The sequence below is a fragment of the Nostoc sp. FACHB-110 genome (assembly GCF_014697425.1).
Classification (GTDB): domain Bacteria; phylum Cyanobacteriota; class Cyanobacteriia; order Cyanobacteriales; family Nostocaceae; genus Nostoc_B.
The window spans coordinates 1-57,671 of record NZ_JACJRU010000041.1; the positions used below are offsets into that span (position 1 = coordinate 1).

A 57,671-nucleotide genomic window follows, 5' to 3' on the forward strand; every position below is an offset into this window, starting at 1 on the left:
ATAAATCTGCATCCACTAGGGTATCGATGCCTGCACCACCATTGACTGTATCGTTGCCTGCTCCCTGAGTAATAATGTCGTTCCCCGCGCCACCATCGATAAAATCACTGCCTGCACCACCGTTGAGGATGTCGTCGAATCCTTCACCAATGAGTTGGTCGTTCCCCGCACCACCTGTGATTTGGAAGCGTTCAATGTTGCTGTAGAATGTCCGGTTATCTGTGGTTTGATAGGAATTGCCAAATTTGCTGATGTTGGTTCCCAGACTGGAGTAATCAATGACTAAGGTGTCTGTACCGCTACCACCATCTACTTGGTCTGTGAAGCCTAACCCCGCGTTGAGGGTGTCGTCTCCGGCTCCTCCGTTGAGTTGGTTATCGTCGTTTTCGTCAGGAATTGACGTGCCGTAGCTGATGTTGTCATTGCTACTGCCTGCCGTGATGTTGCGTAAATATTCCAAGCCTCGGTAGGTATTGCCGCCAGAAAATATGGTGGCGATGGTGTTGCCGTTAATCACGAGGGTTCTACCTGTGGTATCCGCCGATAAATCCGCATCCACTAAGGTATCGATGCCTGCACCACCATCGACTGTATCGTTGCCTGCTCCTTTGGTAATGATGTCTTTGCCATCTCCACCTTGGAGGTTGTCGTTCCCCGCACCCCCATCGATGACATCATTCCCTGCACCACCGTTGAGGATGTCGTCGAATCCTTCACCAATGAGTTGGTCGTTCCCCGCACCACCTGTGATTTGGAAGCGTTCAATGTTGCTGTAGAATGTCCGGTTATCTGTGGTTTGATAGGAATTGCCAAATTTGCTGATGTTGGTTCCCAGACTGGAGTAATCAATGACTAAGGTGTCTGTACCGCTACCACCATCTACTTGGTCTGTGAAGCCTAACCCCGCGTTGAGGGTGTCGTCTCCGGCTCCTCCGTTGAGTTGGTCATTGCCACCAAGACCATTTATAATGTCATTGCCTGTAGTCCCTATAAGGATATTATCACCAGAATCACCTGTAATGACAGCCATAAATCTCTCCAGTTTCCGAATTAAAATTGTTAAAAAAGTTTGAGTCAAACTTAATTATTTTCTGTTATCAAGCAATGAGTTTTTGATAAAAAGCAGCTTAATTCAACTGTTTTTAATAGGCTAAACTAACAGTATGATCGGGCTGTTTACTTGATTGATAGAAAATGTTTGAATGCGTGAGTATCTTATCCTTAATCTCGGATAATTTACAAGCGATTATGAGATTTTAATTAATACATTATTCAGATAAAAACTATTATTTTATTCTTGTTAAGAGAATAAAATAATAGTTTAAAATCTATTGTTTTGATAAGCGTTTTACTTGTTCACCGCCCAACATTTGGTGGGCTTGGGCGAGAATTTGGGGAATTTTTACGCTGTAGGGGCTGTGGCTAAGACACTGGCGTAAATCTACTTCGGTGAGTTTATCGGCTCTGTTACCGGGGAACCAATGATTACCATTACCCAGGAGGTTGTATCGGGTTTTGGCATACTCTACTAAATCGTAAGCAGTAGCTAAATTCCAGAGCAACAAAATCATGGGAATATTTACACCACCTGGGGTATTTTCCCATTTAGGTAGGTTAGTATGCCAAGTTTTTACCCAATCTTCTCCTAAAATTGCGATCGCTTCTGCTTCTAATCTCGCCAAAATTGGGGGCAGAATTTCGGAAGATTCATCTAACAACGCTAATGTCTTCAAGTGTTCATCAAAATCTTGCGGTTTGGCTGCGCCTATACTCAATGTATGCACTTGCGAATGACTCAGGCAAAACAAATCATTAAACACCATCGGACTCAAAGGCGCGCAAAGATTTACTAATTTTGGCGGTGGGTTATACAATTGACCGCCTTTATTAGACGGGCTAATAATAAATACGCCCATATCTAAGCGGTTAGCCGCTAAAATCGCCGGCCAATTCCACTGATTAATGTAATACCAATGCAGATTTACATAATCAAATTGATTGGTGTTAATTGTTTGCAAAATTAAATCTGTATCCCCGTGGGTGGAAAAGCCAATAAACCTGACTTTGCCTTCGGCTTGCAATTGTTTTGCTACTTCTAAACAACCGCCAGGACGAAGACTATATTCTAGTAATTCTGCATTATTAATGCCATGTAAACCTAATAAGTCTACATAATCTAATCGAAGATTATGCAGCGATGTTTCAAATGTCCGACGAAATTCTTTGGCATCAGCAACAGGTGAAACTTTTGTTTGAACAATCAATTGTTCTCGTGGAAATTTGGGTAGGATTTTTCCCAATTGCATTTCCGATGTACCATAGGCACGGGCAGTTTCAATATGATTAATTCCCAGTTCAACGGCTCGATGAATGGTTGCTTCGAGATTTTTTTGGTTATCATCAGGAATTTCTGCCCAAGAAAGATCCTGCCATTTGAACTGATATCTCATACCACCGCAAGAAAACACGGGTATCTGTAATTCTGTGCGCCCAAATCGTCTGTATAGCATTCGTAGATTGTAGATTTTGGTATCAAGTCTTAGTTGAGCGATCGCTATAGTCGCCTCTTTTTAATTTCTGACACTGTTAGCATTCATCGAGTCGTCAAGTTAGTCAGTTTCTTAATTGTCAGATAGCGATTTTTTTCAGTCCTAACAGACTAATTACCATATCCTACCCACGACTAGCAAGTGAGTTTAAAAATTATCCTCAAGAATTTAGACTAACAAATCTGTTGGATCTGTTAGCCTAAAGTTTATATGACCAACTATTTCAGCAATTGCTTATTGTTTATCAAAGGTAGTTTTACACTATCAAGTTCAGTAGTTGCACCCAGTATATATCTGTTATCTAGTTAAAGACTGTAGTGGCATTGCCAAATACAGCTATTTGCTTAATATCTTTGATAGTGACCAGGAACCCAGTGTCGTCCGCGTGGAGTCCTTTCCCAATGTCCCGGAACCCACCTCTGGCGGACAACTTTACGTACTACCACATTTCTATGGTTGTTAGGTCTGACGACAATCACTTGTGCGGCTGATGCTTGCGTTTGCACCGCAGCTATGGAAAGGGGGAGTGCTAGCAGAGTTCCAGCAAGAATACGTTTGAGCATTTTCTTATTTCCTTTACTTTCTGTGAGGTGAGTTATTCAGTCATTTTTTCAAGAATTTGCCTGTTCACTGAGCAAAAAATACTTCGTAATCTTCCGATTTAAGTACGAAATGACAGTGGTATTTAGGTATAAATAATTTTCCAATTCTCAATGATATTGCTGAACAACTTACATATTCAGTTTAGGAAACTCCGCAAAAATCAGGATGTGAATAAAGTTGTAATCTTTAGATGACTTCAGCCATAAATTCATACTTGACTAAAGTCATGATCTACATCTGGCAAAAATCAGAAAAAATATAGGGGTAGGCTTTAACCTACCCCCAAGTTTACAAATTTAATTGCTCAGTACTTACGAAGTCGCATTTTGCAACTCAGCAGTGCGTATTGATAGCTGTTGTGTTTGATTACCCCGTTGGACTTTAACTTGCAAAGCTTGACCAAGGTTAGTATTTTCCACTAGGTTCTGCAACTGTTCAGCATTAGCAATTGCTAGACCATCCACTTGAACAATCACATCACCACGGCGAATACCTGCTTTAGCGGCTGGTGAGTTGGGTACAACTCGCATAACTAAAACACCGTTAACTTCAGGAATCTCAAATGTAGAGTTGGGGTCTGTGTTATTTTGTTTGGCAAGTTCGGGGGTTAAAGTAACCATTTGCACGCCTAAATAGGGGTGAGCGACTTTACCATTCCGTTCTAATTGTGTAGCGATCGCTTTAGCTTTATCAATAGGAATGGCAAAACCAATACCCATTGCATCAGCACGAATCGCAGTGTTAATTCCAATCACCTCACCACGGTCATTTAACAGCGGCCCGCCAGAGTTACCAGGGTTAATGGCTGCGTCAGTTTGAATAAAATCTAGGCGTTTGTCAGAAATCCCCACTTGCGCGCTAGAACGCTTGAGGGTGCTAACGATCCCTAATGTAACTGTATTATCAAAGCCTAACGGATTACCAACTGCGATCGCCCAGTCTCCCACTTGTACAGCATTAGAAGAACCCAAAGACGCAACGGGTAAATCTCTACCAGCGTTAATTTTTACAACTGCTAGGTCTGTTACTTCGTCAATACCTTGAACTTTGCCCTCAAAGTTACGTCCATCCTTGAGGCGAACTGTAACTTTGTCGGCTTTATCGACTACGTGGGCATTAGTCAAAATCAAACCACTTTTATCAATGATGAACCCAGAACCTAAACCGCGCAATTGTTCTGAGGGTAATTGTTGCGGAAAACTATCGCCAAAAAAGCGCCGGAAAAATGGATCTTCCATAAAAGGATCAACACGGCGAGTAATTGTACGTTCCGTATCAATTCTCACAACGGCTGGCCCCACACGATTTACCGCTGCGGTGACAAAACTACTATTACCTATAGCCACCGCCGCAGACGATTGTTTTTGAGCAATCAGTTCTGGTGCATCCCCAATTTTGTCAGAAATGGGTGCAGGTTCGGCTTGAGAAGGTAACACCCGCAGAGTGCTAACAGTGAGCAAGACTCCCAAAAATATGGCGAAAACGTGAGTAGTAAGTTGACGTATAGAACGGGGTACTTTGGAAAATCGCATAATCACAACCTAATTTTAGAAGCCTAATAGTTGTTTAGTCGTGACAAATCTATCTACAGTTATTTTTACAGCTAGGATGAAACTCTTGCGTAGTGACGTTTGCTCACTGCTTCGGGTTTCACTTTCTCCTTAATGCTGGAACTGAGGAGTGGTATCAGCTACCTATAATTCAAATTAATTGAAAATTTTACTGAATAGCTATTATGGAGATTTACCCTGATCAGGTTCGGGTATCACCCATTGAAGTAGTGTAGAGTTGACCAAAATAGCTCTACTTGCGATCGCGCATATTTGGTCAAAATGCTGCTAGTGTAGCTGTTGTGTAACCTAACATCGAGTTAGGTAAAGCTATAATTTTAAGATGAGTGATTTTAAGCGAGAAGCATGACTACAGTAGCAATTTTGCCAATCTCTGATGCTAACGGTGATAAATTTTATCGTGCGATCGCAGGAGATAAACATTCTGTCGGCAAAACTGCGGGGCAAGCTCTGGATGCATTAACTGAGCAATTGGATGAGATTGAATTCAGTGCGCTACTTATTATTCAAAGCTTTCGTTCAGACTCACTTTTCAGTGCTGAACAACAAGAACGTCTATCAGAGTTAATGAGTCTGTGGCGGTTAGCACGGGATCAAGGACAGAAATTGCTGCCAGAAAAACAAGCAGAATTAGATAGCTTGGTTGAAGCAGAACTCAAAGCAGCCACAGCCCGTACTGCTGTATGGATGCAGCAAGGGAATTCATGAATCCTTACTATACGCTGAATTTGTTTCCGTAGTTACTTAACACAATAGGAATGTTAAAACTGACCTAAGCTAAGTTATTTGTTTTAGATCAAGATGGCAGTCCACATATTCGTAGTAAATTCAACCAATTTTTTAACTTGTATTAGAAGAGGTGTAGCTGCTATCCCAAGTGCAGTTCGTCCAGATATTAATGATCAACTAATATCTAGACTTGCGTTGATAAGACGACATGACAAAATCTTGTTTTACATCACTGCTATGAAGCAGATTCATGGAGTTTATAAAGTTATAGATAAACCGTTCTATGATGAAACTCCTGTTTGGGATTCTACAGATTCTCAACTATATCCACTTCGAGGTAGTTGATAATTTTCTACATCTTGAACCGTATATATAGAAGCCGCAACAGACAACAGCCTAACAATTCAAATGCAGTGGACAGTCAATAACCGTTGATGTTGAGTTCAAAGTGCTGGCTGTAACTAATTTAAGTAGTTACCAAAAGTTTGCCAAAATTACTCTATTTGCGATCGCATTTCTCAAACAGTTATTAATCCCCATACTCTAATCCTTACTGTAGGCTAGGATTTTAGTACTACCAGTGCTTGAATAACCCATGAATGGATCAAACCGATTAACGCCAGAATCTTTGCCTATCTCTCAGCCAGCCGAAAACATTCATACTCACGACACAAATCATCATCATGGGCATGGAGAGTCTGGTCATTCTCACGTTCATAGTGAAGAGTCCTTACGAAAAATTGTGAATCGGCTGTCACGCATAGAAGGGCATATTCGCGGCATTAAAACAATGGTGCAACAAGGTAGTCCTTGTCCTGATGTGTTGTTACAGATTGCCGCAGTTCGAGGTGCTTTAGATAGGGTAGCGCGAATTGTTTTAGATGAACACTTGACTGAGTGTATTGCTAGAGCCGCCCAAGACGGCAATATAGATGTGGAAATTGAACAACTCAAGGCTGCTTTAGATAGATTTATGCCTTAACTACAGTTCAGTTAAGTAGGACTGACGTACAAAGATTTTCTGTTGCAACTGGGTGTAATGACTCTAAAAATCACAATTGAATCAGAGTTCCATCACCCCCACACCCTTACACCCTAAATCAATATTTTTGGGGCAGCAGGTAAAAAACTTCCACCTGTTAGCCACTCTCTACTCTGCCCTAACGGGGCTTGGTCGGTAATAGTACATAGTACAGCTGATAGCCGCTTAGTTAGTCTCAGTAATATTACGATATTGTTACAAAGACGATTATGTTATCACCTGATATATTTACTGGCAGTACAAATGAGTGTTTCACTGAGAATTCATAATTCCGTACTCAGAAATTTCACTAGTCTGGAGTTGGGAAAGCGATGTAGGGTTAGAAATTCCCTGAAAATTTTGTGCCTGATTTATAAGTGTTACTCTCCGCAAATTCTGAGATTTACTGTGCTGCAAATAACACAGTAGTTTTTACTTAGGTTTAATAAATTCTTAATATGTAATGCTGTACAAGTTCTGTTAATGTACGTTAACCATAAAATTTTGCAACAGTTTATACTCATAGGCTGAATGCGATTTTTAGGTTGTATGGCTATGCACATATACCAACCATTGGAAATAAGGATGAAACATGATTAGATAAATCCTGAATTTTGAGGTGAATATTTTTTCCCGCCAATTTATGCTTTAAGGCAGTTACTACGAGTCTGGAAAACTCTTTTAATGGAGGAAGCATAATCCAGAACAAAAGTAAACTCAGCTACCGCAGGATTTTTAGCTTCCTGGAGGATTTAGCAAATGTCAGAAAATGTTGACTTTCTCAACATTTCTTTAGATAATTTGAGTGGGTGTAGCGTCAAAATGAAATTAGTTCCGTATAGCAAAATACAAAACCCTAACCACAAGTTAAATGTCTGTCATGTTCGTTCCCCGTTATAAGTGGGAATACTATCTACGTATAAATGTGTGAGTACAAATCATGAGTGTGAATACGGTGCCCTCTATCAATTACTACTCTCTAGATGTAATCCAAGACGAAGCACGCCGACTGGTGCAGAAGGGGATGGTTAGCAGACAACAGCCAATATATACACTCTGCCAATACATCCCAGCGAGAGAGTGGGTTTGTGTTGAATGTGAATTAGAGAAATGCGACTTTTTATTGCGCGATCGCATTGGCGACCTCATTGGTCGTGAACAATGGGACAACGACTAACTAATCCGGCTGTGATTCCAGATTTTGGATTGGGAGTATATTTTTGGATGTTTAGAATTGACAAAGAATAATTGACCGCCCAACCTTTTGAGGTACAGTCTCTGCTTTTGAGAAATATTACCCGATCCAGAGTCTCATATATTTTCCTTCCCAAATTAAGCATTAAAGTTTGAGTTAAGCAACTTTCCTTATCAGCGTTTGCGAATTTATCGAAAAAAGTTGTTGCGTAAGTCTAGTTTCATAATTTGTAAATTTAGCCCACCGGAGCAGTAAAATTTAAAACACTGCTCCGGTAATTTTTTATATTATTTCTGCAAAAGCAACTTCTGAATGTTTGTGACCAATATTGCTAGAGACGCTGTAATGCAACGTCTCTTCAAGATAATAATTACTCTACTTGTTCTAAATACTGATTCACATCTTCAATCAATCGCGTGAGTTCAGCTTCAGTTGTTAAGCGAATGCTGACATCACGGACTGTCAGTAAGACTTTAGCCGCAAAGGGAGTAGGCCAAATATTGGGATTGCAGAATATTTCTAAAAATACTTCACCAGTGTAGCGATATTCTAGTGGCGGTTGGGGATTGATTTTAGCACCACTAGCAGCAGGTTTAGCGGAGATCGCTTTTAGACGCTCCATTAATTGAGCGATAGCCGCCTGTAATTCCCGTGCAGCTTGAGGTGAAAAACTGAAGGAGACTGAACCTTCAACTAAGTTCAATGTCAAAGGAGTAGAAGACATGAGCTTGATTACATTTTTTTGATACTTACTTATGTTACAGGAAGCTGTCCACCTGCGGCCTTTATGTGATGTCTCATAGGTGTAATAGCTTGGTTGTCTGAAATTGCTCAATAATTTATAAAAAAATTAATGAAAAATTTCTATTAATTAATGATAAAAATCTCTGGCTATTTACTTCATGATTTCTGATAAATAACTAGCTTTGTGATGCAATTAATTAGAAAAAATCTCAATAGGTTTCAATAAAATCTTGAATGGGTATAGAGAATAATTCTAATTAAGGAAAAATTGGCTCTATCACAGTTGAGTTTTAAGTTTTACACTTAGAAGTCATAGAAGGTGCTGTAAAAAATATTTATGATTGAAGATAATCGCGCTACTGTTAGAAGAGTTTTAGTTATTACCCTACTACTGAATTTATTTGTCATGGCCTTAAAAGCAGTTGTAGGTTATTGGACAGGTTCTTTAAGTTTGTTAGCTGATGCTTTACATAGTGTTACTGATAGTGCCAATAATGTTTTAGGATTATTTGCAAGTAAGTTTTCTTCTCCACATCCTGACCGCGAGCATCCTTACGGACACCAAAAATTTGAAGCTGTTGGTGCTTTAGGGATAGCAGCTTTTTTAGGTATAGCTTGCTTTGAAATTTTACAAGGAGCAATTGAGCGAATTATTAAAGGTGGTGAACCTGTGAATATTTCACCGCCTGAATTGTGGTTATTGCTCATTGTTTTAGGTGTGAATATTTTTGTGGCTTTTTACGAACGCAGAGTAGGTCGGCGTGTAGGTAGCCCAATTTTAATTGCTGATGCTACCCATACAATGAGTGATGTTTGGGTGACAATTTCTGTTATCGGTGGATTGATTGGGGTTTGGTTAGGCTATCAATGGCTCGATGTCTTTTTAGCTTTTCCTGTGGCTTTGTTGGTATTTTGGAGTGGTTGGTCAGTTTTACAAGCTAATTTGCCTTGGTTGGTAGATCAAATGGCAATTACTCCAGAAAGCATTCATACGATCGCAACTTCTGTACCTGGAGTGATCAACTGTCATGATATTGCCTCTAGAGGTCTTTTAGGTCGGCAAGTTTTTATTGAAATGCATTTGATAGTGGATGCAGCAGATGTTGCTACTGCACACCACATCACTGAAGAAGTTGAAAAAAGGCTCGAAGAACGCTTTCGTCCTGTGAGAATTATGATTCATGTCGAGCCACCAGAGTATAAATCTGAGCAGATTAGTTTTAATTAGTTTTGGTCAATAGTCATTTGTTATCGTCTCCCTCGTTGTTCTTTGCACCTGACATACACCCACAACTATGACTAATTGCGGCAGGTAGCAATTAAATTGGCAATGATTTCTACTAGTTCGGTTGGGTCAACTGGTTTAGCTACATGGGTCTGAAAACCAGCTTCTAAAGCACGGATACGATCTTCGCTATCAGCATAGGCTGTTAAAGCAACGGCTGGGACTTCTCCACCTAAATCTGGTTTAAGCGATCGCACTTTGCGGATCAGTGTGTAACCATCTTCATCAGGCATGGCGATATCACATACCAAAACTTCTGGCTGTAGCTGGCTCAGTGCTTCTAGTGCGGCGGCGGCTGATGCTACTGCTACAACATTCGCTCCATCTGCTTCTAAGACGGTAGTTACATAAAAGCGACTATCATCATCATCATCAACTACCAAGACATTTAAACCTGCCAGAAGTGGAGGAGCTTCCATACAATCTCCGTTAACTGTGAAAAAAATAGAATTTCTCAACTTTACTTGTTGTTTTTCCTCGGCAACCATACTATCTCTAATTTTACTGCGATCGCACCTGTTTTCAGGCAAAATATATTTATTTACTTGACTATTTTGGCAATTTACCATTTCCTACTAGCTGGCAACTTCAATTACTAGCTTAATTGAATTTTGTCAATATTTATATCCATACAAAATAAATTACACTGTAGTTAATAATATGTCTAATGGGTCATCATTATACAGTTGATTATTCTCTAACTAAAGGTGTATTTCTGAAGATATAACTCTATGTCTTAGTGGGGAAAAACTTGTAATTTATTTAAATGCTATTTTAAGACATATAGCAATCCTATCTGAGTTGTGAAACAATATTCTTTTTAACGAACCACAAAGAACGCAAAGAACACAAAGAAGGAGAAAAAACCGAAGAAAGAGAATTTCACAAATGATTTAGGATTGCTCTAAATTTGTTGCCATAACTCTATGTTTATCTTTTGACGAATAAGCTTTTCAATCAAAGAAAATTGATTATCATACTTTTGATATATAAAATATTACTTATGAATTAACATTGAAATCAAATATTTATTGTTCGACAAATTTATCATCTTCAATAATTAAATTCTGCATGAGAGTGACACTATTTGATGATAGAGGCTAGTAATTGCTTTAGGGGCATTTTTTGATAAATTCATCTATCTTAATGTTTTTGTAAATTCATATTAATATTTTGAGATTTAAATTAAAATATAATTTTATAAAAGATAATATCTTTTTAAGTTTTATCAGAAAAAGTTAGGTTCAAAACCTCGCCCCTAGTGGGCGCAAAAATCCTTATTTCCCAAGGTAGGTAAAAACCCCACCCCTTGTGGGTGGCTTAGTTTAATTGCGAATTGCGTTAGCGAGCCTGCGATAGCGAAGCGTTAGCGAATCTTTGAGCGTCGGAACGAGCGTCGCGTCATTGCGAATTGCGAATTGCGAATTGGTTTTATGTGGTGCTGATCCTGATATTGCCTGAGATTATTTCGAGGATACCGAGCCTCAATGATATAGCAGCCCTGAATCCTACCCCAAAACATCTATTTCTTTTCCTCGCTACCTGTTCCCTAGCTTGATGAATAAATTTGTCAATCAAATAAGTTTGCCACCGATATACAGTGAAATGAGTTTCTCAAATATATTCCTTTAGGGGTATTGACAAACTATTATCACCCAAAAGATATAAAAATATGTTATCTATCGGTATTGTGTGGCTAGTTATATTTTGAAACCAATCACTATTACTGATTGGTAGAAACAATTTAAAGCTTCATCACTGGTTAGCTAGATATTGTGATTTTTCCTGATGCTGTAACTAATTAGTCATGGTGCAACCGCCGACCCTATTAATTATCGACGATTCCCCGGAAGACCGCGAGCTTTATCGTCGTTATCTAATGCAAAATCAGGTATACAACTATACGATTTTAGAATCGGAGTTAGGAAACAAAGGTTTAGAGATATATCATCAATTTCGACCGGATTGTATTTTATTAGATTTTTTACTGCCAGATATGAATGGATTAGAATTTCTGGCAGAATTACAGACATTAGCACCATCACTTATGCCGGCTGTCGTCATGGTAACTGGGTATGGCAATGAAACTGTAGCTGTTCAGGCAATGAAAAGTGGAGCTTATGACTATTTGGTAAAGGAACAGACAACGGCTGAACGTTTGCAATCTACGATTAATTCAGCAGTTGCTCAAGTGAAGTTACGCCAAGAACTGCAAAAAAGTGAAGCACGCTTACAACAAACGCAAAAGTTTGTTGAACGTATAGCCGAAACAATACCTGGGATTATATATGTCTACGATGTGTTAGAACAGCGCAGTATCTATCTCAATGGTCAAGTTCAGAGTTTGCTTGGTTACACTGTCGAGCAAATTCAAGATTCAGAAGGGAAGTTATTAATCCAGTTAATCCATCCAGAAGATTTACCGCTTTTTTATACACACCTAACAGAATTCACCAATGTTCAAGATGGTGAAATTCGAGAGTTGGAGTATAGAGTGCAGAATGCCGATGGCCAATGGCGTTGGTTTTTTAGTCGAGATACTATATTCATGAGGGATGATGATGGTTCGCCGCGTCAGATAGTGGGAACTAGCTACGATATTACTACCCGCAAACAAACTGAAGAACAGTTACGCCTCAGCAATGAGCGTTTTCAATTAGCTGCGGCCGCAGTGAACTGTCTGATATATGATTGGGACATTCAATCAGGTGTGGTTGAACGGACGGAAGGATTAACTCGACTTTTTGGTTACACTCCTCAAGAAGCAGACGCAACTTTTGATTGGTGGAAAGAAAAGATTCATCCTGAAGATATTGAACGTATGGCTCGTGAATTCGAGAATATAGCTGCTGACAATAACTACTATACTTTTGAATATAGAGTCAGGGATAAAAATAATGAATATCGGTATGTGCTAGACCAAGGAGTGATTACACGCGATCGCAACGGGCAGATGATTAGAGCAGTCGGCAGTACCACAGATATCAGCGATCGCAAACATCAAGAAGCGGCTCTGCGTCAAACCGATACCAAGTTTCGCAGAATCATAGAATCTAATATAGTGGGCGTTTATTTTGGTGACTTTAGTGGTCGCATTTATGAAGCCAATGACGCTTTTTTAGAAATGTTAGGTTACACCCCCACAGACCTAGAAGCAGGAAATGTGCGTTGGGATTTGATGTCGCCGCCAGAATACCAATCTCTTGATGAGCAAAAAATCTACGAATTGCAGCTGCATGGGGCTTGTACTCCCTTTGAAAAAGAATATATTCGCAAAGATGGTACACGCGTACCAGTTCTCTTAGCCATTGCACGGATTGATAATACAGATCAAGAAGGTTATAGCGTCTGCTTTGTATTGGATCTGACTCAAAGCAAACTCATAGAAGCAGAACGTCAGCAGCTGTTACAACTAGAAAAAACAGCCCGTGCAGAAGCAGAAGCAGCAAATCGCACCAAAGATGAGTTTGTGGCGATGGTATCTCATGATTTGCGATCGCCTCTCAATGCAATTTTAGGCTGGACACAACTGTTACGGACTAGAGAATTTGATCAACAAAGCATTCACCGCGCCCTGGAAACGATTGAACGCAACGCTCAATCTCAGGCAAAACTTCTAGAAGACTTGCTGAATATGTCAAAGATTCTGCGCGGAAAGTTGCAGTTAGATTTGAGACAAATTAGTTTAGCCGCGATTGTGGGAGCAGCCATCCAAGCTGTTTACCCAGAAGCGAATACTAAAAATATTCGTCTGATCTCTGCAATTGATCAAGCTAGACCACTCATGATAGGTGATAGCGATCGCCTGCTACAAATTTTGGGCAATTTACTTTCCAATGCCATCAAATTTACCCCAGCAGGCGGGCAAATCGAAGTGAAACTTCTGCACTATGAAAATACTGCTGAAATCAGCGTCAGTGATACAGGTATTGGCATTACTCCAGAATTTCTACCTTACGTATTTGAACGCTACCGTCAAGATGATCGCATTCCCACAAAAGGTGGCTTGGGATTGGGTTTAGCAATTACTCAGCATTTAGTAGAACTACATGGAGGGACAATTCAAGCTACTAGTCGCGGTGAAAATCAAGGTGCTACTTTTACTATCAAATTACCATTACTGCCAAATTTGCTCAAAACCCCGATAAATTAGTCAATTTTAGTTGCCTTACCCTGCTTCATTTTCAGGTTGATACATTTAGGGATGCAGAAGCAGCAAGAAAAATGATTTGGCTCAAGAATTGAGTGAAATAACATTACAACTCTAATTTACTCATCGACAAATACATCTATCAAAAGTATCTATCCATAGCATAGTAAACATTAAGTAAAGTTTAAGGCTGCAATTTTGTTACCAAAGATACAGTAATCATTGGCAATTGACTTTTGAATACATAAAGACCTTTGTTATGGTTTAGGTTGACTCTAAATAAAGCTCTTTCAAAGTTTTAAGCATAGGGATCATCCCATTTCTAAGTTAAACCTACTTTATAGTAAATTTATATATCCAAAGTGGGATGGTAAGATCACATATAAATTAGGATAATTAATCAAGCCATAGCAAAAGTTTATTAGCTAAAGTTTTCGTTAAGAATATCAGCCAATATTCCGGCTGTTTGTTACGTTGGTGAGAGCCAAAATTTTAGGTTAAACTAACAGTCCTACCAAAATAAACATCAATTAAATCCAGGGGATTAACAATGCAGACAGTACACAAGATTTACTGCCCAAATTGTGGTAGTAATGCAGAGCGTTATTATATTTTGGACAGCGAATTAACACGTACCCAATGCTCAAGTTGTGATTACTTGATGATTAGTTGCACGCGCACTGGTAAAGTAGTTGAAGCTTATGCCCCAGGAATTCAACTAAGTAAAAGATAAAAAGTAAAAAGGCAAAAATGATGAAGTATGTGTAAGTTAATTTCAGACTTCAGAATTCAATTTACTTTTTATTCATTCTCAATTGTCCACAAGCAGCATCAGCTTCTAAACCGCGAGAATAACGCACACTCACAGCAATGTTTTTTTGTTGAAGAATGTTGACAAAAGCTTGAATGCGATCGCGGCTAGGGCGTTGATAATCCACTTCTTCAATTGGATTATAAGGAATCAAGTTAACATGACTTTGGAAGCCGCGCAGATGTTGTGCTAATTCTAAGGCGTGTTCTGGCAAATCGTTCACACCAGCCAGCAAGATATATTCAAAAGTTACACGGCGGCCTGTAATTGCTACATATTCCCGACATTCCGCCAGTAAATCTTCTAAAGGATAGGGGCGCGCACTAGGGATGAGTTGTTCTCTGAGGGCTTGATTTGGGGCGTGGAGACTGACTGCTAGAGTAACTTGCAAATGATGTTGGGCAAATTGACGAATACGATCGCGGATTCCGACTGTAGAAACCGTTAGCATCCTCTGTCCGATACCCACATCTTGATTTAAGGATGTGAGGGCGGCTAAGACATTATCTGTATTTAGCAACGGTTCACCCATACCCATGAACACAACATTGCTAACTCGTTCTTGAAAATCCTCTTGTACAGTTAATACCTGATCGACAATTTCGTGACGGTCGAGGTTGCGTTTATAGCCACCTTTCCCTGTGGCGCAGAAATCGCAAGCCATCGGACAACCCACCTGGGTAGAAACACAGACAGTTAATCGCTTATCGGCGGGAATACCTACAGTTTCGATAATCTGCCCATCAGCTAGTTGCAGCAGATATTTGACTGTACCATCTGGTGCAACTTTGCGGTAATGGATGGTAGAACGACCAATGGGGATATCTGCGATTTCTGCACGCCATTGTTTTGGAAAAACGGAAATATCAGCAAGCGATCGCACTTGCTGATGATAAATCCAATCATGTAACTGTTTACCTCGGTAAGCTGGTTGTCCCTGCTGCTTTACCCAAGCAGTTAACTCGCTAACCGAAGCACCGAGTAAAGGAGGAATTGCTAAATTTTGCGTAGCGGGTGAGTCAACTTGAGAAATTGATGGCGTAGCAGACATAGAAAAAGACTTACGAGTTGAGATATGGATCTCTATCCTAAGCTTTTACGCCCAGAAATTACATAGAGGAATCTGATTTGATTAATGAATATATTTTAGGAAGGAAACAGGAAACAGGGAAGCAGCCAGTTTGAGGGGGTACTGAGTTTTTTCCCAAATCAAATATGAGTCCTAATATTTACTTTTTAGTAACCACTGACATACTTAACTACTCGGTCTGTTTGAATAACCCGACCATTTTTGACAATCTCAAGGTTTGCACCATTAACTACATATTCATAGTTTTTATTCGGGGCCACGTATCCCGTACCTTCTTCTGAGTAAGCAGGAAGAGAACGGATACCTTTACCAGTTGATTTAGAAATTCCCGTATAAAATAAATTGCCGTTTTTATTACAAATATGGATGTAAAAATTAGTAGTTTCAAAATAAGCTTCTAACCTTCCTCCACCTGCATAGCGAGGACAAACAGAAGTTTTGGCAATTATTTGACTATTGACTGCTGAAACTGGAGTAGATTCTAGTTGTGCCGCACTCGCAGATGAAGTTCCGGCAATTCCAGTTAATAGTGAAGCTGCGCCACAAGTTGCAGCTAAAATTAAGGAAAATGATTTATTTTGGATCTGTTGAAAGTTGGTCATAGTAGAACTCTGAAGTTTGATTATTCTAAGCTTCAAACTCAACGGACAATTTTTCGGAATGGAAGAAAAAAATTTTTGATGGCGATCGCCCAGGATAGAATCATTCATCATAGAGATACCACACGAGATACGTTATAAGTAGTATTCCCGTGGGTATCGGTAATCTTACATCTGTCAACAACTCAAAAACTAACCAAATGTTGTGCTGTTCCAGCCCCACATTGCACCTTTCGCATCGGCAAATTCTATGTAAATGCGATTTTGGGGTACGCCTAAAGCTTGATTAATTTGTTGACAAAAATCCTGACTCATTGCTTGGGTTTGGTCTGCCTTCATGGAACCAATACTTTTAATTTCGATATAACAAACTGGGTCTGTCGTCCCGGCAAAAGTCATAGGAACATCTGCTTCAAACGCTGTCATTACATAAGATTCTGGCTTACCTAAATGTTTGGCTAACTTCCCTGACAAACTTTTTAGCATTGTCTCAACTTCAGCTTTTGCAGGCGCAGATACAGAAGTTTGTACTTTAATTAATGGCATAGCACTGAATTAGAGATTTACATTGTTCAGTTTATCGAAGTAGGTTGTCGTTGGTCATTTGTGATTCGTTTGACTAACCACGAAATAAATGATGATATTCAGGATTATATAAATGCGATCGCCCGTTTGTTGCCTTCAGTGCCGGACTAATTATATAAAGTGTGGTACGAATGAGATTTTCTTGCTGGGTGCATTCCGCCATTTGGTTAAGGGGGACAACGCGAATTTTTTCATCAGGCCAACCTATGCGGAAGCAAATAGCCACAGGCGTATCACTCGGGTAATGTTCGAGTAATTTAGCTTGGGCATTTTCGATGTGCCGCGCACTCAGGTATAAGCATAAACTAGCTTGATGGGCTGCGAGGCTAGTTAACTCTTCTGTGGCGGGGACTTCGGTACGTCCACTGATGCGCGTCAGGATGATAGTTTGGACTAAATCGGGAACTGTTAACTCTACCTTGAGTTTGGCGGCGGCTGCTTGAAACGCGCTAATTCCGGGGACGACTTCAAAAGGAATATCCGCCTCAGCTAACATTTGCATTTGTTCGTGAACTGCACTGTAGAGACTAGGATCGCCAGAGTGGAGACGCACAAGAGATTTTTGTTGCGATCGCACCCGTTCCACCATCAACGCTACAATCTCTTCTAAAGTCTGATTTGCAGTCGGAATAATTTCCGCATCCACTCGGCACAAACTTAAAATTTGTTCAGGCACTAAAGAATCTGCAAATAAAATTACATCTGCCTGAGATAACAACTTTTGCGCCTTAACCGTTAATAAATCTGGGTCTCCCGGCCCTGCCCCCACAATATAAACTGCTGTTTTGATAGAATTTGGATGAGTTTCCATACAAACACTTAAATATTTTTTACGTATTTACCCGTAAATCAAAAAATCTCAAAAAAAATTTTGGGCATTTTCTCAGTAACCTTCCGGATTAACCCCCTAACTAGAGAAGAATGGAATGGTAGATGCACCCTGGTTAAGCCCTAGAGTAAAATCTGGGGCATTTTTTATTATTTAAAAGTGCTGAGTCAAAATACCAGGTTTTATCAAGACTCCCCATTCCCTACTCTCTGCCTAATCAGTAGTTGCAACCACATCAGGCAATGGGCGTTTACGATAATACAACCAAGCTAACCCAGATAACCCAGCAATAATACCCGTTAAACTCACCACTTGGGCAATTCTCAACGGCCCCAGCATTAAACTATCAGTGCGTAAACCTTCAATCCAAAAGCGACCTGTGCTGTAGGCGGTTAAATAAACCATAATTAAAGTGCCGATTTTGAGGCGTATTTTCCCCATCACGCCTCGGAAAAATAAATTTAGTAGCAAAGCAAACACCATCAAATCCCACAAAGATTCATACAAAAAAGTGGGATGGAAGTATTCAAAATTCACCAATTCTGGAGGGCGGCGTTCTAGGGGAATAAATAGCTTCCAAGGTAAATTTGTCGGACGACCAAACGCTTCCGAGTTAAAGAAATTGCCCCACCGCCCGATCGCTTGTCCTAAAATCAACGAAGGTGCAACTAAATCTGCAAGTTGCCAAAAAGAAACCCGCTTGAGTCTGGCAAAAATTAAAGCGGCTAAAGTTCCACCAATAATTGCACCGTGAATAGCAATACCGCCTTCCCAAATAGCGATAATCTTCTCTGGACGTTTGGCATATTCCGCCCATTCAAACAAAACATAATATAGTCGTGCTGCGGGAATTGCCCCAAGCACCAGCCAAATTGACAAATCACTCAGCAACTCTGGATTAACATTTCGGCGTTTTGCCAAATACTGAGACAGGCTGACACCAATTAACACCGCCGAAGCAATCAATAAGCCATACCAGCGAATAGTTAATGGGCCAATTTTCACCAAAATCGGGCCTGGGGAAGTAAATTGAAATGCCAACGGCAAAGAAGAAATATCTAGTACCATGCAGAAGTACCTAGTTAACTACAGTATTTAGCTTGGGCAGCTAACATCCTATAAATAATAGGGGAGTTTTGTACATAAACCATTAGAGCAGGTTTTGTTTGTCAAGAAAAATCTCATCCTATTCTGGCGCAAAGTCATCAGTCACAGAATTTTATTGTTTTTTTTGGTAAAAAGTGCCATCACTTCACCTTAGAACACAAAACTTCGACTTCCGAACACGAAATTTCGAGTAAAAAGCCTGACAATTTGACTCCCGAACACGAAATTTCAACTTCCGAACACGAAACTTCGAGTAAAAAGCCTGACAATTTGACTTCAAAACACGAATGTTCGAGTAAAAAGCCTGACAATTTAACATCAAAACACCAAACTCCACCTTCCGAACACAAATATTTAGTACAAATTACACAAAAACCCTCTGCAACTCTTCTTCCTCCGCGTCCTCTGCGTCCTCTGCGGTTCGTTCTTTTCCTTTCCTACACTAAAATACCCGCAAAATCTCGACTATTTCCGCGACTCAAGCCATGATTAAGTCGAGCTAGTCAAGATAAATCACAATGAAAATTTACCCTGAAGATTTAGACTGGGCAGTTTCCCAAGGCTTAATGATTTTGGGGCTAAAAACTGTTTAATTAAGTTAGCTAATTGCTTCAGTTTTACAGGCTTGGAGAGATAAGCATTAGCCCCAACTGCTAAACATTTTTCGAGATCGCCTGGCATGGCTAAAGCTGTCAGCGCAATAATCGGAATCTTCAGGAGGTTTTGGTCTAATCGAATTTGCTTAGTAGCTTCGAGTCCATCTATTCCTGGCATTTGGATATCCATTAAAATTAGGTCGGGAAGATGTTTTTTAGTAAGTGTAATTGCTTCAAAACCATTTTTTGCTACGATAATTTGGTATCCTAATACCTCTAAATAATTCGAGATTGTAAAAATATTATCTTCATTATCTTCTGCCAGTAAAATTTGAGGAGAATACTCTAAACTTGGATTCACACAAGAATTAATCTCAGATAAGACTGGATTTGTTTCTCTAAAGGAAATTTCACAAAATTGTCCCAAAGGAAGGTTGATTCTAAAACAACTTCCAACTCCAACTTCACTGTTGACTTCTATCTGCCCACCATGTAAATCTACCAGTCGCTTCACAAGAGCCAGCCCTAAGCCAGTACCATCATATTGACGGTTCAAGGCACTATCAATTTGAACGAAAGGTTGAAATAGTTTGTGAAGGTTTTCTGGGGCAATACCAATACCTGTATCAATCACGGCAATCCGAAGATAATCTGGTAAAGATTGCATCTGCTGTTCAATTACAGGGCGTTGATGAGTAACTTCTAAGGTAATGTGTCCATCTTCTGGAGTAAACTTTACAGCATTATTAAGTAGGTTAATCAAAACCTGACGTATCCGGCGTTCATCAAGCAGTAGTTTTGGTAGTTGTGGTGGAATTTTTAATTCTAACTGGATGCGTTTTTGGAAAGCTTGCTGTTGAATAAATGCTAAACTTGATTGACAGAGTTGATTAATATTAATCGGGACGTAATTTAGTTCTATTTGTCCTGCTTCAATTTTAGATAAGTCAAGTATGTCGTTAATTAAGCTCAACAGATGATTACCGCTACGCTCAATAATTTGCAAACTCTGTTTTTGTTTCTCACTAAGTACACCATATATCCCCTCTTGCAATGCTTCGGAAATGCCGATAATTGCATTGAGTGGAGTGCGTAATTCATGACTCATAGTTGCCAGAAATTCATCTTTGAGGCGGGTGGCACGAGCAAGTTCAACATTAGATGCAGCTAGTTGTTCATTTATCTGTTGTAATTGGGCTTCTGCTTGTTTACGCGCTGTGATATCTGTCAGACTGCCAATATAACCAATTTTCTGACCATGAGAATCAATTTCTGGCACTGCTTGACAGTAAAACCAAATAGTAGTGCCATCTGGACGCAGAATTCTGCCTTCATTTTGGTAATATCCTGTTCCTTGTAATGCTGGAAGCCATTCTTGCTGGATGCGATTTCGGTCGTCTGGATGTACAGCTTCTATCCAGCCATATCCTAATGCTAATTGTAAATCTGTACCCGTCATTTCACGCCAGCAATGATTGACATAAATACACTGACTATCTGTGTTGAGACGGAAAATTACTACTGGAACTGCTGCTGCTAACGATGCAAAGCGTTGTTCGCTCTGACGTAAAGCAAGTGTTCGTTGCTCTACTCTGTTCTCTAGTTCTTGGTTGAGTTTTTTTAAGGCTTGTTTTGCTTGTTTACGTTGGGTAATATCATTGGAACAACCTATTAACCGCGTAATCTCCCCCTGCTCATCCTTGATGGCTGAAAGCCTTAAGCTAATATAAATTTCCTTTCCTGATTTTGTCAGATTGCGTAACTCAGTTTCACAAAAACCGTTCTTAAATACAGGTTCAAACACTAATGCTTGTAGTTTTGACGAGTCTTCAGGGCAGTAGAGTAAACTAATGTGCTGTCCAATAACTTCAACATCTGTATAGCCAAAAAGTCTTTGTGAGCCATGATTCCAAGTTTGAATAATGCCATCGACATCTGTACAAAAAACAGAATCATGAATTTCATGCAGCATCTGTGCTTGCAGTTGCAATTTTGCTTCAGCGATTTTGCGTTCGCTGATATCTCTTCCTTCTGGGATAAGTAACACCACTTTTCCCGATTCGTCTTTGAGAGGACGAATCGAAAAATCTATTGTGATTATTTCATTTGCAGAATTGAAAATTTCTACTTCATAGCGAATAAATTCACCTTTAGCAGCTTGAGAAATTGCTTGTTTTAATTTTGCTTGAGTTGCTGGAGAATTTGCCCACCAATCCGTTTCCCAAAAAGGTTTATGTATGACATCTTCTAGTTTTAGTCCGCGCAAGTTTAAAGCTGTTTGATTTACCTCTAATAAAATTCCTTGGGCTGTTAACAATCCTGTTAACTGAAAACTGTTATCGAAAATGCCACGAAAACGCTGTTCGCTAGCTTCTAATTGCTGAGTTCTTTGCTGTACTTTTTCTTCTAAAGAAGCATTAAGAGTTTGGAGATTTTCATATAGTTCTGCTTGCTTGATAGCCAAAGCCATCTGTACAGATATTTGCTGAAGTAAATCGATTTCACTTGTTTCCCATTCACGCGGAGAACTGCATTGATGGGCAATCAGTAATCCCCAAAGTTGGTGAGGAGAGGAATCTGATGCTTCTGTATCTGCATTTAGTAAAATTGGTACAACCAAATTAGCTCTAACTTCAAATTGTTCTAATAATTTGATGTGGCATTCTTGTAATCCAGCACTATAAATATCAGCACTAGCGAAAATTTTGCCATGACGATAGGCCATTCCATAATTCTGTTGAAAGCAAGTATCTTTAATTTGTCGAGACAGAGAACTTGTCCACTGGGGTAGTCTTGACTCAGCTACAATTGTCCCGTGCATTTGAGCATCAAACTGATAAACTATCACACGATCTACTTTAAATAGCTTCCTAACTTCTTCAACTGCGGTTTGAAGAATTGCTTCTAAATCTAAAAACTGACGAATGCGAACAGAGATACTAGATAATAAATTTTGTTTTTGTTCTTGTATCTGAATCTGCTGCTTTAAATGAGTCCTTTCTAATATGGAATTAATCGCTTGAGAAAGCTTAGAAGGTGAAAGTTTATTTTTTACTAAATAGTCCTGTGCGCCAGCTTTTAAGGACTGAACTGCAATCACTTCATCTCCTTGTCCAGTTAGCATAATTACTGGAAGCTGCATCATTTCAGTATGTAATAACAACTTTTCCAGCAATTCAATCCCATCCATATCCGGCAAACGATAGTCTAATAACACAACATCTGGTTGATGTTTCTGCCACAGTTCTAGACCTTGCTTTGCTAGCCTTGCTTCTAAAATCGTATAAGAATACTCTAGATTACTTAACAAGTATCTTTTATACAATTCACAATCTTCTGGTGAGTCATCAATAATTAGAACGCAGCAGGGTTTTAGGTTCATAATTTTAAATTTATCTCCTGAAGTATATCTATTAAATCAATCTCACAATTTATGATGTTTTTTCTTAATTTTTTATCAAAACAGATCCCCCATTACAGACAGGCTCTGTTCTCTATTCCCACTTAACTAATAAAAAGTCTTCTTCAAAAATTTATTTTCAAACGAGGCGGCATTTTTAATAACGCTTGAATTTTCTCTATCAAAATAATTGAAGAAAAAGGTTTTACTAAAAAATCTTGTTGTTCCTGAAAAATCGGAAATTCTTTTATGCTCACTGGTTGATACGGAAACATAAATAGTAAAGGAATGTTTTGTCTTGCTACTTCCGAGCAAATTTTTGAGAAAACATTTAATCTCGGAAAATTAATCGCCGGATAATTACATAAAATTAAATCAGGTTCTTCTACTTGTAATAAGTCATACCCTTCTTCATATGTAATAGCGGTGACAGCCCAAAAATCATTGATAGTTAGTAATTCTGTAATCAGGTCTAATAACAAAACACTATCTTCAATGATTAAGATTTTAGACATGATGCTTTTAAGAGATATTCATTGCTCTGCTATCCCACAATCTAAAAAAAATTTGTGAATTATTTGTGAATGTAAATAAAAATTAAGTTTTTTCGTGCCAACCCAACAAAGAGCGCATCTGTTTTACCAAATCAGGGGCTTTAAAGGGCTTCGTAATCACACCCGCAATTTCTAACTTAGAAAATTGGACTTGTTCGCTAGTTTGCGCTTTAGCAGTCAGTAGAATCACTGGGATGGATGCAATAGAACCAATTGCTTGTATTCTTTGCAAAGTCTCAATTCCATCCATACCTGGCATCATTACATCCAAAATAATCGCGTCAGGAGTTTCTAATTGAGCAATGGCTAATCCTTCTTGTCCAGAACTGGCTAACAACACTTCCCATCCGGCGATGGCTTGCAGTGAGATTTTGACAATTTGGCGAATACCTGGTTCATCATCAATAATTAAAATTCGCTTATTACTCACCAATGTTTCCTCCGAGTGGCAGTATAAAGTAAAATGTACTGCCTTGTCCGAAAACACTTTCAGCCCAAATGTTTCCTCCGTGTTGTTGAATAATCTTACGGCAGATACTCAATCCTAAACCAGTCCCACCTTTAGTTCGAGAGTCTGTGGCATCCACTTGGGAGAACGGCTCAAAGATACTATCTAAATACTCGCTAGGTATTCCGCGTCCGCTATCTTTAATTGAAAAGACTAAAGATGAGCAATTATCACCAGTCACATCAATCACATCACAAGGGCTTGAATTTAACGGGCAAATCAATCTTTTAGAAAAACAAGGCTTTTCTACATCTAAGTTAATCCAAATCGTTGAACTTATTTCCGAAAATTTAATTGCATTACTTAGTAGATTAATCACTACTTGTAATATGCGGTCTGAATCAGCTATAACTTCTACCAATGATACGCCTGTGGTATCAATATAAATTTGAGCTTGATTCGCAATACTCTGCATCTGTGCTACAGCAATATTAATTAAATCACTAAGATTGCAAAGAGATTTTTGTAAGTAAATTTTGCCAGACTCTAACCTTTCTAAATCAAGAATATCGTTCACTAAACGTACTAAACGGTCTACACCAGTGTTAGCAATTTCAATAGTAGCTTCACCTTCAGGAGAAATCGGATCGATAATCTTTTCATGCAGCAAGCTGAGTGCGGCTTGCATAGATGTAAGTGGCGTTCGCAACTCATGGCTCACAGTAGATATAAATTCTGCTTTCATCCGCTCCAATTTATGACTTTCAGTAATATCTTGACCAATACTAATTGAGCCAATTGGATTACCATTAACATCTTGTAAAATAGTATTATTCCAGTTTATTAACCGAAACTCACCAGATTTAGTGATAATTTCATTTTGATAATGTTCGGGTAGCGTTTGTGCTATCAATTCCTGCAAATAAATATCTATCAAACTTTGTTGGTTTAATGGAAGAAAATTCTCAAACCAATTTTTGCCTAACACCTCTGCTTGTACATACCCAGTAAGTTTTAAGAAGAATGGATTAGCATAATCAACCTGCCCTTGATCATCTAAACAAACAACGATTAACTGAACATTATCTTGCAGAAAACGCCATCTTCGCTCCGATTCTTTTAACTCTGATTCTATTCTTTTTTGTTCGGTGATATCACGAGCTATTGTAGAAATAGCCTGAACTTGTTGGCTACCAAAGGTATGAGCAATAATTAATTGGGAAACAGGCACTTCTTGACCATCACGGCGGATAAAAGCTGTTTCTCCTAACCAATTACCATGCTTGATTGCCTGAGGAATAGCTTGCTCTTGAATAAGTTTTAAAGCCCACTGTGGATGAACATCACTAATAGGAATTTTCTCACTTTCTCTATCTTTTATTCCAAAAAATATTCGGGCAGTTTTATTTAAATATTCTGGTTTTTGTGTATCTAATCTAGCTGTGACAATAATATCTGTAGTTGCTTCTAAAATCGCGATCTGTTTTTCTTTTTCTATTTCTAAACGTTTACTTTCGCTCACGTCTAACACCACTGAACCTACAGCTATTGATTCAGAATTTTCACCGACAATCGGAAAATAAGAAACTAGCCAATAACCTACTACTTCTGGCTGGCTAGGAACAATCCCACTCACCTCCATCTGGGAAATAGGCTGTTGAGTCTCAATTACATTTTGCAATAATGGTAACAGCGTTGATACTAGTTCTGGCAGCAAGTCCAAAATTGAATTCCCCAAATGTGCTGCCATCGGATAACCATTAATATTTGCTAATCCTTGATTAATTTTTAGGTAACATAAGTTCTTATCTAATATGCTTAATCCAATATTAACTTGACTCGCAGCCTGAAAAAATCCATCTAATAATTGTTCGCTTTGTCTCAGTTTTTTTTCTACTTTCTCTCGCTTGAATAATTCCTGTTGCAACTGATTGTTCGACAGAACTAGTTGTGCTGTACGTTCTACCACCCGTAATTCTAGTTCCTTATTTAATTGTTGTAATGATTCTTGGGCCTGTTTGCGTTCTCGAATATCACGTACAACAGCAGCAATCCCCTGTGCTTGACCTGTTATTGGCTCTTTCAGCGTAAAAATATTGCACCAGACAGGAATTAACTCCGATGTTTGAAAATTTCGCATTTGAAATTCTCCTTCCCATTTTCCTGTAGAAGTCACAGTCGGAATAACTTGTTGTTCAAATCTCTGATTATCTTCTGGAGTTTGATATTCCCAGATGCTTGTCTGCTGTACTTGGGTTTCTTTTAGCCCGATTAAATTCCTTCCTGCTAAATTAATATATTGCACTTGTCCATCAAGATTTGCCATTGCCATAAAATCAGAACTATTTTCGACTATTGAAACTAGTTTTTGATTTTTTATTAATTGAGCTTGTAATTTCTCAAATAATGTTGCTTGGTGAATAGCTATTTCTAAATGGATAGCTATTTGATTCATTAATTCACATTCAGCCAACGTCCATTCACGCGCCCTATGACATTGATGGGCTATTAGCAATCCCCATAAATTATCATTCTCAATGATGGGAATAATCAAATTTGCTCTGATTTGTAGATGTCCTAGGAAATCTCGATGGCATTGAGTTAAATTTACATCTTTCTCAATATCGTTAATTACTCTGATACGTCCTTGTCGGTATAAATCTACTAAAGTATCGTCAAAGCATTTATCTTGAATTATTTGCCCCAAAATTGATAATTCGGGGTTACTCACCGACTCTTTTACTACGCTACCACTCCAGTCTGGCTGAAATTTATAAATAATGACGCGCTCACTTTGTAAAATCTCTCTAACTTGTGTTACTGCTGTGTTGAGAATCTCATCTATTTTCAAAGAATTCCGGATAGATAAGGCAGTTTCTGTTACTAATTGTCGTTGCTGTTGCTGCCATTTTTGTTCCTCTAGTAATTTCTTCTGTCGCAAAACCTTTGCAATTGCTTGTTGTAGAGATATAGGCGTAATTTGATTTTTCGCTAAATAATCCTGTGCGCCATTCTTTAGTAATTCCACTGCTAACTTTGTATTTTCATGCCCAGTAATAATAATTGCTGGAATCCAGCGAAGCTTTGTTTGCTGGTATAGTTGCTGCAAAAACTCTAATCCATCAATATCGGGCAGCCCAAAGTCAATTAATAATATATCTGGCATTGATTTTTGACACCATGCTAAGGCATCTTTACCTTTATCAAATTCAATAATTCGGTATTGACCTTGACTATTATGACTGAGATACCTTCGGTAAATTGAACGGTCTACTTCGGAATCTTCTATGACAACAACCGTATATTCTTTTGTTTTATCAAATAGAGAATTTGACCTAGTTGATGGAGAATTTAAGATATTACTCTCGCTCACCCAAATCTGTGAATGCCTTAATTGCTTTAAAGCTGTTATTTCTTGCTGTAATTCCTCTACTTCAATTATTAACTCTTCTCTAGTTTTGCTTAGATTCATTGCTTTATTTCTTAATTATAAAATTCTGGAAGAATGGGCTAATACTCCTACTTCCTACTTCCTACTTCCGACTTCTAAAGGGGTAAATCTTCACCTTTGCCTTTGTTCTAGCCTTTTTCTCACACGGGTTTGCAATTGGCTTGCTACAATTGGTTTGCTTAAAAAATCATTAGCCCCTACAGCAAAACTATGCTCAATAGTTTCTCTATCAGTATGAGCCGATAAAAATAATACAGGTAATTGATGCCATCGCCAGTCACTCCGAATTACTTGGCATAAATCAAACCCATTTAATATAAGTTTTTCGGTATTATTTATCTTCTCCTTATTCAACAGTTCTATATCTAAAATTAATAAATCTGGCTTTGTCTGTTCTAAAGTCTCCCAGAATTTCTCCGCATTTTCTAATAAAACTATTTGATAACCATCAGCCGATAATAGTTGATATACAACTTGTAATATGCCAGGATCATCATCTACCACTAGTAATCGATATGATGATAGATGTGTGCGTTGGATTATTTGTTTGAGCGATGCCCATATCTCACTCGTGGCGATTGGTTTTAGCAAAAAGCTTGAAATATTTAATTTAGCCACCTCTAACCTAGTTGCAAAAGAACTTTCTTGAGTGACAATTAATATTGGTACTTTTGGATTCTGCTTTCGTAACTTTGCCAGAACATTCAGCCCTAATTCCAGATTATTTTGATAATTTACATCAAATAAAATAGCATCAACACCATTATCAGTTAAAATATCTTCTGCTTGCTTTAAATCATTTGTAATTTGTGCTATAAATCCATAATTAATTGCTTCTCTAGCAATCTCTCCCACTAGTTCTATTTCGTTATCTATAATAAGTAACCTATGTGCAATAGAGAAATCATTTGCTGTTACTAATTCTTCACCTTCTATATATTTCTGCAATTGTAATACTAACAGCTTGAGTTGTTCAGCTTTGTGTTCCTTTAGTAATTCTTGCTGACAAAAAATCTGCTGAATTTGGCGAGAAATTTCACTAGCTTTCTCTAAACTAAAACTACCTAATGAACCGATTAGAGTATGTGCTTCTGTTTGGGCTTCATACTGCTGTTCTAGTGTCAGTTTTCCTTGCTCTAATGCCATCACCGCATCTTGAATTATCAATAGACGTTTTAAGTACGATTGACGTGAATGTTGCCAGAGTTCTAATAGCTCAGGTAATACTCTATGAGAATTTAAAAGGGAAATAGTTTCATCTTCGATTCTTTGTACTGTTTTTCCTATTTGCTGATTTACACTTGCAGCACTTTTGTCTGTTAGCGGAGGTAATTTTAATTTATATCCTAATTTATAAATCGTTTCAAATATATCCCCTGCACCGGATAATTTTAGTTTATTCCTCAAACTCTTAATATGCGCTCTTAATGCACCTTGAGTAGGCATTTCTTCTACTGTCCATAATGATTCTAGTATGTAATTGTGGCTAAATATCTGCTGAGGATTTTGCAGGAACATCTGCAAAATCTCATATTCCTTTTTGGATAAGTTTATTATTTCTCCACTATAACTGACTTCACAATTATGAGAATTTAGATTTAATTCTCCCCAGGTTAAGTATTGTAATGCTTGCTGCTGATTTTGATTTCTTCTTAATAAAGCTCTGATCCGTGCTAATAACTCTTCTATATCAAATGGTTTGACTATATAATCATCCGCTCCTGCATCTAACCCAGTAACTTTATTCGTTATTGCTTCTAAAGCTGTCATTAATATAACTGGTGTATCTCTATTTTTTTGTTTATTTAACCCTTGCTCAGAACGGAGTATTTTGCATAAATCTATCCCGCTCATTTTAGGTAAAACTAAATCTAAGAGGATTAAATCATAAACATTATCCTGTGCTAATTCCCATCCTCTTGCTCCATCTTCTGCTAAATCAACTTCGTAGTTCTGTCTCAACAGGACTGTCTGTAGCAGTTTTCTTAAATTTATATCATCTTCTATACAAAGAATTTTCACTTTTTATTTTTAACTCTTTCAAAAAGTATAAGCAATTAACTGTTTGGCTCAATGATAAGATTAGTTTATAAATAAGCCCCAAAAATCAAGCAAAATCAGCCAGACGGCAAGTAAACTTCACAGGCGACTCCATATTTGCGGTCTACTGCTTGACGTAAAAACTCAAGCATTTGTTTGAGAGTAAATTAAGTGATAATCGCTGCCTTACAGACGCTTCTTGCCGAGAGAGTAATATTCGCTGGCTGTCAACCAGCGATACAATTCACTCAACACTCATCCAACATCGCATCACAGCCTATTCTTATATGAATATTCTCCAAAACCAATCCGCAACACATCCGGTCACAGAAAAACCCGTCAACAAAGTTTACGATGTTGTCATAGTTGGTGCTGGGCCAGTTGGTTTAGCTACTGCTATTGGTTTACGCAAACGTGGTATTGAAAATATTCTGGTCATAGACCAAGCTCGTGCTTTTCGTCAGGTAGGTCAGGTTGTGGATCTTCTGCCTAACGGATTAAAAGCATTAAAATCTGTAGATCCTGATGCTTACGAAGCAGTCAAAACAGCAAGTTTTACCTTCGTTAATTCGCCTCAGTCTGGTGACGCAAAAACATCTGATGTCACTGAGAAAAATTTGCCAAAAGCTTCTCAAGAATGGGTTTATAAAAACTTGCAAGGAGAAAAAATTAGGTCAATTTCTTTGAGTTTCGATACTTGGTTGAAAAATTATGGTGAAGGTCGAGTTTCAATTTCTTGGTATAATTTGCAGGCGGCTCTCAAAAAACTGCTTCCTGAAGACCAAGTTAAACCTAATCATCGTTGCATCAATGTTGTGGATGAACCAGAATTAGGATGCGTCCGCTTAGATTGTATTAGTAACGTAGGTGCAGAAGCCAACCCATACGCACATTGGGCAGATGGACAAAAAAATAGTGAGATATCCCAAAATTTAGACACCACCTCTGAACAATCAATTACAAAATCATTCCACGCTAAACTAGTTGTGGCAGCCGACGGGATTAACTCTACAGTTCGCAGGGTGCTTTATACAGATAGCCCTTACCAAGCTGTTGCTAAACCCGAATATTCTGGGTTTGCCGCCATATTTTGCCCAGAAATACCAAACATACCAGACGAACTGCGATCGCGTCTAGAAAAGAAATTTTTTGCAGACTCAGCAATTTTAACCGTAAGTAATTATGAGCTAGCTGGCGATACCGCTTTTAGTGAATGCCCGAGAATGATGCTAATTCATAGACAAAAGATTGGCTATCTATTACATATATCCGTACCTTTACAATCATTGCAAAATAAATCTGGTAATGAGTTGCTGGAATTAGCCGTACAAGCATTAGAAAAAGCAAGTTATCCCGATGAACTTAAACAATTAGTCCGGCTATCTCCTGTAGAGAATATGCTGCAACGTCCATATTACATTCATCGTGCTGTTGTGACTGACAATAACCCCCCAGCCTGGAGTTTAGGACGAGTTATTTTAGTAGGTGATGCCGCACATGGTATGCCGCCTTTCATGGCTCAAGGAGCTAACCAAGGTTTTGAAGATGCAATCATCGTCACAACATTAATTAATAAGATTGCCAAAGAAAATAATTGGCATAACCAGCAAGCTATAAGCACAGCCTTCGATAAATACGAGCGTATTCGTCGCCCCTTTATGGAATATATTCAACAAGCAACATTGACACAGTTTCCTAGCTCATCAAACGAACAGTGGCAAGCATATAGCCAAAAAGTCTACACTCGCAACTTTGACCAACTCATAGCAGAATTATCTTAGTCAAAACCTTGCTGGACTAAGCAAAATAAATATTTTTGGCATTGCTGATTAGTGGGATGTTTTTTGTTTCGCGCAAAGGCGCAAAGGCGCGAAGAATCAATATTTTATTTTTGTTAAACATCTCAATTCATCCCGCATTTATGCAACGCCATATTTTTAACCTTCTTCGCCCTAAAAGGCGAAGAAAAAGCCATGAGAAATAAGTATCTACAGGGTACACACAAATAGTATTTGAAAAAACACCCAGCACTCCTACAAAGAACTCGGATAAAATACAGAAGTCTAATCGGCAGCAGCAGATAATCAATGATTAACCAACTTCAAGACTATAACCCCAGCGGCGTAGGTGAAATTAATGGCAACCTCTTAGGTTTACCCTTTGATTATGATTCAGCCAACTTAATTGTCTTTGCCGTCCCTTGGGAAGTCACTGTTTCTTACGGTGCAGGTACAGCCAACGCCCCACAAAGAATTTTAGATGCTTCAATTCAACTAGATTTATTTGACTTTGATAACCCAGATGGTTGGCAGCAAGGAATTTATTTAGTAGAAATTTCCCAAGATATTTTAGAAAAAAATCATTACTACCGCACTTTAGCCTCCCAAATTATTGAAAGACTGGCACAAGGTAAATCATTAACAGATACGCCAGATTTAACACCTGTTTTGAGTGAAATTAATCAAGCTTCTCAACAAGTAAATCAATGGCTTTTTACCCAATCTCAAGCAGCAATAAATCAAGGTAAACAAGTTGCTGTGATTGGTGGAGACCACAGTTCACCTTTAGGTTATTTTCAAGCATTAGCCGCGAAATATAATAATTACGGCATTTTACATATTGATGCCCATGCAGATTTACGCGATGCCTATGAGGGATTTGAATTTTCTCACGCATCGATTATGTTTAATGCCTTAAAACTACCGCAAATCTCCAAATTAGTGCAGGTAGGTTTGCGCGACATTAGCCATGATGAAGTGCAAATGATTAACCAATCTCATGGTCGCATTGTGGCTTATTACGACCCAGCAATTAAACAAAAACTATATGCTGGAACTACCTGGATTGATGTTTGCCGCGAAATTATCAATCATTTACCAGAAAATGTTTATATTAGCTTTGATGTTGATGGTTTAGATCCCAAACTCTGCCCAAATACAGGTACACCTGTTGCCGGAGGATTAGAATTAGAACAAACTTATTGCCTATTTCGTGAATTAGTCAATAGTGGCAGAAAAATTATTGGCTTTGATGTGTGTGAAGTTGGTGATGCTGAGTGGGATGGTAACGTTGGGGCGCGCATTGTGTACAAGTTAGCAAATTTAATGGATTTATCGCAAAAAGAAAGTAGGGAATAGGGAATGGGGAGTAGGGAATCTCACAAGTGTAGGTTTTTAACCCAGTGATGAGTAGCGACTCTAAAAATCACCATTTAATCAGAGTTCCATCCCCCTTACACCCCTACACCCTAAATCAAGGTTTTTGGGTCATAACGTAAAAAACCTACAGCTGTCAGCGAACCCGTTAGCGTAGCTTTAGCGATGCAAGAGCGTCAGGGGTTTTGTCTGTTAGCCGCGACTTCAGTCGCCCTTGTACTATTGCTATTAACCAAGCATTCTCGATAAAAATTCTCTGGATTTGGGAAAAATAATTTTAAGGTTATTCAGAGATTTGCAGGTATGGTCAGCATATTAAATATTCATCTACCAGGTTATAGTATTCAAGAGCAAATTTACTCAGGCACGCGAACACTAGTTTACCGAGGTGTGAGGGAGCAAGACCAAAAACCTGTAGTGATTAAGCTGATGCGTTTAGAATATCCCAGCTTTCACGAACTCCTACAATTTCGTAACCAATATGTAATTACTAAAAATCTTCAGTTAACAGGTGTAATTCAACCCTACAGTTTAGAAACTTATCATAATGGTTACGCTTTAGTGATGGAGGATTTCGGGGGAATTTCTCTCAAACAATGGGGGATAGAACAAGGAAATACCCAATCTCTGATAAATTTTTTGCAGGTTGCCATTGCCATTGCAGATATCTTAAATCAGTTACATAGCGATGCTGGTAATGGGCAACGCCTAAGGGTTATTCATAAAGATATTAAACCAGCCAATATTTTAATTAATCCACAAACAAAACAAGTCAAACTCATAGATTTTAGTATCGCCTCATTGTTACAGCGAGAAATTCAAGAAGTCCAAAGTCCTAATGTTTTAGAAGGAACTCTCGCTTATCTATCTCCTGAACAAACTGGACGGATGAACCGGGGAGTTGACTATCGTACAGATTTTTACTCGCTGGGCGTAACTTTGTATGAAATGTTAACGGGAGAATTACCATTTCATTCAGAAGATCCAATGGAGTTAGTGCATGGACATTTAGCAAAGCAAGTCACGCCACCGCATCAAATTAATCCTGATATCCCAGTAGTAATTTCGCAAATTATTACTAAACTGATGGCGAAAAATGCTGAAGAACGTTATCAAAGTGCGTCTGGGTTAAAACATGATTTAGAAACTTGTTTGCACTACTGCAAAAAAACAGGAGAAATCCCATTTTTTGCAATCTGCCAACGAGATATTCAAGACCATTTTATGATTCCCGAAAAGCTCTATGGCAGGGAAAAAGAAGTTCAAACCTTACTAGAAGCTTTTGACCGGGTTGCTAATGGTGCATCAGAATTAATGTTAGTGTCTGGGTTTTCTGGCATCGGTAAAACCGCAGTTGTTAACGAAGTGCATAAACCAATCGTCAAACAACGGGGTTACTTTATTAAAGGAAAATTTGACCAATTTAATCGGAATATTCCTTTTTCAGCATTTGTGCAAGCATTTCGCAGTTTAATGCGGCAATTATTAACAGAGTCGGATGTAGCCATTAAACAATGGAAAAGCAAAATTATTGCTGCTTTGGGTGAAGATGCCCAGGTCATTGTGGAAGTGATTCCCGAATTAGAACTAATTATTGGTCAGCAAGCACCAGTTCCAGAATTATCAGGTAGTGCGGCTCAAAATCGGTTTAATTTATTATTGCAAAATTTTATTCAAGTATTCACTAACAAAGAATATCCGTTGGTGGTATTTTTAGATGATTTACAATGGGCTGATTCTGCTTCTTTAAGCCTTATTCAATTATTAATTAATGAATCTAATAATTCCTATTTATTATTAATTGGTGCATACAGAGATAATGAAGTTATACCAGCCCATCCTTTAATGGTGACTTTAGAGGAAATTATTAATTCTGGTGCAATAATTAATACAATTAATCTGCAAAAACTGAGCTATTTAAAATTGAATCAATTAGTTGCTGATACTTTAAGTTGTACAGAAGAGTTGGCTTGGTCTTTGTCGCAACTAGTTTATCAAAAAACTCAAGGCAACCCATTTTTCACTACTCAATTTTTAAAGGCATTACATCAAGACGGTCTAATTGAGTTTAATTATGTTGAGAGGTGTTGGCAATGTGATATTACCCAAATCAACCAACAAGCGTTGACAGATGATGTGCTGGAATTTATGGCATTTCAGTTGCAAAAATTACCGCAATCTACTCAACAAGTGCTGAAGCTAGCTGCTTGTATTGGCAATCAATTTGATTTAAAAATATTAGCTATTGTTGCTCAACAATCAGAAATAGAAACTGCTGTTTGTTTGTGGAATGCTTTGCAAGAGGGGCTAATTTTACCTCAAAGTGATATTTATAAATTTTACCTTGGTGAGATTAATCAAGCAGTTCAGCAAGACACTTCTGAGGTTGTTACATATAAATTTTTGCATGACCGCGTTCAACAAGCGGCTTATTCTTTAATTCCCGAAGTTGATCGCGCGATCGCTCATTATCAAATCGGCCAACTGCTGCTACAACAAATGTCACCAGATGTCAGGGAAGAGCGTATTTTTGAATTAGTTAATCAGTTAAACTATGGCATTGATTTAGTCGTTGACCAACAAGAACGAGATGATTTAGCGCAACTCAACCTCAGCGCAGGTCGCAAAGCCAGAAGTGCGACAGCTTTTCAAGCTGCTAATGAATATGCCAGAGTCGGACTCAGATTATTAGGCGCAGAAGCTTGGCAGCGACAATACCAAATAACATTAGCATTACATGAATTAGCTGCGGAAATTGCTTTTTTATGTAGTGATTTTGAGCAGATGCAGCAGCGAATCACCGCCGTCATTGATTGTGCCAAAACACCTCTAGAAAAAGTACAAGTTTATCAAGTACAAATTCAGGCATTTAATTCGCGCAATCAATTTGGAGAAGCGATCGCCACAGGTAAATCTGTGTTGCAATTACTAGGAGTCAGCTTGCCCGATTGCCCTACATCCGATGATATTGAACAAGCTAGACAAGAAATCAACAGCTTAATTGGCGATCGCACCATTGCCGAATTATTTGATTTGCCAACTATGACCAATGTCGAAAAACTGGCTGTGATGCAAATTGCTGCCAGCATTTTACCTGCCTGCTACATGACCAATTCGCCAATTTATCCTTTGGTCGTTGCTTTACAGGTAAAACTTTCGATTCAATTTGGCAATAATCTTTTTTCGCCTTTTAGCTATGCTAGTTACGCCTTTCAAGTCAAAATTATTTGGCAAGATATGGCCCAAGTGCAGCAATTTGGACAACTTGCTTATCGCCTAGTCTTAGAACCAAATGCCAAAAGCCAAAGACCTACAACCTTTGTAGTTTTTGCTGGCTACGTCCACCACTGTAGCGCCCCGCTCAAAGAAACACTCCCGATGTTTCAAGCAGGCTACCAAGCCGGATTAGAAACAGGAAATTGGGAATTTTTGGTCTACAATGTTCAAGTTTTTGCCTTGAATGCCTTTTGGTCTGGTCAACCACTAACAGAACTCGAAGGGCAAATTCGGGCTTATGATCAGCATTTACACGACCTCAAGCAAGTCACCACAGGCAAACATTATTTAATTTATTGGGAAGCCGCCCGGATTCTTTTAGGTGAATCAGAAGATGAAGTGACTTTGCGCCAAGAGACTTATGAAGCCGACTTGTTGTCTGATGTGCAGACCTCCAATGATTTGTTTCGCTTATGTATTTTTTATCTGCACAGATTCTTTTTGAATTTTTTATTGGGAGACATCAACCAAGCCCAACAAGATAGCGATCGCACCAGACAGCATTTAGCTGCCTGTGTTGGGACAGTTATCGAACCTGTCTTTTATTTCTTCGATTCTTTAACCGCACTAGCCAAAGATGCAAAATCTACATTAGCGCGAGTACAAGCCAATCAAGCCCAGCTAAAGCAATGGTCAGATTACGCCCCTATGAACCACCTACACAAATATCAGCTAGTTGAAGCCGAACGTTACCGCGTTCGCGGTGATTATCAGCAAGCAATGGACTTGTACGATCTTGCCATTGCTGGTGCTAAAGAAAACGGATATCTCCAAGAAGAAAGCCTCGCCAACGAACTTGCAGCCCAACTTTATCTAGATTGGGGTAAAGAAAAAGTCGCCCAAGCATATATGCAAGAAGCTTACTACTGCTATGCCCGTTGGGGAGCTTTAGCCAAAATTCATGATTTAGAACAACGCTACCCTCAACTATTGCAACCTATTTTCCAACAGCGACAATTCAGCCTGCATCCCTTAGAAACGATGACAAATATGGGCTTGACGTTGAGTGCTTCTTCTCATCGTACTTCTAGTAGTCGCAACAATAGTATTTCTGATGCGCTCGATTTTACTTCTATCCTCAAAACCGCTCAAGCCATCTCCCGGACTATCGAATTAGACCAACTAATTGTGATTCTCACCCGCATTATTTTAGAAAACTCAGGAGCCAAAAAAACTGTATTAATTTTGCCCCAAGGCGAAACTTGGCTCATAAGAGCAATTACTTATATTAATCATGAAGCTATTTCTCGCTGTGAAATTAAAACTATCCTGGAAAAACAACCAGTAGAAACTTGCCCAGAAATCCCCAAACAAATCATCTATTACGTCAAAAATACCAAAGAAACGGTAATCATTGATAACTTGCAAACTAACATCCCTGGGTTGATTGGAGAATATATGCAATCTGTCCAACCCAAGAGTGTGTTATGTTTGCCAATTCTCAATCAAGGGCATTTAGTCGGGATTTTGTATCTAGAAAATAGATTAACTCAAGGCGTATTTAATAGCGATCGCTTAATCATTTTAGATTTTCTCTGCATCCAAGCGGGAATTGCCTTAGAAAATGCTCAACTTTATACTGATTTACAAGCAAGTAAAGTTCTATTGCAAAAGTTAGCTAATAATATTCCCGGCGTTATCTATCAACTCCATTTGACTACTGATGGTACTGCTTCCATACCTTATGTTAGTTCTGGTTGCTACCATTTGTACGGCATCACCGCCGAAGAACTCATGTATGGAAAATACAGCTTGCGTACTTTAGAACATCCTGATGATGTAGCCACAATTGATCAACTAATGTTGGAATCAGCGCAAAATCTTTCAACTTTTGAGCATGAATGGCGAATCATTACACCCAAAGGTCAATTAAAATGGATTCAAGCTGTATCGCAACCAGAAGCTCAAACTGATGGTTCTATCATTTGGGATGGGGTAGTTTTAGATATCACTGAACGCAAGCAAGCTGAAGCTGCTGTACAACAAAAATCCCAGGAATTAGAACAAGCACTGCACAATCTACAACAGGCACAATTAAAAATAGTCCAAAGTGAAAAAATGTCGGCTTTAGGTAATCTTGTCGCTGGTGTCGCTCACGAAATTAATAATCCAACTGGGTTTATTAGTGGCAATATTCAACCAGCTTATGAAGGCGTACAAGATTTGTTTAATTTGCTGCAACTTTATCAAGAAAAATTCCCCGAACCTGGGGAAGAGATAGAAGCAGAAATTGAAACTATAGATTTAGAATACTTACAATCAGATTTACCAAAATTGATTAGTTCTATGAAAGAAGGAGTACAGCGCATCCAAGATATTAGTAATAGTTTGCGTACCTTCTCTCGCGCTGATACCCAGAATAAAGTATCTTTTAACATTCATGAAGGCTTAGACAGCACTATCTTAATTCTGAAACACCGTCTCAAAGCTAACGAACAGCATCCAGCTATTGAGATTAGGAAAAACTACAGCCATGTCCCAGCAATTGAATGTTTTCCCGGACAGTTAAATCAGGTGTTTATGAATTTATTAGCTAACGCTATTGATGCACTTGAAGAGTCAAATATTGGACGTAGTTTTGCCGAAATTAAAGCTAACCCCAATTTAATTACTATTAGTACTAAACTAACTGAAGATGGCAAACACGTAAGTATTAGTATCAAAGATAATGGTAAGGGAATGACCCAGGAAGTTAAAGCCAAAATATTTGACCATCTTTATACTACAAAAATGGTGGGCAAAGGTACAGGCTTAGGATTAGCGATCGCTCAAGCTATTGTCGTCGAAAAGCACGGTGGAACTATCGAAGTCAATTCTGCACCAATGCAAGGCGCAGAGTTTATCATTACCCTACCCAGGTAAACTTACATATGGCGGGTGTAGGCTGTGGGGTGTAGGGGAAGAAACAAACAGTCTATTTTGACAAATGACCAATAACTCATATCTCTGGTTTTCCGTAATATAAAGTAGTAGAAGCTCTATGTGTCACACCTATTTAATTTGAGCTATGATTATTCTTATGCGAAAAGAGTCTAACCAAGTAACTTTGATGACGGTGTATAGGAAGAGGCTACTTAATTTTCAACATTAGTTGATTGCCGTCGGCCTTTGCTGACCTTAGTTAGATAATCTTTCATTGTTGGTAAATCAATGCAATTGTTAATTATCCATAGCAGAAATTTTGCCAATTATTAAAAATATTCCCACGGGAGGATAAATTAAATTGACCTCTAACACACTCTCACAACGAATCAATCAGCATCAATATTTACGAGATTTGCGAAATAAATTGCTGAACTTGCATCGGATGTTATTGGAAACAGAACGCATTACCTACGAACAAGTCAAAGGGCGCGTATCAAATGGAGAACTTCTCAAATTAGTCATCGCTGATGAACAATTTGCTTGGTTACATCAAATTTCTCATTTAGTAGTGCAAATTGATGAAACACTGTCATCTGATCAACCCATAATATCAGAAGACGTGCAGAATTTGATTGCGAATGCGCGCAGCTTAATTGTACCGTCAGACGTTGGCAGTGAGTTTGCCAGAAAATACTACGCCGCCCTCCAGCGAGAACCTAGCGTAGTGATGGCACACGCTGATGTTTCTGGTTTTTTAGCTAGCAAGTAATTTCCGTAAAGTTAAGATATGCACTCTCAAGTATTTGAGGGTGCATATTTTTTTGGGGTGCGATCGCAATTTATTGATTAAAGTGTACGATACCCAAAAGCAGGAGATTGCTGATGTTAGGGGTAAATCATGTTTGGGTACTTTAGATGAAGATATCGAATGAATCTTGAATCTATTGATGAGGTCTGAAAATGAACCGCATGAAATATAACCCAACGGAAATGTTTGCCAGAATTACGATAATTATTCTCTTAATTTCGGTTGTCGGTGCTGTTATATTCAGTTGGCCAGATAATATTAAAAAAGCCCTAATGGCATTTTGGATTGTGATTCCTCCACTGTGGTTATGGTTTGAATTTTGTTACTTATATGAGCGCGGTATTACTCCATTTTCTAAAGATTTTGAGAAGTATAAATATAGCCAGGAACTCTCAAAAAATCTCTGGTTAGCTATCTCCGCAATTTTATTACTCGTCTATTTTGGGAAAGTTCCTGGTCTTTAGCAGTCCATTATGAATTTCTAGAACTAACCTTTTTGATAATAATATTAATAGCATTTAAGATTAAATCAGGTTGATCAATCCAAACAAAATATTATCTTTTTTCTCTTTCTTTGTGAACTTTGCGCCCTACCCTGCGGGAAGCCGCTACCGCGTCTATGCGGTTCGTTTTTTATTTTTTATAAAACACTAGTTTGATGGATACTTACTGGGAAGCAGCACTGGTAAAGTTTTAAGATTTGGCTGAATATTCTTTGTCGATTCATTCAGGAGTAGCGGCCACAATGCACTACCAATAATGACGGCAGTATCAACAAAATTAACGGGGGAAATCTTCAAGAGATGGCGTAGAGGTGGCAAGGCGATCGCTAAAATTTGGATTGCAAAGGAACCAATTATGGCAGCATTTAAATAGGAATTTCTTGGCAGTTTTTCTCTACTAAATACGCTGTGATGTTCGGAACGACAGCTAATTGTATGTAGCAGTTGAGATGAGGTTAAGGTGAAAAAGGCAATGGTACTGGCTTGGGGGCCGAAACCATATCTGCGAATGCCGTAGGCGTAAGCGGCTAGGGTACTGATAGATAAACCAGCAGACTCAAATACAATTCTGCCAAAGTCGGATTTTTTAATAATTGGTTCATCGGGGTTGCGCGGTGGTTGACTCAAAACTTCTGGTTCTGGGGCTTCCATTGCTAAAGATAAACCAGGGAAAATATCGGTAACTAAGTTCAGCCATAATAATTGAATGGCATTTAGGGGTTCGCCAATACCAACGGCGGTGGCGGTAGTCATGACTATGATTTCGCTGAGGTTGGTGGCGAGGAGAAAATGCACAGATTTTCGGATGTTATTATATATTGTCCGTCCGCGACTGACAGCCACAATCATGGTTTCGAGTTGGTCGTCTTCCAGGACGATATCTGCAATTTCTCGGGCGACATCTGTACCGCCTTTACCCATTGCCACACCGACTTGGGCAGCTTTTAAGGCGGGTGCATCGTTAATGCCATCGCCTGTCATTGCCACAACTTTCCCGGCGGCTTGCAAGGCTTGGACTATTTGCAGTTTGTTGCTGGGACTGATACGGGCGAATACATCTACTTTGTCGCTGAGGGCGGTTAAGGCTTCGGGGGTGAGGTTATTTATGTTGGTAGAATCGAGAATTTCTAATTGCGGTTCTCGACTTAATTCTAATTCTTTAGCGATCGCATATGCTGTTGGGCTTTGGTCTCCAGTAATCATCACGGTGGCTATCCCCGCTTGGTGAAAGTCCCCAATAAGTTCTTTAGCACCTTTACGGATGGGGTCTGCCATACCCACTAAACCCAACCAAATTAAGTCTGATTCAGGATGATTATTTTCTGCTGCGTGAATGTAGTTGTATGCTATCCCTAATACTCGTAAAGCTTTCCCGGCCATGCGATCATTTTCAATAGCGATCGCTCGTTTATCTTCTTGGGTTAATGTTACTATTTGCCCTTCTTGTACCCAGGTTTGGCAAAGTTCTACAACTTCACTGGGGCTACCTTTAACTGCAACTAACTTTTTACCATCATGAGTTTGATGAATTGTACTCATAATGTTACGATTTTCTGAGCGCAAGTTGGTTTGCACTAGGGGATATTTCTCTCTCAGGTCGATAATATCAACCCCAGAACTAATAGCCATGTAAATTAGCGCGTTTTCTGTCGCCGAACCGATGACTTCATACTTACCATTCCCCTCACGCTTAACTAAGCTTTCGTTGCAGAGAACCGATACATGAATTAGCTTTAATAGTTCATCGTTGTTATAGGGATTAATTTTTTGTTCGCCTCTAATAAATTCGCCGTCCGCAACTTTGATGTGATGGGTGTTGTTTTGAATTTCTACAACTGACATTTTGTTTTCTGTCAGTGTCCCGGTTTTATCCATACAAATTGTTTGGACGGAACCCAAGGCTTCAACGGCACTTAAACTACGCACCAATACCCGGTTACGGCGCATATCACGAATACCAAGGGCCAGGGTAGTAGTCGCCACGGTGGGTAAACCTTCGGGAACCGCAGCCACGGCGAGGGAAATAGATGATTTTAGCATCTGCACTAAACCGTATCCGCGCCACACGCCCAAACCAAAAACCAGACTGCAAATACCCATGCTGATTAATACTAGTTGGCTACCTACTTGGTCTAGTTGTTTGGCTAAGGGGGTTTCCATCGCGGTAGCTTCACCCACGAGTTGCTGGATATGCCCCATTTCGGTGTATTGGCCTGTGGCGACAACTACAGCTAGTCCTTGTCCACCTGTGACAAAGGTTCCTTTATAGGCCATGTTCAAGCGATCGCCTAATGCGATATCTTCACCTTTAATAATGTCGTTAGTTTTACTAACAGGGATACTTTCACCAGTTAAAGCAGATTCATCAATACTCAGGTTCTCTGCTTCAATTAATCGCGCATCAGCAGCTACATAAGTGCCAGGTTTGAGAGTTAAAACATCTCCTAAAACGACATTTTCTGTAGGAATTTCTTTGATTTTCCCTTCTCTAATTACCCAAGTTGTTGCGGCTTCTCGATTTTTTAAGGAGTGAATAATTTTTTCCGATTGACTTTCTGTGGTGTAACCAATTGCAGCGTTTAAAACAACAACACCTAAAATCACCGCCGCATCAATTACGCCGCCAGTGAACAGAGAAACCCCAGCAGCAACTCCGAGTAATGCCACTGGTAAAGATTTAAATTGCTCAACAATAATATTTAAATTTGAACGCTTTTCTATATGCGAGAGGATATTCTGCCCATACTTATGCAGATTTGCTGAGGCTACCTCACTTGATAATCCCCAAGTTTGAGAGGTATTTAACTGGTGAATAACTTTTTCGGCTGGGATTGAATACCAATCTTGCTGTTGGTTATTTGTGGCTGCTAGCTTGTTTGATTTTGCTGTTTTTTCTTTTTTATTAGCTGGCAGTAACTGACCATTTTTTTGGTATACAAACAAAACATTCTCAATGATATTAGCTATATCTTTATAGCTTTTATTTTTAGAGAAATAAACCAAAATTTTGCTAGTTAATGTACTTGCAGAAACAAAACTTATTTCTGGGTAATTTACTAGCGATCGCTCTAAATATTCCTTAAGATATGGTGAGTTATGAAGTCCTGTTACTTTATATCTGGCTCTACCTTTAACCTTGGTGTGTATTGCTTGAATCACTGCAAATTTTTGCCCCCGTAACTATCTTGCAAAACTGCAATTGTGTAAATTATCTCTATTTGCAAATTATAGTAGATAACACTGATATTTTTTGATTTGGCAATGTTAAGTGTTTCAAAGTTTATAACTATAATTTATCCGCTCAAGCTTGCTATATTATTAGCAATGTTTAAGCAGGCAATTAACCTTTAATATTAAGTTTTATAAAAATAATCTATACAAAGTTAGATGTTATTTTTAAAGTCTAATTTATTACTTTAATTAGCGATTAAAAACCGCAGCTACACAGACAAAAGCATTGATTTTTCTTAGTCCGTGCAGGTGGTCACTGAGCTTGTCGAAGTGCAGACTTTGTTTATGTAGTAGCAAATTATATTCGCCCAAAACTTTTAAAACATCCTCTTGACTTAATTCATCTGTTTAATTATTTAATAGCCAAGCCATAAATCTACACATGTATTATATTTTTCAATTTTCTAGCTCACTGGCATCAGTCAAAAGTGACAGAGATGTTTAAAAAATTATGTCTTTAGCTAGTAGTCGCAATCTGCTACATAAATTTAAATATTCAACTTGTAAAACAATTGCCATAAATAATCAGAGTCCTATTTAATTTTGGTAACAGCCTCTTAATTTAACTTACAAAAAAATCAAAAAATTCCACCTATAGACTCACGTAATTATAAAAAGCAAGTGTTACTAATAATCAATAGGTTATACCAATTTTAAATATCGGTTGTAATCAGAAAACTGTCTTTAAAAAGTTAATCGAGGAAGATACAATAATGGCAACATCTACAGATAATACACAAGTTCAACAACTGCAAGACTTAATTCAAGGGATTGACTATGGAATGTTAACTACAGTCAATGAAGATGGCAGCTTACATAGTTGTCCCATGTATTCCAATGATGAAATAGAAGCCGATGGAACTCTTTGGTTTTTTACCTATAGTAATACCCAAAGAGTCAGAGACATTGAACACAATCAGCAAGTGAATGTTAATTTTACATCTTCTCAAAAACAGCGTTATGTTTCCATCGCTGGCACGGCACAACTAGTAAAAGACAAAAATAAAATGGCAGAATTATGGAAACCAGAACTAAAAACTTGGTTTTCGCAAGGATTAGATGAACCAAATCTAGCATTACTCAAAGTCAATATTAAATGTGCCGATTATTGGGATAGCCGTTCTAGCTATCATCCCCAAAGCATAAAATTCTCATCTTAGAGGTTGTTGGAAAAGACTTACCGGGCGATTGGAAATCGCGCGCCATTGAGCGAGTCGGGGAACCCGCCCAACGCAATGGCTTGGCTACACAGACAAAACCTACCTGCGTGGGTTCAATACCATTGATTTTTCATTAGTCCGCGCAGGTGGTCACTGAGCTTGTCGAAGTGCGGACTTTGTTTGTATAGTAGCGAATTATATTCGCCCAAAACTTTTAACGAAGAAAGTGCCTTCCGTGTGGCTTGGAGTGCTGTAAAACGGGATTATGAAAAAGGTGAAGATGGGCAGTGGCACAAAAAACCAGCCACTTAATAAGTTGTGTTACATTTTACGGCAAGTAAGATCAAGAACTAAAAAGTTATTTCTTTGGTTAGACGCTATGAGAAATAGTAAAAGTTATTTTTCTTACTGGCAGTAGTAGTAAACATCCGTCCTGGGGATTTCACAAAACAAAGGTTAGTGTCTGAATAATTCAGACCCTTGATTTAAACTTTTGTGAGTATTCCCGGGTTATTTCTTGTTATCCTAATCGTTAGCCTGGCTTTGAGGATGAATCACTCCTGAATAACAATCTATCTTACAGGCGATGCGGTTTTCCCTATCTATAAGGCGAAAATTTGCGACTCGGCAATTTAGCTTGGCAAGATAAGTTGATAATAGATATATGAATAAACGCTATTTTTTAGAGGCCAGTGCTGTATTAGTAGGCACAGCCTTGTTCTCATACGTGATTAATCAGAGGTCAGGAATTGTGGCAAGTTCTAACACTGAATTTGAAATTACTAAATCTGAAGAGGAATGGCGCAAAACTTTAACGCCAGAACAGTTTTCTGTTTTGCGGAAGCACGGAACAGAACGGGCTTTTACCAGTCCCCTTGATAAGGAATATGCTCAGGGTGTTTACGAGTGTGCTGGTTGTGGATTACCACTATTTACATCAGACGCTAAGTTTAATAGTGGGACTGGCTGGCCTAGCTTTTTTACTCCGATTGATGGAGCGATCGCTACTAGTGTAGATCGGTCTTTGTTTATGACACGCGTCGAAGTTCATTGTAGTCGTTGTGGTGGACATTTAGGCCATGTATTTAATGATGGCCCTGCACCCACCGGACAACGTTATTGTATGAATGGTGTAGCGTTGAAATTTTTACCTGCTTAATTAAGCTGTAGGGGTGTCAGGATATAGGGTGCAAGGCAAACAATTAAAATCGACAATTAAATACTGACAAAGTAAAACCCATCACCTACACCCCACACCCTTAAACCCTGACACCCCTTTTCTACAACGTTGCGGCTAACTCTTTTAACCGCAAGTGTCCATCCCAAAACACAGACCAGCCATCACCTACCAATACAGTTTCCACTTTGCTGAGTTGCGCTAGTCTGTGTACAGATGCGATCGCCGCTTTTGCATCTAATAGCTTTTCTTGTGCCAAAATATTTAAACTTCCGGCTCTATGCGCGCGAATTAAATCTCCAGTAATTAAGGTAGTCTCTTCTAGTAGCAATGCTAATTCTCCAGGTGTTTTAGAACCTTGGAGTTCAATTGTCTTTAATCCTGGCGCTAACTCATCACCATCAGATAACCAGCGATCGCATTCTATCGGAAAAGTGTCTTGCTCGGCTAATGGCCCCGCTATCTTGGCGTAGGTCTGACAAACAATTTCTTTTGCTGCTCTGATGTGGTCAGAGTTCGTTAAAATAATCCAAGCCACACCTCCCAACGATTCTAAATGATTCCAATCGTGGTTTGATAAAGCTACTGGGTCAATTAAGATATTGCCTTCTGGACGAATCCAAGCAATCCCATTGAAGTCTATATTTCTTGCCGGATTAAAACTAGACCAAGTATATAGATCAGGACGGTGCAGACATTTCATGATGGTTTCGCTTCTGTACCTTCAAGGAATCATGGTTTGAGAGAGCCGCATCAATAATGTATCAGTAATTTAGCTGACAGTCCAAAGTTTACACGAGATATGGTTTTTTTGTAGTCCAGATGACAAATACTGACGAGTTCGTGATCTAATCAATACATTCATATTTTTCGCTTAACACAAAATAAATATCATAGACAAAAAGTGTAAAATAAAGTTACATAATATTAATGGTCAAGTCCCGCGAAGTTACACAAAAAACTTCGTGAGCAGTTTTCTGTTGTAAGTAGTTTTACTCAAGCAAGTTTCAGATAAGTTTTTCTCCTTTGTTCCCCGTTCCCCGTTCACTTTGAGGAGAAAATAGCTTAACTGAACAGTATTGAGTATGCACATACATTCAATAGAGTCCCGCAAAATTTTCCTAATCAAGGTCAATCTACATGAATCAAATTCAAGCGTCATTTGCAGCAACAGAAACTGCCTTTCATGTCCAAGGTTACGAAAAAATCGATTTTAGTCTTGTCTATGTCAATGGTGTATTTGACATTAAAAATCGAGAACTGGCAGATAATTATGCAAAATTTGGTCGTTGTTTGACTGTGATTGATGCTAATGTCTACGAAATTTATGGTGAGCAAATAAGAGCATATTTCCGACATTATGACATTGATTTAACAGTCTTTCCCATCATCATTACTGAGCCAGATAAAACCCTGGCAAGTTTTGAAAAAATAGTTGACGCTTTTTCAGACTTTGGTTTAGTGCGTAAAGAACCAGTCTTAGTTGTGGGCGGTGGTTTGATTACTGATGTAGCTGGGTTTGCTTGTGCGGCTTATCGTCGTAAGAGTAACTATATTCGCATTCCAACGACATTAATTGGCTTAATTGATGCAGGTGTAGCTATTAAAGTAGCAGTGAATCATCGCAAATTAAAAAATCGTTTGGGAGCTTATCATGCTCCTTTGAAAGTAATATTAGATTTTTCCTTTTTGAAAACATTACCAACGGCTCAGGTTCGTAATGGTATGGCAGAGTTAGTCAAAATTGCTGTAGTTGCTAACTCCCAAGTATTTGAATTGCTATACAAATACGGACAAGAACTGCTGTACACACACTTTGGCCACATCGACAGCACACCAGAAATTAGAGAGATTGCCCATAAAATTAACTACGAAGCAATCAAAACTATGTTGGAGTTAGAGACTCCCAACCTCCATGAAATTGACCTCGATCGCGTCATTGCCTACGGTCACACTTGGAGTCCTACCCTAGAATTAGCACCCCACGTCCCTCTTTATCATGGTCATGCGGTCAATATCGATATGGCCTTGTCTGCTACCATTGCCGCGAAAAGAGGCTATATTCCCACCACAGAACGCGATCGCATCCTGGATTTGATGAGTCGTATTGGCTTATCCCTCGACCACCCCTTACTAGATAGTGAGTTACTTTGGTATGCTACCGAGTCTATTAGTTTGACCAGAGATGGCAAACAACGCGCTGCCATGCCTCGTCCTATTGGAGAGTGCTTCTTTGTCAATGATTTGACTCGAGAAGAACTAGATCAAGCCTTAGCTGAACATAAACATCTGTGTACGCAATACCCTCGTGGCGGAGAAGGCGTTGATGCTTACATCGAAACTCAAGAAGCTCAACTAGTGGGAGTGTAAACCTATGACAAATGTTGTAGAACTCCCCCCAGCTAGACCCATCACCCCGCACAGCATCTTAGTAGACCAGCTACAGCAGACTCTAAAATTAGCACAAGCCAAAAACATTCCCGTCGAAATACTAGACTCTCTGACGCAAGCGGTGGAATTAGCCGCAGGTTTAGATCCTTATCTAGATCAATACACCACCCCAGAATCAAACGCATTAAAAGCTTTAGCGCAAAAAACCAGCCAAGAAGACTGGAGTCAACGCTTTAGTGATGGGGAAACAGTGCGCCAACTAGAACAGGAAATGCTGTCTGGACATCTAGAAGGACAGACATTAAAGATGTTTGTGCATCTAACCAAGGCCAAGCGCATTCTAGAAATAGGCATGTTTACAGGCTATTCAGCTTTGGCAATGGCAGAAGCATTACCCAATGATGGACAACTCATCGCTTGTGAGGTCGATTCTTATGTGGCGCAATTTGCTCAAGCTTGCTTCAACTCCTCCCCTGACGGTCACAAAATCATCATCGAAGTAGCGCCTGCTTTAGAGACACTCTATAAGCTAGCAGCAGCCAAAGAATCTTTTGATTTAATCTTCATTGATGCCGATAAAAAAGAGTATGTAGATTACTTCCAAATTATTTTGGATAGTGGCTTACTCACTACCGACGGATTAATCTGTGTGGACAATACTTTGTTGCAAGGACAAGTTTACCTGTCACCACAACAACGTACCACAAATGGTGAGGCGATCGCTCATTTTAACTCTGTTGTCGCCGCCGATCCTCGCGTTGAACAAGTTATATTACCAATCCGCGATGGTGTGACTTTAATTAGACGATTAGCATAACCAAAATTTGCAGATGAATAACGGCTGAAATACCCCACCAAATCTAAGATTTGGTGGTATTCATTCAGTGGGGAAAAAAACCCTGCTGAGTGCATTCTCAAAAAATTGAATTCTGACAAATTTCAGCTTCAAGATAAGTCTTTTGCCGGACATGATATAAGTCCTTTCCAAAAACACATAACAAGACTGATGACACAATCAATCTCTGTATCTGTACCAGAAGCGACAACACCTTTAACAAGTGGGAGGTTAAAAGTAGTCGCATTATTTAAGACTATCGGTACATTGACATTATTACTCATTGCTTTGCCGTTTAATGCTTTGATAGTATTGATAACTTTGTTATTGAGTAGAGTGCGCCGCCTATTTACCAAAAATGTTGTAGCGGCCCATCCTCAAACTATCTTGGTAAGTGGAGCCAAGATGACCAAAGCCTTGCAACTGGCTCGGTCTTTTCATGCTGCTGGACACAGAGTTATTCTGATTGAAAGTCACAAATATTGGTTATCGGGACATAGATTTTCTCAAGCTGTGAGCCGTTTTTATACAGTCCCGGCTCCGCACAAAGATCCAGAAGGTTATATTCAAGCATTAATAGAAATCGTCAAACAAGAACAAGTTGACGTTTATGTGCCTGTGTGCAGTCCTGTTGCTAGTTACTACGACTCTTTAGCCAAGCCAGCACTATCAAAATACTGCGAAGTTTTTCACTTTGATGCAGATATCACCAAAATGCTGGATGATAAATTTGCCTTTACTGATCAAGCGCGATCGCTTGGTTTGTCTGTTCCCAAATCGTTTAAAATCACAGACCCACAACAAGTGATCAATTTTGATTTTAGTCAAGAAAAGCGCAAATATATTTTAAAAAGTATTGCTTACGATTCGGTGCGGCGCTTAAATTTAACCAAACTTCCCGGCGATACTCTAGAAGAAACCGCCGCCTTTGTTAACAGTTTACCCATCAGTCCGCAAAACCCTTGGATTATGCAAGAGTTTATCCCCGGTGCGGAGTTTTGTACCCATAGTACAGTCCGGGATGGAGAATTAAGATTGCATTGCTGTTGTCAATCTTCGGCGTTTCAAATCAACTATGAAAACGTCGAAAATACCCAAATTCGTACATGGGTACAACACTTTGTTAAAAGTTTGCGCCTCACAGGACAAGTTTCTCTTGACTTTATCCAAGCCGAAGACGGTACAGTTTACGCTATTGAATGCAATCCCCGTACCCATTCAGCAATCACCATGTTTTACAATCATCCTGGTGTAGCAGAGGCTTATCTGGAAAAAACTCCCCTACCTGCACCTTTAGAACCTTTAGCCAATAGCAAACCAACTTACTGGATATATCACGAAATCTGGCGCTTAACTGGTATCCGTTCGGCGAAACAATTGCCAACAGCAATTAAAACTATAGTGCGGGGGACTGATGCGATTTATTGCTTTGATGATCCTCTACCTTTTTTGACTTTGCATCATTGGCAAATTCCCTTACTGTTATTGCAGAATTTACAAAAACTTAAAGGTTGGGTAAAAATCGACTTCAACATTGGCAAATTGGTCGAATTAGATGGTGATTAGGGACTTACAAATACAATAATTGGGTAAAAATGTCATTATTGAAAATTTTGCATTTAGTTGGCTCTGCCGAAAATGATTTTTACTGTGATTTGTCACGCCTTTATGCTCAAGATTGTTTAACAGCAACAGCAGAGCGCGAGCGCTACGAATTTCAGATTGCATACATCACACCCGATGGCCTGTGGCGATTTCCTACCTCCCTCAGTCCAGAAGATATTGCTGTCGCCCAGCCAATGAGTTTGTTTGCGGCAATCGAGTTTATAACTACACAAAACATTGACTTGGTGTTACCGCAAATGTTTTGTATTTCTGGGATGACTCACTACCGTGGTTTATTCGACCTGCTGAAAATTCCCTACATTGGGAATACACCAGATGTAATGGCGATAGCCGCTCACAAAGCTAAAGCCAAATCTATTGTCGCTGCTGCTGGGGTGAAAGTCCCGCCTGGTCAACTCCTCCGTCGAGGAGAAAAACCCACAATTTCACCGCCAGCAGTTGTTAAACCTGCAACTTCCGATAACTCTATGGGACTCACTTTAGTCAAAGATGTGGGTGAATATGACACAGCTTTAAAAACAGCCTTTGAATACGCAGATGAAGTCATTGTCGAAAAATTCATTGAACTCGGCCGCGAAGTTAGATGTGGTGTCATCGTTAACAACGGGGAACTAGTCGGTTTACCTTTAGAAGAGTATCTTGTAGACCCCGAGCAAAAACCCATCCGTAACTATAGTGACAAACTCAGCAAAACTGAGGATGGTAACTTGTATTTGACTGCTAAAGACAATTTCGCCGCTTGGATTGTCGATACTAACGACCCAATCACGGCAAAAGTTCAACAAGTGGCAAAGAAATGCCATCAAGCTTTAGGTTGTCGCCACTACAGTTTATTTGATTTCCGCATCGACTCTATGGGAGAACCTTGGTTTTTAGAAGCAGGTTTATATTGTTCTTTTGCCTCTAAAAGCGTGATTCCCTGTATGGCAAAAGCCGCCGGCATTTCTCTAGATGAGTTATTGACAACAGCAATCAATGAAACCTTAGGGAATTGCACCTAAAAAATCTGGCGTAGTCCTAGAGGATAGGGAGTCAGGGAGAGAATCTTTCCCTTACTCCCTTTTTGACAGCTAAATTAACAGAAATTAATATTATTATTTTAATTTTCCATTTGTTAAAGAATTATTACATGATTTGTCATCTGTAGGTGGTGGTAAATGCTGATTTTGATAGTTCAAATTGACGAGGTTGATAATCTACAGTTACTTAATAGAGATTAAAAAGCTTAAGCAGTAAGATGTTGGAGAAAAATATCACTAAATCATGGGTAATTACCGCATAAAATCCGGTAATCTTATCAAGATAATTGATTTACTAAATCTCGCTAAAAAGGCATATTGACCACTTAAAAATATCAGATTAATGTTTTAAGTAGTCCCCAAAAGGACACATTCAAAGCATCAAAAAATCAGGAGGTTTTCTTATGATGATGATGATGGCTGAATCCATGACAATGGAAATGCAAACTTGCATGAACGCTTGCATGGAATGTCATAAAATGTGCATGGAAACTATGGCTTACTGCATGAGCAAAGGCAGTATGCACATGGATATGAGCATGATGAGCATGATGCGTGATTGCTCGGAAATGTGCATGATGTGTATGAACATGATGATGGGTGGTTCGGAATTTATGGGACGCACTTGTATGCTGTGTGCAGAAATGTGCGATCGCTGTGCAATGAATTGCGAACAAATGAGCGACGATGCCAAAATGATGGAATGCGCTGCTGCTTGTCGTCAGTGTGCAGAAGCCTGCCGTGCAATGGAAATGATGCCTGCTTAATTTAATTACTTCGCAGAAGTTAATCTGCAACCTATGATTCAAGCGCCCAGGCTGTATACAGTCTGGGCGCTTGAAGTTGTGTAAATAGTTTGGGGAATAGGGTTTGGGGAATAGGGAGTAAGGAAAAGAATAGAGAATAACTATTTCAGACAGAAATTTTATCTGTTAATAACGTATAATTCAAAACTCTCAACTTCAGACATAATTCATTCCCGACTCCCTATCTCCGAATTACAAGACAGATGAAACACTTAAAATCGCGATCGCAAGATTTGCGGAGTTTATTTGAAAATAACATCACAATTGAGTATGTGGCAGAACCACTAAAATCGGTGTCATCGCAAGCAGATGTATTAGAGGTGTTTGAATGGATGCGAAAGCAAGATTTTGATGTGGTGGGTATCGAGTCGGCAGAGACTATTACTGGTTATATTGAACGCTCTAATTTAATCTCAGCTAAATCTGGTCAGTGCGGTGATTATCAAAAATTGTTTCATTCCCAAGAACTCATCGCCATTTCTACACCACTCATGAAACTACTGCCCATTTTGCGCCAAACTCCGCGATTATTTGTTTTAGACTGCAATCAAGTTAGTGGAATTGTCACTTGTGGCGACTTGCAAAAAGCACCAGTGAGAATGCTATTGTTTGGTTTAGTAACATTATTAGAAATGAATCTGCTGCGGCTAGTAAGATTATATTATCCGCAAGATTCTTGGCAAAAATTTCTCAAAGCGGAACGTCTGGAAATTGCTAAACGTTTGTGGCGTGAAAGCCAAGAAAGAAATGAAGCCACAGATTTATTAGATTATTTGCAATTTTGTGACAAACGAGAATTAGTTTTACATCAACCAGCACTGCTAGAGCAACTCGAATTAAAATCAAAACGATCTGGTGAAAAATTTCTGAAATCTGCTGAACAATTGCGCAACAGATTAGCTCATGCTCAAAATTTAGTGACTGGTTCTTCTTGGCAAGATTTAATTTCGCTAGCTGAAGCGATGGAAACACTGCTCATTCGTTGTGAAGAAATCGAGTAGCCAGCGCAACAATAAACGCGTCAAGCAAACTAAGCGTGTACTTAAAAATTTTCTATAATTTTTATAAAAAATTTCTAAGCAAATTGATTCTGAATATCGTATACGGTTAATCAATAGTGAATTGGAAAATTTCTCCATCCGCAAAACTTTCTTCCTAACTGTCTATACGGTCTTAATAACAAGTTTTGTCACAGCGATATGACTATCCAGCATCCCCCATTAATTTAAATTTTCGTCATTTACGATCCAAGTACTGAATCTCTCAAGGTAACATGAGTTGCATAAACGCTTGAGTTTCCCTAATTTTGTTTTCTGTTGCAGAAAACACTACTGAGATGGATATTGCTAAACTGTGTCATTTGGATGAAAATTATCAAAAATCATTGCTAACAGTTGCTCATAGCACATCTGTAATTGAGGTAATCCAGCAGATGAATCAAGCACAAACCAGTTGTGCTGTGGTTCTAGAGCAAGAAAAATTAATAGGTATTTTTACAGAACGAGATGTAGTGCGATCGCTAGCTAATAACATCTGTTTTGTGGATATGACGATTGCTCAACTCATGTCTGAGCCTGTAGTTACCGTTAGCCAAGCAGATACAGAAAATGTGGCGATCATTGAGCAACTATTTCAGCAAAATTGTATTCGTCACTTACCTGTAATTAATAGCCAAGAACAAGTCATAGATGTGATCACGCCCACTGACTTGAGTAGACTTATGGCCATTCAATGCTCCACTGTGATTAATCATCTTCAGTCCACAATTGATGCTAAAACCACAGAACTAGAACTGGAAATAGCTCTGTGTCGAGAAATGACGGAATTATTATTAGAAAGGGAAGCTCGATTAAATGATATTCTTAACAGTGCGATCGCCACATCTATTGTCAGTTTTCGCCTATTTCCCAATCGCTATGCGGAGTATATCTATCAATCTGTAGGTTGTGAAGCTATTTTTGGTTACACTAGGGCAGAAATTCTGGCCGATACTAATTTATGGATGTCGCGGATACATCCCCAAGATTTGGAGACTGTAATATTACCATTATTTGATCATATTTTTGCTGGACGTACAACTAAAATCGAGTATCGATTTGCTCACAAAGACAATTCCTGGCGATGGATTTGCGCTACTTACACTTCCCGCCAAGATTGCCAGGCTAAATGCTGGATTGTAACGGGTACTAGCATTGATATTACCGAAAAGCAAGCCGCATTCAGCGATCGCCAACAAGTAGAAGAAACTTTGCGCCGTAACGAAGAACGTTGGCAATTAGCAATTGCGGGTACAGATGAAGCCATTTGGGATTGGGATATCTTGACTAATCAAACCTTCCGGTCTGAGCGCTGGTATGAGATGTTGGGATATGCACGCCATGAACTGAGTGAACAAGACGACGAGTGGAGTATCCGCATTCATCCTGATGACTTAGAAAGAGTATTATCTCAACAAAGAGCTTATCTGTTACGACAAACACCCGATTATCATGTGGAGTATCGGCTGCGTCGTCAAGATGGCAGCTATGGTTGGTTTCGTTCACGCGCAAAAGCTATCTGGAATCAGGAAGGTAAAGCCATCCGCCTCATCGGCTCCCTAGGTGATATTACTGAACGTAAACAGATAGAAACTACATTGCAAGAACGAGAAGCGATGTTGCGGCGAATTGGAGATAATTTGCCCAATGGCGCAATTTATAAGGTCAGCCGCGAATTAGATGGCAGCGATCGCTTTTATTATCTCAGTGCTGGGATCGAAAACTTGATGGAAGTGAGTGCAGAAGCGGCCCTCCAAGATTCTAGTTTGTTATATCGCCAATTTCTCGGAGAGGATGTCCCGAACTTTCAAATCGCCGTCGAGCAATCCAGGCAAAATTTTTCGGTATTTGATTATCAACTGCGAATCTGCACGCCTAGTGGCAAAATCAAATGGCTACATTTTCGTTCTTCACCCCGGGCATTAGAAGATGGTCGTGTGATTTGGGATGGGTTAGTTGTAGATGTGACAGACCTCAAACTCACTGAAGAAACTCTCCGCCAAAGTGAAGCTAGATTAGAAGAATCACAACAAATAGCTCGCTTAGGTAATTGGGATTACAACCTGGCTACGGGGAAAATTACTTGGTCAAAAGGGTTGTTTGAATCGTTTAACCGAGATTTTTGTCAACCAGAGCCAACTTATGCAGAAAATTTAGAGTTATATCACCCTGAAGATCGTGACAAATTAGCACAAGCTGTGGCCTGTGCCATCTCAACTGGCGAACCGTACAAACTAGTTCTGCGTTCTCTTCGCGCTGACGGCTCGATCATGTATGTTGAGGGCATTGGCAAGGCAGAATTTGGTGTTGATGGTCAAGTAATTCGTCTCTACGGTACAGCCCAAGATATCACAGATCGCAAAACAGCAGAAGAAGCTTTAGTAGAAAGCGAGCGTAAGTTTCGCGCCATTTTCAACAACACATTTCAGTTTACCGGACTGCTGAGTGTGGAAGGCATTTTGTTAGAAGCAAATGAAACTGCCTTGATTTTTGCAGGACTCACACCAGCAGATGTGATGAATAAACCATTTTGGGAAACACACTGGTGGCAAATTTCCCCGCAAACTCAAGCCGAACTTCAACAAGCAATTGCACGCGCCGCCCAAGGAAATTTTGTCCGCTATGAAGTTGATATTCTCGGTGCAAATAATCGAGTCGCAACTATTGATTTTTCCTTGCGTCCACTGCATGACGAGAATGGCAAAGTTGTGTTGTTGATTCCCGAAGGTCGAGACATCAGCGAAAGACAAGCAGCTTTGCGCGATCGCCTCAAAACTGAAGAAAAATTGCGTCGCAGTGAAGCACAATTGGCAACTGCTCAAAAAATTGCCCATGTTGGTAGTTGGGAATGGAATTTAGGCGATGCACAGCAAACTTGGTCAACAGAAACTTTTCGCATTTTTGGCTTAAGTCCGATGCAGCCAGCACCAACCCAAGCGGAATTTTTTCAAATGGTGCATCCAGAGGATCGCCAAACTTTACAATCTCTGTTTTTGTGGGCGGTGATTGAAGGAACTCCTTTTAATGTGGAATATCGCATTATTCGGCCGAATGGTTTAGTGCGCTATGTTGAATCGAAAGCCGAGGTGGCTTATAACTCCCAAGGCAGAACCATCAAATTATTTGGGGCAATTCTTGATATTACAGAACGTAAACAAATTGAACTAGAAATTATTTTGAGTCGAGACTTGCGGGAAGCCATCTTTGATGAATCGGCTGACGCGCTATTTTTAGTAGATACAGAAACTTTACTCACCATAGACTGTAATCAACGAGCCGTAGAACTGTTTGAAGCTGCTAGTAAAACTGAATTAATTGGCATTGATGGTCACAGTCTGCAAACACAACAGTTTTCTGCCATAGAGATATCGGCTATGGTCGCAGAAGTTAGCCAGCATGGCTTCTGGAGTCAGGAAATTGAATATGTCACCAAACGCGGTAATTTATTTTGGGGAAATATTGCCGTCAAGCAACTTAAAATTGCCGACAAAGTGGTGAATTTAGTCAGGGTGAGTGATATTAGCGATCGCAAGCGCGCCGAACAAGCACTGCTAGAAAAAGAAAATTTTTTACGCAGCATTTACGATGGCGTAGCTCATTCAATTTTTGTAGTCGATTTTGTAGATCATGATTTTCGCTTTGTGGGTTTAAACTACGCTCACGAACAACTAACAGGCTTTTACTCAGATGAAGTCCAAGGTAAAACCCCCGAAGCAGTATTTCCGAGTGCTATTGCTACTGCTGTGAGAAAGCATTATCAAGATTGTGTCAACGCGCAAACCACCATTACTTACGAAGAATCTATCCCTTTTAAAGGCCAAGAAACTTGGTGGATTACCAGTCTTACTCCCCTCAAAGACGAAAATGGGCGCATTTACCGCATTGTCGCCAGTAGCCTGAATATTACCGAACAAAAACGCACCCAAAAAATGTTGGAAATGCAAGCAGTAATTACCCGCAACATGGCTGAGGGTCTGTGCTTGGTGCGAGCTAAAGATGGCATCTTGGTATATACCAATCCCAAATTTGAGCAGATGTTTGGCTACGAGGCTGGGGAATTAATTGGTCGTCATGTCTCAATTATTAACTATGGCGATGAAAGTACCAATCCGGAAGCTCTCAGCCAAAAAATTATCACGGCTGTTTTGGAAAATGGTACAGCCAACTACGAAGTTCACAATGTCAAAAAAGATGGTACAGCTTTTTGGAGTCAAGCAAATGCCTCGGTTTTTGACCATCCAGAATACGGCACAGTTTTAGTCGCAGTGCAGCAAGACATCACCGAACACAAACTAGCCGAAGAACAAGTAAAAACATCTCTGCGCGAAAAAGAGGTTTTACTCAAAGAAATTCACCATCGAGTCAAAAATAATTTGGGTATTGTCAGCAGCTTACTACAAATGCAGTGTCGCCGCATCCAAGACT

At 39.2% G+C, this 57,671-nt stretch carries 40 protein-coding genes (1 of these 40 running past the window's edge); 22 read left to right on the top strand and 18 right to left on the bottom strand.

What is annotated here, in order from left to right; all coding sequences use genetic code 11:
* From H6G69_RS34520 to H6G69_RS26750, 4 genes are all read right to left on the bottom strand, one after another.
* The coding region (locus H6G69_RS34520) for a calcium-binding protein (protein WP_190692150.1) at positions 1–1,030 on the bottom strand (1,030 nt) is incomplete at its 3' end.
* A 298-nt stretch (positions 1,031–1,328) separates the two neighbouring features.
* Positions 1,329–2,510, bottom strand: coding sequence for an aldo/keto reductase (locus H6G69_RS26740; RefSeq protein WP_190692151.1), 1,182 nt, complete (start codon positions 2,508–2,510; stop codon positions 1,329–1,331).
* Between the two features lie 383 nt (positions 2,511–2,893).
* Positions 2,894–3,112: a YXWGXW repeat-containing protein gene (locus H6G69_RS26745; protein ID WP_190692152.1), complete on the bottom strand. Its 219-nt coding sequence runs from the start codon at positions 3,110–3,112 to the stop codon at positions 2,894–2,896.
* 351 nt (positions 3,113–3,463) lie between these two features.
* Positions 3,464–4,684, bottom strand: coding sequence for an HhoA/HhoB/HtrA family serine endopeptidase (locus tag H6G69_RS26750; RefSeq protein WP_190692153.1), 1,221 nt, complete (start codon positions 4,682–4,684; stop codon positions 3,464–3,466).
* Positions 4,685–5,068: 384 nt separating this feature from the next.
* Here H6G69_RS26750 and H6G69_RS26755 point away from each other — a divergent pair, with 384 nt between their 5' ends.
* The 4 genes from H6G69_RS26755 (at position 5,069) to H6G69_RS26770 (ending at position 7,650) form a co-directional block, all read left to right on the top strand.
* Entirely contained in the window at positions 5,069–5,431 is a 363-nt protein-coding gene (locus tag H6G69_RS26755; protein WP_190692154.1) for a hypothetical protein, read from the top strand.
* A gap of 616 nt (positions 5,432–6,047) precedes the next feature.
* Positions 6,048–6,434: a metal-sensitive transcriptional regulator gene (locus H6G69_RS26760; protein ID WP_190692155.1), complete on the top strand. Its 387-nt coding sequence runs from the start codon at positions 6,048–6,050 to the stop codon at positions 6,432–6,434.
* 798 nt (positions 6,435–7,232) lie between these two features.
* The gene (locus H6G69_RS26765) at positions 7,233–7,373 is read left to right on the top strand and encodes a hypothetical protein (protein WP_190692156.1); all 141 of its coding nucleotides are present in this window, start codon (positions 7,233–7,235) and stop codon (positions 7,371–7,373) included.
* 40 nt (positions 7,374–7,413) lie between these two features.
* A complete protein-coding gene (locus H6G69_RS26770) occupies positions 7,414–7,650 on the top strand; it encodes a DUF4327 family protein (RefSeq protein WP_062297131.1) in 237 nt (78 codons plus the stop codon).
* A gap of 388 nt (positions 7,651–8,038) precedes the next feature.
* Here the strand turns inward: H6G69_RS26770 and H6G69_RS26775 are convergent, their stop codons facing one another.
* Positions 8,039–8,392: a hypothetical protein gene (locus H6G69_RS26775; RefSeq protein WP_190692157.1), complete on the bottom strand. Its 354-nt coding sequence runs from the start codon at positions 8,390–8,392 to the stop codon at positions 8,039–8,041.
* A gap of 357 nt (positions 8,393–8,749) precedes the next feature.
* Here H6G69_RS26775 and H6G69_RS26780 point away from each other — a divergent pair, with 357 nt between their 5' ends.
* Positions 8,750–9,640, top strand: a complete 891-nt coding sequence (locus tag H6G69_RS26780) for a cation diffusion facilitator family transporter (protein ID WP_190692158.1) — start codon at positions 8,750–8,752, stop codon at positions 9,638–9,640.
* A 71-nt stretch (positions 9,641–9,711) separates the two neighbouring features.
* Here H6G69_RS26780 and H6G69_RS26785 read toward each other — a convergent pair whose 3' ends face one another.
* Positions 9,712–10,116, bottom strand: coding sequence for a response regulator (locus H6G69_RS26785; protein WP_190692194.1), 405 nt, complete (start codon positions 10,114–10,116; stop codon positions 9,712–9,714).
* Positions 10,117–11,504: 1,388 nt separating this feature from the next.
* Between H6G69_RS26785 and H6G69_RS26790 the strand changes: the two genes are divergently transcribed.
* Together H6G69_RS26790 and H6G69_RS34170 are read left to right on the top strand one after the other, a co-directional pair.
* Positions 11,505–13,850: a PAS domain-containing protein gene (locus tag H6G69_RS26790; protein WP_190692159.1), complete on the top strand. Its 2,346-nt coding sequence runs from the start codon at positions 11,505–11,507 to the stop codon at positions 13,848–13,850.
* Between the two features lie 547 nt (positions 13,851–14,397).
* Positions 14,398–14,580, top strand: coding sequence for a replication restart DNA helicase PriA (locus tag H6G69_RS34170; RefSeq protein WP_242072192.1), 183 nt, complete (start codon positions 14,398–14,400; stop codon positions 14,578–14,580).
* 61 nt (positions 14,581–14,641) lie between these two features.
* Here the strand turns inward: H6G69_RS34170 and rlmN are convergent, their stop codons facing one another.
* The 10 genes from rlmN to H6G69_RS34715 all read right to left on the bottom strand — a co-directional run bounded on the left by rlmN (position 14,642) and on the right by H6G69_RS34715 (position 29,339).
* Positions 14,642–15,709 carry a 23S rRNA (adenine(2503)-C(2))-methyltransferase RlmN gene (rlmN, locus tag H6G69_RS26795; protein WP_190692160.1) on the bottom strand — a complete coding sequence of 356 codons (1,068 nt, stop codon included), beginning with the start codon at positions 15,707–15,709 and terminating at the stop codon, positions 14,642–14,644.
* A gap of 185 nt (positions 15,710–15,894) precedes the next feature.
* The gene (locus H6G69_RS26800; RefSeq protein ID WP_242072193.1) at positions 15,895–16,461 is read right to left on the bottom strand and encodes a hypothetical protein; all 567 of its coding nucleotides are present in this window, start codon (positions 16,459–16,461) and stop codon (positions 15,895–15,897) included.
* A gap of 78 nt (positions 16,462–16,539) precedes the next feature.
* Positions 16,540–16,893, bottom strand: a complete 354-nt coding sequence (locus H6G69_RS26805; protein ID WP_190692161.1) for a phenylpyruvate tautomerase MIF-related protein — start codon at positions 16,891–16,893, stop codon at positions 16,540–16,542.
* Between the two features lie 73 nt (positions 16,894–16,966).
* Entirely contained in the window at positions 16,967–17,743 is a 777-nt protein-coding gene (gene cobM / locus H6G69_RS26810; protein WP_190692162.1) for a precorrin-4 C(11)-methyltransferase, read from the bottom strand.
* Positions 17,744–17,974: 231 nt separating this feature from the next.
* Positions 17,975–18,829: a prolipoprotein diacylglyceryl transferase gene (gene lgt, locus H6G69_RS26815; protein ID WP_190692163.1), complete on the bottom strand. Its 855-nt coding sequence runs from the start codon at positions 18,827–18,829 to the stop codon at positions 17,975–17,977.
* Between the two features lie 552 nt (positions 18,830–19,381).
* On the bottom strand, positions 19,382–22,846 hold the full coding sequence (locus H6G69_RS26820) for a response regulator (protein WP_190692164.1): 3,465 nt from the start codon (positions 22,844–22,846) through the stop codon (positions 19,382–19,384).
* Between the two features lie 143 nt (positions 22,847–22,989).
* Positions 22,990–23,379 (bottom strand): hypothetical protein, encoded by a 390-nt coding sequence (locus H6G69_RS26825; RefSeq protein WP_190692165.1) that lies wholly within the window; start codon positions 23,377–23,379, stop codon positions 22,990–22,992.
* An 82-nt stretch (positions 23,380–23,461) separates the two neighbouring features.
* Positions 23,462–23,848, bottom strand: coding sequence for a response regulator (locus tag H6G69_RS26830; RefSeq protein ID WP_190692166.1), 387 nt, complete (start codon positions 23,846–23,848; stop codon positions 23,462–23,464).
* The gene (locus tag H6G69_RS26835) at positions 23,841–27,338 is read right to left on the bottom strand and encodes a PAS domain S-box protein (RefSeq protein WP_190692167.1); all 3,498 of its coding nucleotides are present in this window, start codon (positions 27,336–27,338) and stop codon (positions 23,841–23,843) included. The genes H6G69_RS26830 and H6G69_RS26835 overlap by 8 nt, the downstream gene beginning before the upstream one ends.
* 90 nt (positions 27,339–27,428) lie before the next feature.
* Positions 27,429–29,339, bottom strand: a complete 1,911-nt coding sequence (locus H6G69_RS34715; RefSeq protein ID WP_190692168.1) for a response regulator — start codon at positions 29,337–29,339, stop codon at positions 27,429–27,431.
* A 170-nt stretch (positions 29,340–29,509) separates the two neighbouring features.
* Between H6G69_RS34715 and H6G69_RS26845 the strand changes: the two genes are divergently transcribed.
* The 5 genes from H6G69_RS26845 to H6G69_RS26865 all read left to right on the top strand — a co-directional run bounded on the left by H6G69_RS26845 (position 29,510) and on the right by H6G69_RS26865 (position 39,925).
* Positions 29,510–31,138 carry an FAD-dependent oxidoreductase gene (locus H6G69_RS26845; protein WP_397327005.1) on the top strand — a complete coding sequence of 543 codons (1,629 nt, stop codon included), beginning with the start codon at positions 29,510–29,512 and terminating at the stop codon, positions 31,136–31,138.
* A 306-nt stretch (positions 31,139–31,444) separates the two neighbouring features.
* Complete coding sequence (gene speB, locus H6G69_RS26850; RefSeq protein ID WP_190692169.1) at positions 31,445–32,494, top strand: agmatinase SpeB; 1,050 nt, start codon at positions 31,445–31,447, stop codon at positions 32,492–32,494.
* A 321-nt stretch (positions 32,495–32,815) separates the two neighbouring features.
* Complete coding sequence (locus H6G69_RS26855) at positions 32,816–38,650, top strand: ATP-binding sensor histidine kinase (RefSeq protein ID WP_190692170.1); 5,835 nt, start codon at positions 32,816–32,818, stop codon at positions 38,648–38,650.
* A gap of 361 nt (positions 38,651–39,011) precedes the next feature.
* Positions 39,012–39,422 (top strand): hypothetical protein, encoded by a 411-nt coding sequence (locus H6G69_RS26860; protein WP_190692171.1) that lies wholly within the window; start codon positions 39,012–39,014, stop codon positions 39,420–39,422.
* 191 nt (positions 39,423–39,613) lie between these two features.
* Positions 39,614–39,925, top strand: coding sequence for a hypothetical protein (locus H6G69_RS26865; RefSeq protein ID WP_190692172.1), 312 nt, complete (start codon positions 39,614–39,616; stop codon positions 39,923–39,925).
* A 186-nt stretch (positions 39,926–40,111) separates the two neighbouring features.
* Here the strand turns inward: H6G69_RS26865 and H6G69_RS26870 are convergent, their stop codons facing one another.
* The gene (locus tag H6G69_RS26870; RefSeq protein WP_190692173.1) at positions 40,112–43,123 is read right to left on the bottom strand and encodes a cation-translocating P-type ATPase; all 3,012 of its coding nucleotides are present in this window, start codon (positions 43,121–43,123) and stop codon (positions 40,112–40,114) included.
* 785 nt (positions 43,124–43,908) lie between these two features.
* Between H6G69_RS26870 and H6G69_RS26875 the strand changes: the two genes are divergently transcribed.
* The 3 genes from H6G69_RS26875 to msrB all read left to right on the top strand — a co-directional run bounded on the left by H6G69_RS26875 (position 43,909) and on the right by msrB (position 45,514).
* Positions 43,909–44,355, top strand: coding sequence for a pyridoxamine 5'-phosphate oxidase family protein (locus H6G69_RS26875; protein ID WP_190692174.1), 447 nt, complete (start codon positions 43,909–43,911; stop codon positions 44,353–44,355).
* Positions 44,356–44,535: 180 nt separating this feature from the next.
* Positions 44,536–44,667 carry a ChaB family protein gene (locus H6G69_RS26880; protein ID WP_242072194.1) on the top strand — a complete coding sequence of 44 codons (132 nt, stop codon included), beginning with the start codon at positions 44,536–44,538 and terminating at the stop codon, positions 44,665–44,667.
* Positions 44,668–45,019: 352 nt separating this feature from the next.
* The gene (msrB, locus tag H6G69_RS26885; RefSeq protein ID WP_190692175.1) at positions 45,020–45,514 is read left to right on the top strand and encodes a peptide-methionine (R)-S-oxide reductase MsrB; all 495 of its coding nucleotides are present in this window, start codon (positions 45,020–45,022) and stop codon (positions 45,512–45,514) included.
* Between the two features lie 121 nt (positions 45,515–45,635).
* On the opposite strand, the gene H6G69_RS26890 is transcribed toward msrB, so the two are convergent.
* Positions 45,636–46,235 (bottom strand): MBL fold metallo-hydrolase, encoded by a 600-nt coding sequence (locus H6G69_RS26890; protein WP_190692176.1) that lies wholly within the window; start codon positions 46,233–46,235, stop codon positions 45,636–45,638.
* Between the two features lie 437 nt (positions 46,236–46,672).
* Between H6G69_RS26890 and H6G69_RS26895 the strand changes: the two genes are divergently transcribed.
* The 7 genes from H6G69_RS26895 to H6G69_RS26925 all read left to right on the top strand — a co-directional run.
* Positions 46,673–47,902: a sedoheptulose 7-phosphate cyclase gene (locus H6G69_RS26895; RefSeq protein WP_190692177.1), complete on the top strand. Its 1,230-nt coding sequence runs from the start codon at positions 46,673–46,675 to the stop codon at positions 47,900–47,902.
* Positions 47,903–47,906: 4 nt separating this feature from the next.
* Positions 47,907–48,740 (top strand): O-methyltransferase, encoded by an 834-nt coding sequence (locus tag H6G69_RS26900; protein ID WP_190692178.1) that lies wholly within the window; start codon positions 47,907–47,909, stop codon positions 48,738–48,740.
* A gap of 189 nt (positions 48,741–48,929) precedes the next feature.
* Positions 48,930–50,324 (top strand): ATP-grasp domain-containing protein, encoded by a 1,395-nt coding sequence (locus H6G69_RS26905; protein ID WP_190692179.1) that lies wholly within the window; start codon positions 48,930–48,932, stop codon positions 50,322–50,324.
* 29 nt (positions 50,325–50,353) lie between these two features.
* Positions 50,354–51,385 (top strand): D-alanine--D-alanine ligase, encoded by a 1,032-nt coding sequence (locus H6G69_RS26910; RefSeq protein WP_190692180.1) that lies wholly within the window; start codon positions 50,354–50,356, stop codon positions 51,383–51,385.
* Positions 51,386–51,807: 422 nt separating this feature from the next.
* Positions 51,808–52,170 carry a four-helix bundle copper-binding protein gene (locus H6G69_RS26915; RefSeq protein WP_190692181.1) on the top strand — a complete coding sequence of 121 codons (363 nt, stop codon included), beginning with the start codon at positions 51,808–51,810 and terminating at the stop codon, positions 52,168–52,170.
* A 242-nt stretch (positions 52,171–52,412) separates the two neighbouring features.
* Complete coding sequence (locus H6G69_RS26920) at positions 52,413–53,210, top strand: hypothetical protein (protein WP_190692182.1); 798 nt, start codon at positions 52,413–52,415, stop codon at positions 53,208–53,210.
* Between the two features lie 335 nt (positions 53,211–53,545).
* A protein-coding gene (locus H6G69_RS26925; RefSeq protein WP_190692183.1) for a PAS domain-containing protein crosses the window boundary here: on the top strand, positions 53,546–57,671 show its 5' portion. The gene runs 509 nt beyond the window's last position; 4,126 of the gene's 4,635 nt are visible here — the first part of the coding sequence; the start codon lies at positions 53,546–53,548; its stop codon lies off the right edge, out of view.

What these genes read in the sequence shown, in the direction of transcription:
- H6G69_RS26750 (WP_190692153.1), bottom strand. Translation starts at nt 4,684, where the DNA reads ATGCGATTTTCCAAAGTACCCCGTTCTATACGTCAACTTACTACTCAC.
- H6G69_RS26910 (WP_190692180.1), top strand. Translation starts at nt 50,354, where the DNA reads ATGTCATTATTGAAAATTTTGCATTTAGTTGGCTCTGCCGAAAATGAT.
- H6G69_RS26800 (WP_242072193.1), bottom strand. Translation starts at nt 16,461, where the DNA reads ATGATGAATGATTCTATCCTGGGCGATCGCCATCAAAAATTTTTTTCT.
- H6G69_RS26890 (WP_190692176.1), bottom strand. Translation starts at nt 46,235, where the DNA reads ATGAAATGTCTGCACCGTCCTGATCTATATACTTGGTCTAGTTTTAAT.
- H6G69_RS26775 (WP_190692157.1), bottom strand. Translation starts at nt 8,392, where the DNA reads ATGTCTTCTACTCCTTTGACATTGAACTTAGTTGAAGGTTCAGTCTCC.
- H6G69_RS26920 (WP_190692182.1), top strand. Translation starts at nt 52,413, where the DNA reads ATGAAACACTTAAAATCGCGATCGCAAGATTTGCGGAGTTTATTTGAA.
- H6G69_RS26745 (WP_190692152.1), bottom strand. Translation starts at nt 3,112, where the DNA reads ATGCTCAAACGTATTCTTGCTGGAACTCTGCTAGCACTCCCCCTTTCC.
- H6G69_RS26770 (WP_062297131.1), top strand. Translation starts at nt 7,414, where the DNA reads ATGAGTGTGAATACGGTGCCCTCTATCAATTACTACTCTCTAGATGTA.
- H6G69_RS26820 (WP_190692164.1), bottom strand. Translation starts at nt 22,846, where the DNA reads ATGAACCTAAAACCCTGCTGCGTTCTAATTATTGATGACTCACCAGAA.
- H6G69_RS26835 (WP_190692167.1), bottom strand. Translation starts at nt 27,338, where the DNA reads ATGAATCTAAGCAAAACTAGAGAAGAGTTAATAATTGAAGTAGAGGAA.
- H6G69_RS26865 (WP_190692172.1), top strand. Translation starts at nt 39,614, where the DNA reads ATGAACCGCATGAAATATAACCCAACGGAAATGTTTGCCAGAATTACG.
- H6G69_RS26915 (WP_190692181.1), top strand. Translation starts at nt 51,808, where the DNA reads ATGATGATGATGATGGCTGAATCCATGACAATGGAAATGCAAACTTGC.
- msrB (WP_190692175.1), top strand. Translation starts at nt 45,020, where the DNA reads ATGAATAAACGCTATTTTTTAGAGGCCAGTGCTGTATTAGTAGGCACA.
- H6G69_RS26760 (WP_190692155.1), top strand. Translation starts at nt 6,048, where the DNA reads ATGAATGGATCAAACCGATTAACGCCAGAATCTTTGCCTATCTCTCAG.
- H6G69_RS26765 (WP_190692156.1), top strand. Translation starts at nt 7,233, where the DNA reads ATGTCAGAAAATGTTGACTTTCTCAACATTTCTTTAGATAATTTGAGT.
- cobM (WP_190692162.1), bottom strand. Translation starts at nt 17,743, where the DNA reads ATGGAAACTCATCCAAATTCTATCAAAACAGCAGTTTATATTGTGGGG.
- H6G69_RS26855 (WP_190692170.1), top strand. Translation starts at nt 32,816, where the DNA reads ATGGTCAGCATATTAAATATTCATCTACCAGGTTATAGTATTCAAGAG.
- H6G69_RS26740 (WP_190692151.1), bottom strand. Translation starts at nt 2,510, where the DNA reads ATGCTATACAGACGATTTGGGCGCACAGAATTACAGATACCCGTGTTT.
- rlmN (WP_190692160.1), bottom strand. Translation starts at nt 15,709, where the DNA reads ATGTCTGCTACGCCATCAATTTCTCAAGTTGACTCACCCGCTACGCAA.
- H6G69_RS26875 (WP_190692174.1), top strand. Translation starts at nt 43,909, where the DNA reads ATGGCAACATCTACAGATAATACACAAGTTCAACAACTGCAAGACTTA.
- H6G69_RS26805 (WP_190692161.1), bottom strand. Translation starts at nt 16,893, where the DNA reads ATGCCATTAATTAAAGTACAAACTTCTGTATCTGCGCCTGCAAAAGCT.
- lgt (WP_190692163.1), bottom strand. Translation starts at nt 18,829, where the DNA reads ATGGTACTAGATATTTCTTCTTTGCCGTTGGCATTTCAATTTACTTCC.
- H6G69_RS26780 (WP_190692158.1), top strand. Translation starts at nt 8,750, where the DNA reads ATGATTGAAGATAATCGCGCTACTGTTAGAAGAGTTTTAGTTATTACC.
- H6G69_RS26755 (WP_190692154.1), top strand. Translation starts at nt 5,069, where the DNA reads ATGACTACAGTAGCAATTTTGCCAATCTCTGATGCTAACGGTGATAAA.
- H6G69_RS34170 (WP_242072192.1), top strand. Translation starts at nt 14,398, where the DNA reads ATGCAGACAGTACACAAGATTTACTGCCCAAATTGTGGTAGTAATGCA.
- H6G69_RS26825 (WP_190692165.1), bottom strand. Translation starts at nt 23,379, where the DNA reads ATGTCTAAAATCTTAATCATTGAAGATAGTGTTTTGTTATTAGACCTG.
- H6G69_RS26900 (WP_190692178.1), top strand. Translation starts at nt 47,907, where the DNA reads ATGACAAATGTTGTAGAACTCCCCCCAGCTAGACCCATCACCCCGCAC.
- H6G69_RS26895 (WP_190692177.1), top strand. Translation starts at nt 46,673, where the DNA reads ATGAATCAAATTCAAGCGTCATTTGCAGCAACAGAAACTGCCTTTCAT.
- H6G69_RS26905 (WP_190692179.1), top strand. Translation starts at nt 48,930, where the DNA reads ATGACACAATCAATCTCTGTATCTGTACCAGAAGCGACAACACCTTTA.
- H6G69_RS26790 (WP_190692159.1), top strand. Translation starts at nt 11,505, where the DNA reads ATGGTGCAACCGCCGACCCTATTAATTATCGACGATTCCCCGGAAGAC.
- speB (WP_190692169.1), top strand. Translation starts at nt 31,445, where the DNA reads ATGATTAACCAACTTCAAGACTATAACCCCAGCGGCGTAGGTGAAATT.
- H6G69_RS26785 (WP_190692194.1), bottom strand. Translation starts at nt 10,116, where the DNA reads ATGGAAGCTCCTCCACTTCTGGCAGGTTTAAATGTCTTGGTAGTTGAT.